This is a genomic window from Paenarthrobacter sp. NEAU-H11, assembly GCF_050573415.1.
GTDB lineage: Bacteria > Actinomycetota > Actinomycetes > Actinomycetales > Micrococcaceae > Arthrobacter.
Genome location: NZ_JBNZGA010000013.1, coordinates 56,828 through 114,498, shown reverse-complemented (window position 1 = coordinate 114,498; position 57,671 = coordinate 56,828). Strand labels below are relative to the sequence as shown.

Sequence of the window (57,671 nt, the reverse complement as noted above, 5' to 3'; positions counted from 1 at the left end):
TGTCAATGCCGATGACCCGCAGCACGCCCAGCGAACGGGCGGTAATCAGGGCCGCCATGCCCACCCCGCCAAGGCCGACAACGGCAACCGTGTCGCTGGCTCCGGGCCTGGCCGCATTCAGGACCGCACCACCGCCTGTCAGCACGGCACATCCCAGTACGGCGGCCACGTCGGCAGGAATGTCGTCATCAACCCGGACCACCGAACGGCGATCCACCACAGCGTGCGTGGCAAAGGCCGAGACCCCCAGATGATGCCTGATCTCCCGGCCTTGCCGGCCCAGTCGCACACCGCCGGCAAAGAGCGTGCCGGCCGTGTTCGCGGCCGTACCCTGAATGCAGGGCTGTTTCCCGCCAGTCCGACATGCCCGGCACTGCTCGCAACGGGGCATGAAGACCATGACAACCCGGTCGCCAACCGCCAGATTCACAACGCCGGGCCCGACATCAACAATGCGGCCGGCCGCCTCGTGTCCCAGCAGCATCGGCACAGGGCGCACTCGACTGCCGTTGACCACGGATAGATCCGAATGGCACACCCCCGCGGCCTCGATCCGGACTAGCACCTCACCCGGCCCCGGCGCCGACAACTCCAACTCCGAGATGCTCAGTGGCCTGGATGATGCGAAAGGCTGTTGGCGGCAGACCTCTTCAAGCACTGCCCCAGTGATTCGCAGCGGATATATGGGCTTTACGTGATCCGAGGCCTTTCCGCGGACGGCCAAGGCCGGACCTTTCCGGTCGGTGATGTCCATGGTTTCTGTGATCTTCCGTGAAATGAAAATGGGTGGGTGCCTTTACGTTCCCGCCGACGCCGGTGTCAGCGTCGTATTCCATGTGGGCAGTGGAACGCAAAAGCCTGAGGAGCTGACGACGTTGTCATAGAACTTGGAGGCGTAACAGTCGTTACGATGAGCTTGAGCGTACGTGCAGGCATCGGCGCCCGTCAACAGTCGGACGGAAAAATTTTGAGCTTCCCCGGAGGCCGGGGGTCCTCGATCCTTGCAAAGACGTCCTCGGCTCATACCAACCCGCAGGAAAGTTGGTGAGACTAAACATTGACAGGAGACGCTGGTTCCGTAACGATCGTTACTATCAGGTGTATGACCAAGTCGCATGCTCATCGTCAGGTGGCTTCTATTTCGACCGAGCCGCCCAGACCGTCATCAGTTTCTTCTTCTCCCGGAGCTCCCATGAATCAGAACCCAATCGACTCGGCGCCGCGAACTCCAATGGATCTCGGTCCGGACAGCCATTTTTATGGGCTAGGTGTCCGCTCGGAAACCGACTGGAACTCGCGGAGCCGCTTTGGACCAACCGACATCCTGGTTAACATCGCCTGCCATGGCGTCGACAGGAAGGAAGAAGACCGTTTCCGGACCTTGGATCGTGAACACGTCGTAGAATGCCAGCCTCCCAAGAATTGAAAGCTACGGCGAATACGTGTCAGCAAGAGGTGCCCTTCCTCCGTGTAACGACGTCCGCAGCGCTGTAATTCTGGCCTAGGGCAGCCGAGTGAATTCAGTCCATCCCGGACTCAGCTGCACTCCCATGGAGGAAGACGCTGATTTCAGCGGCCGCCAAGGACAGCTTTTTGGATTAGTGTCGCCGACACCGAGGCCATCAGCGACCTGGTCGTTCCTCGCATCTGACGCCAGGCTCTCGAACAGCCCAGAACTAGAAGCCGGGCATTCATCCAAGTTTCACCAACCGCATCGCTACATTCAAGGACAAACACCATGACGATTACCTCACGTGAACGGGCCAGCGGTCTCAGCGGCATCTTGCCGGACGGATTCTCCCAGCCCTACCGTGCCGGTGAACTCTACCCCCAGCCGCCCTACCGTTATCGCGGCGCCGAAAGCCTTAGCCTCGTCTACGAGGCACAGGCAGCACCAATCCGTACCATGCTGCCCCCTGGTGTCAGCATTGACGCTGAGTTGGCCACTGTCTCGCTCGTGGCAAGCACCTACCAGCGCACACCGTTCGGCGCCTACCGCGAGTTCTACTTCACAGTCCTCGTGGACTTCAACGGAGAAAAATACATGTACAGTCCGGTGATGTACGCCGACAATGAAGGAGCATTCGCTGCAGGGCGCGAACTGTGGGGGTTTGCCAAAAAAACCGCCGTCATGGACTTCCGCATTACATCAGGCCAGTGGACCTTCTCGGCAACCCGCCATGACGGACTGCCGCTGATCGACCTGTCCGTCGCCTGTCAGGCTACCGATTTGCCAGCGGCTGCACAGTCGGTGGCGCACCCAACCCTGACAATGAAACTCATACCCGGAGGCTCACCCGGCCACCCGGCGGTAGCGCAACTGATAGCCACACACAACAAGAAGGCAATGCACAAAGACGCCTTCGGAGACCCCGACCGTTGGAGCGGCAGAGCAGCCGTCGCAATCCAGGCAGCTTCCGCGACCGATTCGCTGACACCGTTTTTGCCAGCAGGAGAATGCATTGGCTGGTACTCGCACTATGACTGTGACTTGCCTGCTGGAGAAGTGATTTGGGACTACCTGACCGGAAAGTAGAGGCCTAATCGGTCATTCAGGGCGAACTCACACCCGACTGCCTTCCCGTCTTCGGGCGGTACCGTCACAGGTTCTGCGCGAAGGCGGGAAAGACGCTTAAATGAGAAAGTGAACGTTGTGGAAGAAGTGGAACGGTTCTGCGCGCGCCATAAGACTGCTGGGCCGGACGCGGAGCCTGGCAATGGAACGCGCGAGCAGGTGCTCGACGCCGCCCTTGAGATCGCCGCTGCTGAAGGGGTCAAGGGAGCTTCCATGAGGCGGATCGCGGGACGGGTCGGCATGCGGACCGCTACACTCTATTCCTACTTTCCCGACGGGAAGGACCAACTGATCTCTGCCGCCTTGTCTTCCCTACTGAAAGCCTTCTATCGTAACGCGGCACAGGGATTGCGCCCTGGTGACTCCAGTCTCGAGAATTTGCGCAGCCTTGTCTTCCTCCACGTGCGTTGGGTCTTGGAAAAGCCCAAGACTGTGCCTGCATGGGACGTTGTTGTGGCGGCGGACCGGATATCACCGGTACTTACGGATTCGGTCCGGGACGAACTCGAAGAGTTGAAAGCCGGTTACCGACAACTTATCCGGAGACTATTGGAGGACCTGGGAATTGAGCACACAGCAGCAGTTCATTGGGCGGAGATGATTATTGTCATCTGCGACGAAATCCTTAAATGGGGGCAACCCGGCTCCACTCTTGCGGGACCGTTTGAAGCCGAGGAATTCATGTGGCTGGCGGTCAGAAGGATCCTGTGTCTGCCCTCGCCGGTCGATGAAGGCCTGACCAGATTCCCTTCGGTGAACGATATTCGCTAAGTGGAACTGGGCCTCTGGCACAGGTGCCTTGTCGTGCCACGGCTAGCGCAAAGCCCGGCAGGAGGTCAGCATATTTCTGGCCAGCATGGAAGGCCACTCCTGGCAACTTCGCGCCGTAGCATGAAGAGTTTCTCCATTACCAGATGCTTTTCCGAAACACTTTGAAGGCCAAGCCCTTGCCGGCGGAACGCTAAGGCCCCGGCACTGTCATGCGCCGCAACCTGGCCTCTGCCTGCATCTTCGTAGGGTCTTCCTCTGCGGGGTGGGACATACGCCGCTTCGGTTACTCAGTGGCCGGCAGCCAGCCCATCCGGAAAACGTTACTCAATTCAGCCTCTGACACGTAAGGTCCCACCATTGCAATCCTCAGACATAACGTTTCGCACTAGAAAGTGGGTAAGGCCAGAAGACCTAAACGCGAACGGCACCCTCTTCGGTGGGAGCCTCCTCAAATGGATTGATGAGGAAGCAGCGATCTATGCCATCCTCCAACTGGGCAACGGCAGGGCGGTGACAAAGTATATTTCCGAAATCAACTTCGTCAGCTCCGCAGTCCAAGGGGACCTCATCGAGATGGGTCTAACGGCCACTAAATTTGGCAGAACCTCACTGACTATGCGAGCGGAAGTTCGGAACATGATCACCCGGCGATGCATCCTCACCATCGAGGAAATCGTGTTCGTAAATCTGAACGGCGAGGGTAAGCCCGAGCCGCACGGCTACACGAACATTACCTACGACAGAGACAGGGTCCCCGCGCACCACGTCACCGAAACACTCCTCGGCTAGGCGAAGATTTATGCCCCCTACCGTCGGCTTCCTCCGGTTCCTGCAGAGCAGCGAACGCCAGCACCCGCTACCAGTGCGTGAGCCCAGCCCTGGTTGGACGGGAGGCGGTAAGTATCGCAGGACCGACCGGGACAAGCTGTCCAGCGGCCGGCGGGCGGTTGGCCGCTGGAGGCGGGGGCGGAGCGGCGAATGACCTACCGACACCTGTGACGACGGTACTGTGCGGCCGCCTCCCGGCATTGAGCCATGCTTGGAGTCAAGTGAAGAATATCTGCCCCACTTGTTTGAGGGAGTCGATCGAACTTGCATTAATTGCATGATTCTTGCATCCAATGGTGCTTGTCTGCCAGGAGCCGAGAATTGGCCTTTCGGCCAACTGCTGGCGACGTTCAGCGGAGTGGTAGGCGGGTCTGCTTGGGTTGTTTGGGCCGTCCTGTCCTGTCTGTTGGCCCCTGCAACGACGGCTTCGACCACCGCTTCATCTGCCCTTCGGCCGAGTCTTTGGTTCGTTCAGTTTCGGCTTGGGAACGAGCATGCTGTGCCTTGGCAGGGCTTCGCAAACGGACGCTTCGTCGGCGTCGAAGTTGTTCACGAGGTCCGATTACGAGTTGGCGGGATAGTTTGAGGGGATGATGTCAGCCCGCCAGAAACCTCGAGGCGCTCTTCTGCTGCCGTGACATCTCAATGATTTTTAGGACTTCGACGGCGTCGCGCTGGTCCACATGGGTTGGCCTCCCGGCCTGCGGCGCCTGTGCCAACTGCTTGTAGAACTGCCGATGGCACTCACACCGCTGATCATTGTGCTGGACAGCCTTCAGGATCTGGTGCTCTACCTAACGTAGGGTGTCAATGTGGTTTGGCAGTGTTTCGAATTCATGATGCCTGACTTCCTTATAAGCGATGACGATTGGGGCTAGATGGGCTTGCGGGAAAAGTGGGCAGGGCAGGAACAGGAACGCCAGGCGGCTAATGAGGAACGCGCCCGGATACGCGAGGCAGAACGGGCTGAGGAAGCCTACAGGAGCAGCCCCGTGGGCCTAGCGGAGACTGCATACAAAAACGGAGATCAGTTCTTTCAGGTTGAGATGGAAGTAAGTTCCTTAGCGGGCTCACACTCTTCCTTCGGGTCCTCGGAGAACCGCTTGGTACAAGGGTCTTCTACTGCTGTGACTCTGGGGCAGATCGAAGCCGTTGGCTGGCATCTCGAGCACACTGGTTATGTCTTCGTGGAAACCGGTTCGACGTCCACTAACCGTGTCCTGGCAACTGGACAGGGCGTGGTCACCAAGGGACATGTCGCCGGGATCTATCTATTCAGGCGTATGGGGCAGCACAAACTTTGAGCCATATCAACTGCAGATAGCCTGACTGCTAAGCACGCAACGGTCTCGTAGCAGGCTTTTCAGGCCTTCGGACTTCGAGGTGGAATACGGCGGCCCTGGCTGTCCATTGGCCACTGCCGCTCTGGGTGGACTGCCAACGAGCCTTCAGTGACTGGGCGTTACGCATGAAACATCGCTGCGTGCTGTCGGAAATCGTTGAACGTTTCCCTCATCCAGGAACGCCAGCGGGAGGGCATCGCTCTGGTCAAGCAGCGCGGCGCCTACAAAGGACGGAAAAAGACACTCACGCCGGAACGAGCCGCCGAGCTCGTCCAGCGCGCCGGCACCGGTGTTCCAAAAGCTCGCCTTGCCCGTGACTACGGGATCAGCAGGGAGACCGTCTACCAGTACCTGCGCCAAGCCAAGCTGGAGTGAGCCGCTCCCCTGCCTGTGCCGTCGATGTGAAATAGTCCGCGCGACCCTAGCTTGACGGAATATCCGTTATCGGCTCTATAGGGGTGGGCGGGGGAGAACGCTGGAGAGGCGCAATCTAACCACTCAGAGGGGATGCGGAGGAAGCCGCCAGGCCGGCACCTAACAAGACCGGGTACGCTGGAACGGATGTACTCCGCCGCGTCCGGCCCGGTCACTGCAAGTTTCTGGGCCGGGATGATTCCCTTAAGGAAGATGGCGTCTCATCCGACACTTGTGCGGAGGCAGCCCAGACCAGGGCCTTCAAAAGAATTGTGCCTTAGTTCTTCACAGCAGATCCATCTCCTGGATGAGTCCGTATTCCACTGTGGGACTCAGCGTCGCAGTGAATTTTCTAAAGCTGTGCCGTGTAACGAGAATGCCGCAGTCGGTTGCTTGGTTACTGAGCGAGTTGGTGGCCTTCTCCAGTTGGTCATCTCTTGAAGCACGGTTCTGAGCTTCGATGGTAATTAGCGTCTGGCAAGGCATGGTTGGTCTCCGTTGTCCAATTTATGAGCGATTTGCTGGCCTGATATAGCCCTTTGTCCCTAGCTCGAACTCTTGTAGTCGGCGCTCCAATGTTGGAGCTGCAACAGGTTTCGATATGCTGCGCCGAGAATGCTTAAGCTTGACTACCTTTGTCGATTTCGTTTCCCGTAGCTATACAGGCTGGAAGGTGGGGTAGTCGGTGTACCCGCGGGCCCCGCCCCCGTAGAAGGTGGCCAATTGAGGCTCGTTTAGATCCAGCCTCGACTGAAGTCGACGCGGTAGATCCGGGTTGGCGAGGAAACTCCGTCCAAACGCGACGGCGTCTATCCACCCCGCGCGAAGCAAACGATTCGCCTTGGTCAAGTCGTAGTTTCCCGCGCCAATCAGCGTTCCCGGAAAGGCCGACCGAAGGGCGATACGAAAATCGTCGTCGAGTTGCGGGCCTCCCACCCAATCTGGCTCTGAGAGGTGAAGGAAGGCCACCTTTCGCTCGGCCAGGGCCGCGGCCAAGTAAGAGCACATCGGCCCCCCGCCGGTATCGTCGAGGCCATTGAAAAGCCCGAGCGGTGAGATCCGGATGCCAACATGCGCTGGATCCCAGGCATCGGTGACGGCATCAAGCACCTCAAGAGTGAGGCGGGCTCGGTTACTGAGACTTCCACCGTATTGATCTGTTCGGCTATTGCTTTGTGCCGACATGAACTGGGCAAGCAGATATCCGTGGGCAGCGTGAATCTCAACCATGTCAAAGCCAGCTGCCCGTGCGTTGTACGTGGCCTGCCGGTACGTCTCGATCACGCCAGCAATTTCATGATTCTCGAGTGCTCGTGGAGTCGGGCAATCGACGCGCGTAGGCTGCCCACTCTCGCCTCGGATGGTGGTCCGGTTGGAATAGGGCAAGGCGCTTGGAGCCACCGGAAGTTGGCCGTCATGAAAGGACTGGTGGGAGACCCGTCCGACATGCCACAGTTGGCACGCGATCCGTCCTCCTACTGCGTGCACCGCGTCAGTGACACGGCGCCATGCCGTGACCTGCTCCTCGGTGTGGATGCCCGGGGTATCCATGTAGCCCTTGCCTTGTTGGGAAATTTGGGCACCCTCGGAAATGATGAGGCCAGCACTAGCCCGCTGAACGTAATACTCGAGCATGAGGTCGTTGGGAACATCGCCCGGTTGTGTTGATCGCATTCGAGTCAACGGCGCCATGAAAACGCGGTTTGGCGCTGTGACGGCTCCCAATTTCAAGGGATCGAAGAGAGTGGGCATGAATGAGATGTCCTTTTAGTAAGGGTCGGCACCAAAGGGTGGTTAACCGTGTTCGGCAAGATTCATACGCGAGGGCTAAGCCGCCCTTCAGCGGTTTACGAAGTTCGGTATGCGCTTCTCAAGGAACGCACGCATTCCTTCTGCTTGGTCGTCGAGGGCGAACATCGCGGCGAAGGCCTGCTTCTCTACGCGCAGCCCTTCTGCAAGTGTGGACTCTTGGGATGCCTGCAGAGCGTCTTTGCCGGCATACACCACGGGAAGTGATTTAGAGGCGATGCTCTCGGCCACCGCCGCAGCTTCGTCGAGCAGTCGTGATGCCGGGACGACCCGAGAAACCAAGCCTGCTCGTTCGGCCTCGTCCGCGCCCATGAGGCGGCCCGTTAGCACCAGATCGGCGGCCTTGTACTTACCGATCGCGCGCGGTAGGCGCTGCGTACCGCCGATGCCAGGAATGACGCCTAGGTTGATCTCTGGCTGCCCGAACTTCGCAGTGTCTGCCGCCAGGATGATGTCACACATCATCGCCAACTCGCATCCACCACCGAGAGCGAAGCCAGCAACGGCGGCCACGACGGGCGTGCGAAGCTTGCCGAACTCGCCCCACGACTGGAATGGGTCGTTGAGATACATGTCGATGTACCCCTTGTCTGCCATTTCCTTGATGTCAGCCCCGGCAGCAAAGGCTCGATCCGAACCAGTTAGCACGATCGCACCGATGTCGGGGTGGGCATCGAAAGCCTTGCCTGCCAGGACGACCTCGCGGATGAGTGTTGGGTTAAGAGCGTTCAGGGCTTCAGGGCGGTTGAGAGTGATCCAGCCGACACGCCCGCGCGTCTCCACGATGATGGTCGTGTATGCAGTCATGTTTGTCCCCTGATCATGGGCCATTTCGGCGCGGTTGGTAGCAGCGGGGCTATCGGATCGCCCACGGGAGATGGGCGTCGTTGAAGTCATGAGTTTTCCTTGATCCTTTTAGGCGTGAAGCGGTGGCGAAGTGTGCGCTTTCCCGGTTCGTCCTACTTGAGCATTGGTTGACAGCAGCCAACTACCTCAACCGTTCGATGATTGTGACGTTGGCTAGACCGCCGCCCTCACACATCGCCTGAAGGCCGTAGCGGCCGTCGGTAGCCTCGAGATAGTTGAGCATCGTGGCCATGAGCCGCATACCTGAGCCTCCAAGGGGGTGGCCCAGTGCAATCGCGCCGCCGCGTGGGTTGAGTTTCTGCGGGTCGGCGTTGAACTCCTTTGCCCAGGCGAGGGGAACTGATGCGAACGCCTCGTTGATTTCGTAGGCATCGAACTCCTCGATGTCCAGACCGCTCCGCTTGAGTGCCTTGTGGGTCGCCGGAATAGGTCCGGTCAGCATGATTTCCGGGTCGCTTCCGGCGATCGCGAAAGTGTGGAACCTGGCCCGCGGTGTCATACCGAGAGCTTCCGCCCGCTGCTCGCTCATGATGAGTGCTGCCGACGCCCCATCAGAAAGCGGCGACGAGTTGCCGGGGGTAACGTTCCATTTGACCTCGGGGTAGCGCAATGCCATCTCATCGGTGTAAAAGGCGGGTTTCAATTCGGCGAGCCCCTCCGGTGTTGTCGCGGCCCGCACGGTCTCGTCCGTGACGTGGCTGCTACCGTCCGAAAGTGCAACGGGAATGATTTCATTAGTGAACCAGCCGCCGGCTGTTGCGGCGGCAGCTCGCTGATGAGACTGCGCGGCGAACGCGTCGAGTTCTTCGCGGCCGAATTTCCATCGTGATGCGATGAGCTCGGCCCCGATCCCCTGGCCAGGAAGGTTTGGGAAACGCTGCTGGAGTGGAGCCTGTGGGTGTCCCTCCCGTACCGACGAGAACATGGGTACCCGGCTCATGGACTCGACTCCGCAGGCGATCGCGATGTCGTAGGCGCCGGCCATGATGCCCTGCGCAGCGAAGTGCGCGGCCTGCTGGCTGGAACCGCATTGTCGATCTACGGTGGTCCCGGGCACGCTCTCCGGGAAGCCTGCCGTCAGGAGCGCCGTACGGGCCACATTGATTGCTTGGTCGCCCGCCTGAGTAACGCAGCCGGCAATGACATCGTCAATTAGGGCGGGATCAATGCCGCTGCGCTCAACGAGTGCTGTGAGCACTGTGGCGAGCAAATCCGCCGGATGAACTTCGGCGAGAGCACCCCCCGGCTTGCCTTTGCCTGATGCGGTGCGCACAATATCGACGATCACTGCGTTCATCATGTGAGTGGCTCCTCGTGCTTGTGGCATCGATCAGTGGTGCTGGGCTCGGCCGCGGTAGGCGGCCTAAACCGTCGTGAATTCATCAACTGTCGAACACTCCCAGTTGCCTGAGCAGTGCGCCCGAGTCCCAGTAGGACCGCTCCTGGGTCACCTTTCCGTCGCTTGAGAAGGTCATGAGGTTCACGCCGTGAAGCTCTACCGTGCGGCCGGTGGCCGCGATCCCGTCGAGCTCGCCGGCGTGCACACCCTTCGCTTTCCACTCCACAACAGCCGTGATGCCATCGTCGCCGACCAAGGCGCTTTCGAAGGAGAGCGGGTGGAACGCGCGGGTGAAGACGGCTAGGGCCTCCTCGATGGCGGCCCTTCCGCTAACCGGCGCAAGGGAAGTCATGTCGTAGAGGACGCCGTCATCAGCGAAGTGTTCTGCGACTGCCTTGGCCCCCTCTTTGGTTTCCCAGGCGGTGTCCATCTCCGCAATGATGTGATCGAGCTTTCGGGGCATGATAATTTCCATTCGAAAAGGGTGGAGTCTGTATATCGGCACCATTGAGGGAGCCCGGGCAGCATGCAGCTACCCGGACTGCCCACCAAGAATTAGGCCAGGTGTGTCTTGCTGACGGTTCGGGCGACGAGGGCACCGCTCTCGAGTGCCCCTTCGATCCATCCAACGTAGAAGGGTGCGATGTCACTTCCTGCGAAGTGGACTCGTCCATGAGCCTTTCGGATCTGCGGCGCGCACTCGGTGAATTGACCGGGGCGCATCATCATCCACGTTCCCTGTGAAAACTCGTTTGACGCCCAGTCCTCACACGCGGTGTCAACTACTTCGAGATCCGGCACATAAGCGCGCAGGGCCTCCTGAACAGCGGACTTGTCATCGGGGTCGATTGAGGTCGCGTCTGGGCAGAAACAGACGACGAGGGTGTCGCCTTCGTGGTAGTACTCGGCCATGGCGATCGTGATGGGATTCGCGCCTGCGGGAGCGTATGCGTTGAAGGGCTCTATCTCACCGCGGACGCGCACCCACATCTTGAGGTTTGTCATCGGGTGGCCTTCATCGATGAAGCGCTGGACCGGTTCGCTGACCTTGGGCGTGATGTCAATGTCAGCGAGCGTGTTTACGGGCACCGCAATGACGACTGCCTTGGCTCGTACCGTGTCACCGTTGCGGGTCACCACGATGACCTCTGATCCGGTGTCTTCAACGGATGCGACCGGGTTTGAGAGACGGATGTCCGCACCTGATTCCTCGGCCATTGCGTCAATTAGGCTCTTGGTTCCTGACTCGATGCGCCAGTACGCCCCGGCCTCCCACATTGCTCGCCAGTCTCCGAAGTGGATGGCGGACCATTTTAGGATCTGTGTGACTCCTTGTTGTGCCGGGTCCGCGACCGTGTACGTCAGCATGCCATCCAGGACGTCGCGGTCGTAGCCTGAAAGATTAAGGTTCGCCATGCGGTCAGCTATGGATTCTTTATCGATCACGCTGAGATCCGAGGCAGAGTCATCGAACGGCAGCGGGAAGTGCTCACGGGAGTCCGCGATGAATGCCCCAATTCCCGGTGCGCAGGCGGCGTCGTAGTCGGCGGCGGTGCCGGAGTTGGTCCGCCCGTCGGCAATCCAATAGATTTTGTCCACGTCAAGAGGAGCTGAGAACTTGATGTCGTGACGTCGCATCTCCCGCCAGAGGTGCGACTGGGTCCAGTGGACGTAGGCGCCTCCCAGTTCGACGGAACGCCCAATACCGTCATCGGTGTAGGTCCTGCCCCCGATGCGTTCTCGTCCCTCAAGGACGATGACATTGTGTCCGTCCGCTGAGAGGTCCCGTGCAGCCATGATTCCGGCGAAGCCAGCTCCGACGACAACTACGTCGCAAGTATCTTCCATTGATCTAGTCCTTTCCTAAAGATTTCCGTTCAACCTACATCTTCAGAGGTTAGATGTAAAGGGCTTTCTTTCGGGCAGCGGGATCAAAGTGCGACAGCCTTTATCATGGTGCTTTCCTCTACAAGCCGACGGGCTTTCATCCGTTGTGCGGGGGTGCCCCCAGCGACGAGGCACCCCACCAGCCGGCCATTCCTGTGGTGGCCGACAGTGACCCCGCGCTTTTTCCATCCATTACTGAAATCGCCCTCAAGGATGCGTGTCTCGTCGCAGGCCACGGAGGTCCCGTATCCCTGGACTCTGACGTCAAACTGATCGCTCCAGAACGAGGGAAGTGGCGCAAACACGTGTCCGGTTCCACCCGGGACCGGGCGGCCGAGGTCAGCCATAAGCGTGACGGCAGCCTGCACTGCCGTGTCAGCGGGCATAGACCAATGCTCTACTCGCCGGGGCACGTCATCGAACCGCGGATTAGGAAACCGCGCCACATCCCCGACTGCGACAATCCCTTGGTGACCTTCAACCCTGAGGGATCCGTCGCAGAGCAGCCCATTGGAGAGGTCGAGGCCAGTTCCGGATAGCCAGTCGACATTGGGCACCGAACCCACTGCCTCAACGACTAGGGTGGCCGGGATCTCGCTACCGTCGTCCAAACCCACTGCTTCGATGCGATCGCGGTCATCTGACCCTGTCCTGAGCGCGGTCACGACACGGTTAAGCGAGAATCGCACACCGCGGTCTTCGTGATGTTGCCGCATCGCACGTGCTAATCGTGCGCCGAGCGGGGCGAGCATGGGTTGTGCCAGCGGCTCGATAACCGTCACGTCACAACCGCGCGCAACGGCGCTGGCGGCGACCTCGCATCCGATGAAGCCGGCGCCGACCACTGCGACACGGACACCTGGCTGAAGCGCCGCCCGCAAGGAGATGGCGTCCTCCAAGGTCCTCAATACGTGTCGGGAGGCAGTGCCGCCCTCAAGCGCAAGCCTGCGTGGGCGCAACCCCGTCGCCAGAATGAGTCCGTCGAAGGCGAGGTCACTCCCGTCGTCCATAGCGACAGTCCTGGAGGCCAGGTCCAGTCCGACGGCCGAGTGCCCCGTTATCCAAGTGATGCCTTCGACGCCGGGACGCTGACGAAGCGCGACATCGGGGCGTGCCAGCAGGTCGGCTGCAGCCGGCTCACGGAGACCCTCGTCGGTGAGTACGGCCTTCGACAGCGGTGGCCGCTGATAAGGCGGATGATGCTCGGCACCAATGACGACGATTTCGCCGTCCCAGCCCTTGGCCCTAAGTTGCTCAGCAGAACGCTGGCCACCCAGCGAGCCTCCGACAACGACGATCCGGGCACTCATCAGTCATGCTCAACGAAGATGGCCTGCACAGGGCACACATCGGCTGCTTCGTCGACAGCGTCGCGCAACCCGAGATCCGGGTTGGACTCCCACACGAGCTTTCCATTGTCGTTGAAGGCGAAGACCTCCGGTGCGCTAAACACGCATTGTCCCATTTCGGCACATAGCTTTGTGTCTACGGTTACTTTCATCATTATTTCCTTTCAATGCCCACAGATCGCCGACACGGCGGCGACCTCGGTACGCTCACGGACGTGGTCGACCAGCGATTGGAACAAGGGGGTGGCATCGTCCTGCTCCGGATGCCACTGGACTCCGAGGACGTAGCTGTGCGCAGTGGACTCGATGGCTTCCACAACGCGGTCAGGATTGGAGTACGCGGTCGGCACCAGCCCGACCCCGAGGACGTTAACTGCCTGGTGGTGATAGGTATGAACACCAATATTGTTGCGATGCTTGTAGGCTGCCGCGAGGCGGGTGCCGGCAATAACATTGATTTCGTGCTGTCCAAAGGCGCCGGGCTTCCCTGCATGGTCGTCGTGGCCGAGGCGATCCGGGAGATGCTGGTCGATCGTCCCGCCCAAAGCAATGTTTATGAGCTGCATGCCACGACAAATGGCCAGGACAGGCATGTCCCGGTCAAGGGCGGCCCGGATGACGGCGAGTTCTACCTTGTCGCGCAGGTCATCACTGGCTTCGGTACGCGGGTGGCGCACTGCCCCGTAACAGGAGGGATCCACATCCCGTCCGCCCGCCAGGACAACGGCGTCTACCACGTCGAGCATAAGCTCAGGGTGCTCTGCAAGCATGTCGGTGGTCGGAAACAGGATCGGTGCGGCCCCCGCGCGTTCGATTGAGCGCGTGTACGAGATCGGTGTCACCGCCGCTGGGATCTCCCAAGAACCGATCCGGGCGACTTCAGTACCGACGACAACGCCAATGCGTACCACGTCCCGTGTGCCAGCGGATGTCATCGGAGTCATCCGATGTTGAACGGATCGCGGGTCGCGCCGGTGGTTTCGATCCACACTGACTTTGTCTCGACGTATTCGAACACGGACTCGCGGCCATTTTCACGGCCGAGGCCGCTCATCTTGAACCCGCCAAACGGGACGCCTGGCCCTGCTGCGCGGTAGGAGTTAACCCATACTGTGCCTGCGACCAGTGCAGCGGCCATCCGGTGCGCGCGCTGAACATCCTTGGTCCATACTCCAGCGGCGAGGCCGTATTTAGTGCCGTTGGCGAGCCGGATCGCTTCGTCCTCGGTGGAGAACTTGGTGACTGCGAGAACCGGGCCGAATACCTCTTCTTGAGCAATGTGCTGGCCTGGGTGCACGTTGGTGAGCACGGTCGGCGGCACGAAGAGCCCATTGAGTATGGAATCTTCCTGTCCACCATGAGCGATGATGGCTCCGTCTGACACCGCTTCGTCGATCATTGCCATGACCGACTCAAGCTGTCGGCGGTTTGCTACCGGCCCCATCTCTGTTTCCGGCGCTGCTGGGTCACCCATGATGATCGTGCGGGCCCGGTCGATGACGCGCTGGACAAGCTCGTCGTGAATCGACTCGTGGACCAGCAGGCGAGAACCTGCGATGCAGGTCTGCCCGGTGGCTGCAAAGATGCCGGCGATGATGCCGTTTGCTGTCGCCTCAAGATCGGCGTCCGGAAAGACGACTTGGGCGGATTTTCCGCCAAGTTCCAGGGACATCCGGGTCATCTGCGCTATGGCCGCGTGTCCGACCTGTACACCCACCGAGGTAGAACCCGTGAAGGCGATCTTATCGATGCCCGGGTGTCCTGCGAGGGCTTTGCCGACCTCCGGCCCGGACCCCGTTACGACGTTCACCACGCCCGGCGGAAAACCTGCTTCCTCCACGAGTTTTGCGAACTCCAGGGTAGAAGCAGGGGTGTAATCCGAGGGCTTGATGACCATGGTGCATCCCGCTGCTAGCGCCGGCGCGAGTTTCCAGGCCAGGAGCAGCAGTGGGGAGTTCCAAGGCAGAATGGCGCCGACAACCCCGACCGGCTCACGACGGGTGTAGATGAAGAAGTTTGGTCGGTCGGAGGGAATAGTTTCTCCGCAAAGCGTTTCGGCCACGCCGGCGAAGTACCGGTACCACTGCGGCAGATAGGCCATCTGGGAAGTCATCTCGCGCAGCAGTTTGCCGTTGTCGCGGGTTTCGATTTCGCCCAGATACACGTGATCGCGCTCGATCAGATCGGCGAGGCGACGCATGAGCTGGGCGCGGCCGGCATTGGTGAGTGTAGCCCAGGGTCCTCTCATCAGCGCCGCGCGGGCTGCGTCAACAGCGAGGTCGACATCGGCGGCGCCTCCGTCCGGGACGGTGGCCCACGCGCATTGCGTGTACGGATTTTCCGTAGTGTAGCGGGAATTGCTTCTCGCAGACGTCCAGTTGCCGTTGATGAACAACTCGTAGTTGATAAGGTCCTGCTGGTTATCGAGTGTCATGTTGCTACTTCCCTTTCATGCGGTATTGGCACTTCAGGCGTCGAATGTCATTGCGGCGGCCTCGAGCAGGACCGGGCGCAGAATGTTGATCATCTCGGCGAATTCCTTGGGGCCGGCAACCAAGGGCGGTGCGAACTGGATGACGAGATCTCCTCGCATGTCAGCGCGGCAAATAAGGCCGCGCCGGTACAGTTCTGGGGTGATGAAAGACAAGACCTTGCGTGCATCGGCGAGGTCAAACCGCTTCTTGCTACGCGCGTCACGCACCAGCTCGATGGCCCAGAAATACCCCGCCCCGCGTACGTCGCCAACGATGGGAATGTCGCGCAAGGTCTCCAGCGCGGCCTGCAGGCGCGGTTCGTTCTCACGTACATGCTCTACGAGGTTCTCGTTCTGCAGGATGTCGAGGTTTGCGAGAGCTACCGCCGCCGCCACTGGATGGCCGCCGAAGGTGACGCCGTGCGCGAACACGTTGCCGTCCCTTAGGAAGGGTTCCGCCACGGCCTCTGATGCGATCACGGCACCCATCGGTGCGTAAGCGGATGTGAGACCTTTGGCGACTGTTATGATGTCCGGGGTGTAGTTGAAGCGCTGGGCACCGAACCATTCGCCCAATCGGCCGAACCCGCAGATTACCTCGTCGGAAATAAGCAGTACGTCGTACTGATCGCAGATTTCACGGACCCGCTGGAAGTACCCCTCCGGGGGAACCAGGCACCCCCCTGAGTTTTGGACTGGCTCGAGAATGACCGCCGATACAGTGTCGGGTCCTTCGAACTCGATTCGTTCACGAATGCTTTCGGCCATCCAGGACAGATCATCCGAGGCCTCGGTGCGATAGCTATTGGTGTTGGGTACATGGCAGCCTCCGGCCGGCAGCGGTTCGAACGGTGCACGCGCCGCGGTCAGCGAGGTAGCGGTCAGTGCCCCAAGGCTTGTACCGTGATATGCGGTGTGCCGCGAAATGACCTTGAATTTTCCCGCGTTGCCCCGGAGCCGGTGGTATTGCCGGGCGAGCTTCAGCGCGGTGTCGACGGCCTCGCCTCCACCGCCGACGAAAAACACCCGGTTGAGATCCGCCGGGGCGAGATTCGCGATCCGCTCGGCCAGTGCGAGAGCCGGTGGGTGCGCGAATGACCAGGTGGGAAAGTAGGCCAGCTGGGTGGTCTGCTTGGCAGCCGCCTCCGCGATCTCCCGACGGCCGTGCCCAACGTTGACGCAGTAGAGCGAGCTGAGTCCGTCAAGGTATCGCTGTCCTTGGTCGTCCCAGACATAACATCCTTCGCCACGCACCATGACAGGTATGCGGTTTCCATCTGCGTAGGCACCCATGTTACTGAAGTGCATCCACAGATTCTGGGACCCAGGCTGTATCTGTTGCTCTTCATCGACTTCCGCTAATGGACTGCTCATCTCGCTCCTCATTTCTATCGCCGAAAAGACTTGACCTTCTATCCTCTGATCTTATAGGTTATGTGTATGGTTGTAAATGAGCAATTCCCGGCGGGGCGAAACTTGATCGACGGTGAATGGGTCGCCCCCGCCCACGGCGCGTACGCCGACATCACGGATCCCGCGACGGGCCAGCGACTGGCGCGGGTGGCATCAAGTTCCGGCCAAGACGTAGATGCTGCAGCTCAAGCCGCGCGCACCGCTGCACCTGGCTGGGCCGAATGCCCTCCATCAGAGCGCTCAGCAGCGCTGCACGCGATCGCCGACGATCTGGAAGAGTCCACCGAGCGCATCGCGCAGCTCGAGTCGGCGAATGTCGGTAAACCAATACTCTTCGCACGAGCCGAAGTCGCTGAAGCAGTGGACAACCTGCGCTACTTCGCCGGCGCAGCCCGGTCCGCAGAGGGCCTGGCAGCGGGAAGCTACCGACGCGGCACCACCTCGATGATCCGCCGCGAACCGATGGGGGTGGTCGGGCTCGTCACTGCCTGGAATTTCCCCCTCATGGGAGCGGCGATTAAGTCTGGCGCAGCCCTCGCCGCCGGTAATTCCGTCGTCATCAAGCCCTCCGAACAGACGCCACTATCAACACTGGCGTACGGTGAGATCGTCGCGCGGCATCTGCCTCGCGGTGTGCTAAATGTCGTGACCGGCAATGGCGACCCCGTGGGTGCGGCACTGGTGGAGCATCCCGACATCCGCATGGTCTCGCTCACCGGCGCTGTGACCACCGGACAGACAATTGCGTCGGCCGCCGCGAAGACTTTGAAGAAGGTTCATCTGGAGTTGGGCGGCAACTGTCCGGGCATCGTGTTTGCCGATGCTGACATCGAACGCGTTGTGGCCACGATTCGTCTCGCAGCGACGGTGAATTCCGGGCAGGTGTGCATTGCGGCTGCACGGGTTCTGGTGGAACGGTCCCTGTACAAGGACCTGTCAGAGGCTCTTGTTGCCGGATTTGACACCATCCGGGTCGGCGCCCCCTCCGATGGAGAAGACATCGAAATGGGCCCCATGGCTTTCCGCGCTCACCGCGACCGCGTTGTGAACCACATCGAATCCGTCACCCGTGGCCGAGTCATTCAGCGCAGTGCCGCACCCGTGAGCAATGCGCACGCGTATGTCATGCCGACAGTCATCACCGGTGTCGAACAGTCTGATCCGATCGTGCAGCAGGAGGTTTTCGGACCGGTCATAACAATTCAGCCGTTCGATAACGACGACGAAGCAGTGTCCTGTGCCAACGGGACGCCGTTTGGCCTCGCAGCATCCTTGTGGACCGGGGATCTTGGACGGGCCATGAGACTTGCGCCACGTCTAGACTTCGGCACCGTCTGGATGAATGACCACCTCGTCACACTGCCAGAAATGCCACACGGCGGTCGAAAGCTCTCGGGCTACGGCAGCGAAGGTTCGCCTTACGGAATTCAAGAATTCACCCAGGTCAAGCATGTGTGGACCCGCCACGGGTGACCGCAAAACGATTGTCTAGCCACGGGCGCCCAACTAGCCCCAGTCCGCAACGCAAATAGGACCCCCAGCAACCTGCTGCGCCCAACAAACCCGAAGTAACGTGGAAATGGAGACCATGATGTCCGCATCGACACCACTGGAGCAAGAAGTAAGCGCGGAAATGGAGACAATGATGTCCGCATCGACGCCCTTGGAGCAAGCACTGAACGATCCTGCGCGCGAGGACCAGATCGCCCAAGCTGCAGCGCTGTTCAATGAGCGTAAGGTCACTCACGTTCACTGTATGTACGTGACGGTTCAGGGTCGGGTCCTAACAAAGGTCATGCCCGTCCGGTTCTTCCTCGAATCTGCCGCGCGCAAGGGTGTGCCCTTCGGATACGCCATCGTGGGCGGCCTGCACGTAAGCCTCGCCGGTGAGCTGCTCGGCCCTGGCGGTATCAACACCCGCGAGGGTTTGCTCGTCCCAGACCTGACCACACTTCAAATTCAGCCCTGGGACCCTGAAGTCGCCCAGGTCTTCGGTGACCACTACCGCACGCTCACCGAGGAAGAAGCCCCGGGCGAGGTCGAAGCCTCCGACGCCCGAGGGAACCTCAAGCGCGCCATCGCCTCGCTCCGCGAAGAAATGGGACTGGAACTCAGGACGGGCTGCGAGCCCGAAATGAGCTGGTTCCCGAACGCAGAGTCGGTCCGGCGCGCAGCTGCCACGTCCTTTCCCGACTGGGTCGGCACTTCATACCACCACGGACACTCCACCGAGATGATGCCCATCGTCAAGCGCATCACCGAGTACGCCGAAAAAATGGATTTCCAAATGATCACGGCCGATTACGAAGATCCTGGCCAGATGGAATGCAACTTCATGTTCGACAACGCCCTAGCGACGGCCGATCGCCTCATCACCTATCGTCTGATCTGTCAGGCCGTGGCGCGGGAGTTCGGAGTCATCGCGACCTTCATGCCAAAGCCGGTAGCAGGCATCATGGCCAACGGTTGCCACCATCACGCTAGCCTGTGGCGAGGTGAAGAGAACGTCATGGCAGACGAGCAAGGCCTCACAGAGCTGGGCAGGAACGCGGTCGGAGGCCTGCTCGAACACACCGCGGGAATGACTGCGCTTCTTGCCTCGACCGCAAACTCGTATGCGCGCTTCTGGGACGTTGGACAATTCGCACCGGCGAACATCACCAGTTGGGGCTACGACAACCGCACAGTGACCTATCGCGTGCTCCCCGGCCGGGTGGAGGTCCGGCCGCCGGACGCAGCCGTCAACCCCTACCTGTCTCACGCGGCGCTCATCGGGGCAATGGCCGATGGCATCCGACGCAAGATTGACCCCGGCGCCCCGGAACAGGGCAATGCCTACGCGGGCAGCGGGACAGATGAGACGGCCCGCTTCACCCCGCCGCCTCTGAACCTGGCAGATGCGCTCGACGCACTTGAAGGGGACACCGTCATCAAGGACGTTCTCTCCGAGCCACTCTACCGGACCTTCGCTGACTGCAAGCGCGATGAGTGGAACCGCCGTATCGGCGCGATCACGGACTGGGACTACGCGACTTACCTGAACTACACCCCCTGACCCCCAGTCACCATTTTCACGAGGGGCGGCGCATGGACGAACCACGCGCCGCCCCTCCGGCCCCTAATGAAAGGCACGCTGCCCATGGGCACTCCTAACCTGCTCCGTCCGGGAACTTTGACATTATGCTCAACTGACATCGCGGCACCTCCCATGACCTCGGTCATAGACGGCCAGAGGCAAGGATACGAGCCCGACCTTGCCCGCGCGATCGCCGAGGACCTCGGCGTCAAGCTCGGCTGGGTCGACGTGCGTCGTTGGGCGGACTTTTCCACGCGGCTGTTCGACAACGAGTGCGACGCCATTCTGTGCAACCAGGCAGTCACGCCCGAACGTGCCAAGGTATACGCTTACACCCGGCCCTATGGTCGTTTCGACGAAGGCATCGTAGTTCGCTCTGACAGCGGCGTCCGCGCCCACTACGACCTTGCGGGCCTTAGAGTCGGCGCCATCACAGACACCACCAACCTCGTGCTCGCCAAGCAATTCGCCGGCGCCGAAGTCGTGGAGTTCGGCTCCGGCGACAACGCTTTTCAGGAAATGGCCGACGCAACCCTCAATGGTGACATCGATGCCATGGTCGACGATGAATTGGTCCTCCCCGCGCTCACGGCGAGCGGAGAACTTCGGGTGGCATTCGTTGTGCCTACCCAAAACCCCTACAGCATTGCACTGCGGCCCGAATCGGCCGACCTTCTAGAAGTCCTGGACGCTAGCCTTGCCCGCCTGATTGAAGCCGGCACGGTCGCTGAAATCTGGGCGCGGCACTTCCCTGGCAGGACCTGCCCTCAACTCTAATACTCGCCTCGGAGTTGAAGAGTTGAGTGCGGGCCGGGCAACCTCGCCTGACACCCATCCATAAGCAGCCGGCGTTAGATCTTCAAAACCAACAAGCCCTCCGCCTTCCCCACCATCGGACAGAGGAAAGGGCCCGGAATCAAGTTTCCGGGCCCTTTCCTCTGTCCGATGGTGGGCGAGGGTGATCGGGATTTCCCGCACGAGCGGCTGGCAACATCGAAGAGACCGCCCGAAAACTGTGTGGGACAGGTTCTCGGATTACGCGTGACGCATCATCCTGGCGTCCCGTCCGCCGATTAGGAACGCGGTCTCGCGGAGGTACACCTGGAAGAAGGCGCTATCTTGCTATATGCGTCAAACCATGAGGCCACCGTGGCTTAGGCCTCCGCACGGTGAGTACATTTATTTCACAACTCCAAGGCAATCAATGGCGGCGGCCCTAATTCAGTAGACCTTAAGCCGTGATCAGATCCCACAGGTCCCGCGAACCCAGCGTTGTGATGTTCCGTCCCAGTTCCTCAGCCCAGTGAGACTCGCTGCCGAACTCATCGCGCCAGGACCAAAGACGGCGTGTAAGGAACTGCAAGTCGCACTCGCGGGTGAAACCCAACGCGCCGAACACCTGATGGGCGATTGCCGCGCCGGCCGTCGCAGACTCCCCGGCAATCAGCTTGGCAATGATGGCGTCCTCGGCTCGCGCTGACACCACCGCTGCCTCGGAGGCCATCCGCGCGTTTGCCACACATTCCCCCAGCAGGGCGAGCTGCTGCGCGACCGCTTGGAATCGGGCGATGGGCTGACCGAACTGCTCGCGCTCCTGGGCGTACCGAAGAGTCATCTCCAGGATGCGCTCCAGCGCTCCAGAAATCTGCAGCGCCCGCGCAAGGGCTCCTTGCACCATGAACGAACCGTCCGCCTGATCTGCCAAGACCTGCACCGGTACATCATGAAAGGCGATGGAATCACGGGGTTCGCATGCATAGTTCATGCCCGGTGTCACTGACTTTGGTGCGACCGGCGCCAGAACTGTTACCCGGGCGCCGTTCTGAACTATGTCCGTCACGACATAACTGGCCAAACGTCCTGCCGCGACGGACCGCATGGAACCGCTGATAGACCAGGACGATCCCGTGCTGCGCAGCGTCAATTCCGGTGCTTGAGCTGCCACCGCGATTGGACCGGCCGGCAACGCGACCCCGGCGAGCTCAAGCGCCGGCCCAGCAATCAGGCAACGTTCGGCAAGAGGCACGGGAGCAGCCAGATACGCGGCCACACGAACCAGCTCGGCGGCTTCAGCTGTGCTGCCGCCGCTGCCCCCGTGGTCCTCCCCCACCCCGACTCCGGTCAGCTCCAGATCCGTCAGAGTGTTCCAGAGCTCCGGCGACCATCCAAGAGCCTCGGCCCGCCTCAGTGCTTCACCACCACAGAAGGGAGTACAGACGTCCGCCATGGTGGCAGACAGCTCTGGATCGATATCGAATATTTGGGTCATCGCAGAAGCTCCTTTGCTGCAACACTCCGAAGAATCTCGGTCGTACCACCTCGAAGGGTGAGTGAGGGAATGGTCAGGATGCTGGCGGCAAGCTCGCTCGCCAACGGATCGGACTGGTCCACATCCGAAGGCAAACGGGATAGGTCCCGGATCGTCTCCGCAACCTGCTTCTCGAAGACGGTGCCAATGTCCTTCACGAGCGCCGCCTCGGCTGCCGGTGCGCCGCCTCGGTCGATCACCCGCGCGATTGACAGCGAGAGATTGTATAGCACCCGGTACTGCGCGGCGATGCGTCCTATCGCGTCGAGCTCGCGAGTGGACCTCGACGCCGAGCCGCCGGCAAGGAAGCGCTGGAACAGTCCGAATGTCGAAAGCCAACGGTCCGGGCCGGACCGCTCGTAGGCGAGTTCGGAAGTCACCTGGCTCCAGCCACTACCGATTTCACCAAGAACCATGGCGTCGGGGACGAAGACATCATCCAGTATCACTTCATTGAACTCGTGTCGGCCGTCAAGGCCGATGACCGGCCGGATGGTTACACCGTCAGCGGACAGATCCACAATGAGTTGGCTAAGCCCTTGATGTTTGCGCTCTTCACGGCTCGTCCGCACCAGGGTCAACAGGAAGTCATTGCGATGAGCACCCGAGGTCCACAACTTCGTGCCCCGGACCCTCCAGCCCCCCGCAGCCGCGGTCGCTGCCGTTCTGATAGAGGCAAGATCCGAGCCCGAATCCGGTTCGCTCATGCCGATAGAGAACTCTACTTGTGCGGCGGCGATTGCCGGCAGAAAGTGGCGCCGTTGTTCCTCAGAGCCGAATTTCAAGATCGCAGGCGCTGTCTGCCGATCGGATACCCAATGGCCGCCTACCGGCGCGCCTGCCGCAAGCAGCTCCGCTGCAACAATGAAACGGTCAACCGCTGTCCGTCCGCTTCCTCCGTACTCAGCCGGTATGGACATTGCGACCCAGCCGCGCGCGGCAAGGCGCCGACTGAACTCCCGGTCAACGCCGCTGGCCATATCGGTCCGACCCAGAACAGCGGTTTCCCCGCCCAGGAACTCCCGAACCTCTGCTCTGAGCTGACGCTCCCCGTCAGATAATACGGTCGGTGGGAATCTCATGTTGTAACCTCGTCTCCATTGTCGATGCGGGCAAGAATGTCGAGCGCTACCGCACCCCGTTCCATCACTCGCAGTGGATTCACCTCGAGTTCGGCCAAGCGTGGTCCCAGGCACGCCGCGGCGCCGGAAAGCCCAACCAGCACGTTGGCAAGGGCGCCGGAATCCAGAGCCGGTCTGCCGCGGAACCCGCTCAACAGCGGCGCCGAGCGAAGGCTGCCAATCAACGCCTGCGCACCTTCCAGGGACAACGGAACCAGTGCGGAAGCAACGTCGCCGTAAAGCTCCGCCGTGACCCCACCGAACCCGACCGTGACCACCGGCGGATACCCATCACGCGCTCCCTGGATGCCGACGATAATTTCGGCGGAGTAGTCACCGGATCGGCCAACCATCTCCTGGACCAGGACCCCATCAAGGGCAGCGCCCGGGATCCGTGCCCCAGCGCCAAATACATCGTCAAAGGCCGTTGCGACGTCTTGGGTACCGACGCCGACCTTCACCCCACCGATGTCGCTTTTATGAGCGATTTGCGCGGACTGGATCTTGAGCACGAAACGATCACCGCCAATTTCCTTGGCAGCACTTTCTGCCTCCTCACGGGAGTGGACCAATCGCGACGCGGGCCGGGAAACTCCCGTTGAATCGAGCAGCACCGATGCCCGTGCCTCAGTGACTATGCCGGCGGAAGAAAGCAGTGCATCCACCACGGTCGGCGGTACGGGCGGTTGAACCGTCTCGCATTCCTGTGATGACGTGGAGGAAGCTGCGGCGAGACGCTTGATGAGGCGCACCGCGGACCTAATCGATCCCGTCATGAAAACACCGTTCGTGCGAAGCACGTCCGCAGCAGTGCCAATCGCGGGCTGGGGAACGAGCCAGGAAACAACGAAGCGGGTGTTCGGACTTCTGTGGGCGGCCCTGGCGATGCTGTGCGCTGCCCAGTCACCCAGTGCTCCGCTCGCGCCGGTAAGGATCACCAGACACACCGCCACGCCCGTATCGTTCGCGACCAGGGTGCACGCCTGCTCAAGGCCGTCGTTTTGGTGGGCGAAGAGCTGCGCCGTGACGTCAACCGGGTTCGCAATGGACCCATAGGCGGGGATGACCTCGGCCAGCGCCGTGCGCGTGTTGGATGACAAAACGGTGAGGTTCAGACCTGCGTCCACAATCTGGTCAGCGCTCATGCCGCCAGCGCCGCCGGAGCTTGTGATCACAGCAACCGAACGGCCGGTGGGCCTAGCGTCGAGGGAGAGTGCCTCGATCACATCGATCAGTTCGTCGACGTCGTCAACCGCGATCACTCCGTACCGTTCGGCGAGCAGTGTAAACGCCTGGTCCGGTTTAACCATTGCCCCGGTGTGCGATGCTGCTGCCAGTTGCCCGGCCTGGCTCTTGCCCGCGCGCAGGAGGACCAAGTGTTTTCCCAGCTGGCGGGCAGTTTCAAGAAGCTGGCTCCAAGCCACGCCGTCGGGGATTGCTTCCAGGTAGAGAGCGACCGTGCGGACTTCGTCCTCCCGCAAGATTCGTTCTGCGAGCTCAACGACGCTGACATCGATTTGGTTGCCCACACTGGCCCAGGCGACCAGGCCTACTCCCCTTGCGTTAGCGTGCGCCAGCACTGATCCCCCTATGGCGCCGCTTTGGCCGACGTAGGCGACCCCGGACGAAGGGGGACGTTCGGTTGCGAAGGCCGGAGAGAACGCCGCAACCAGGCCGCCCGGCTCATAGAAGAGACCCTGACAGTTGGGGCCCAGTATTCGAACACCATACGTGCGTGCTACCTCTGCGGTTCGCTGTTGCAGCTCAGCCCCTTCGGGCCCCTCTTCCGCGAAGCCTGATGAGTAGATAATGGCAGCGCGGACGCCGGAGCGTCCGCAGTCTTCTATGACTTCCGGCACCACGGACGCCGGAACAAAGATTAGGGCGAGATCGACTACCCCGGGAATATCAACAAGTGTCCGGTGACAGACACGCCCGCCAAACTCGTCGTACTTCGGGTTGACCAGGTAGATGGGACCGGAGAACGACCCGTCTTCAAGATGACGCAGGGCATCGCTGGCGAACCCACCGCGGCGGGAGATCCCAACGAGGGCCACACTTCTGGGACGCAACATCGGATCCAACGAAGTATTTGACACGGGTCCAGCCCTCTTCTCGAAGTGAAACATAAAACATCTAAAGTATGAAGTATCGTAGCACGTATAGCACCTAGCGTCTGTTGGATTAATCGAGGATCCTTAGCGAGCAATGCGCCAGGAGTCCGTGTTAGCTCGCCTACCCTCAAACCGGTGCCGCTGGATCGCGAAAAGCAAATTAAGGGTTGGTTAGAGCGTGAACGCCCTAACCAACCCTCAGAAAAACCTCAATTAGGCAGCCAGTCCTAAGCGGCGGTGTGTTCTGGCGCCTCAGGGGCAAGGGGACGCCCGGGTTTGGAGGTCCGCCGCGCAGTGACAATGAATATGAGCGGGAGCACCACAATGACAATTAAGACAACCCATGACATGGCATCGGCGGGGGTCGGAGGAGGATTGATCAGGCCGTCGATGTAGGCCCAGGCCATACCCGCGCCACCGATCACCGCAGTCGTGATCAGACCGATCCGGGTCTGCTTGTCCCTCAATGCGAGGCGGACCGCTCCGACGCTGATGAGCACGTACGGAACGACCCAGAGATATACAACAAGAGGAGCCACTGTGTAGTATGCGGACGCAACGTCTCCGGTGAGGACAAGCAGGACCGCTATGACGGCAGCCCCACCCAATCCAATCAGAATAAGTCCGACATAGGGGCTCCGATGGCGGGAGTGAACGATCGCGATCCGACGGGGCAGCAAGCCGTCCTCAGCCAGCGTCTTCACAAAACGCGCGCCGAAATTCAGGAAGCCGATCAGGGCAGCGAACGTCGCGACAGCAAGGACGACATCACTAGCCGTCGCAACTCCCTCACCCAGGCCCGACTGAAGCGCAAGAGCCGCCGGCGCGGACACCCCGGCAGCGAGCGAGTCCCCGGCAGCGATCAGGCCCGGAACCTGCATTAGCGTCACAATGGGGAAGATCGCCCCAAGCACGACAGGCACGGACATGACAGCCAGCGGAACACTCCGACGGGGATCACGGGCTTCCATCGCCAGCGCCGCACAGCTTTCGAACCCGACCAGGAAAGCCGCACCAAGGGCCACACCATGGAGGGTGCCGCCGAGACTGGCGGACCCGAAATCGAGCTGGACAGCGAGGTCAAAGCCAGTGTGCAGGACACTGGCAACGCTGATAACAATCACGAGTGGCAGCGAGATGAGCGCCAACGTCACCGCCACTTTGACGGAAGTATCCAGGCCGCGGTAGGCAATGGCAAATGCGATGGCGATCGCGATTGCCGTGATCGCCAACTGCGGCCCAGCCTCAAGGGCATTAGTCATGCCGCGGCCGTACAGGAAGCTGCCCGCGAAAATCCCCAACACGCCGGCAAGTGCTCCTACAGCAACGACGAAGCCCCCCAAAAGCGCAGCACCCGTAACGTAGCGGGCCCAAGGCCCAAAAACCTCTCCTACATAGGAATACAGCGACCCCGTCGCGACATACTTCCGAGCGAACGCTGTCACCGAAAAACCCACACACACCACAGCGATACTGGCTAGCAATGACGACTGCCACGCCGTCGGCCCCGCCGTACTTAGCACCAGTAAAGGCACTAGCGCTATACCCACTGCAGGGAAAAACGAGGCCAGCGACAATGAAGCCAGCGAAACCCCGCTGAGCTTGCCCACCTCAAGTTCCCTGCTCACATCGATCGAATTACTCATTAAGGACATTCCTTCGCTTGGGTGAACCCCATCACATTTTGGGATTGCATTGCCAGCAAACGTAATGGAACTTAACCTCTAAAGCAATAGGTCAGATGTAAAGGGATTTCGCGCTGGGGCCCCATCGAACTTTAAAGGCAATACCTCTGGCCCCGTATTGCCCGTATTCGGGCGGAAGGTGGGCGGCTCGCTATACCGCGGCGAGTGGATCCGATCCGCAAGGGCCACCAGGGCCTCACGCATGTCCAGGCGCGCGACAAAGTGCCCCAGGCAGTGGTGGCGCCCTCCGCCGAACCCGTAATGCGGCACCCGCTCGGCAGTGATGTCAAACTCTGCACCCTCGCCCAGGATCAGCGGATCCGTCCCCGAAGCGTAGGCCATCATGTGAAGCACTGTTCCCTCCGCGATATCCACACCTTGGAATGTAAAGGCATCTTCGGCGATGCGCGTGATCCAGTTAATGGTCGGCATGAAGCGGACAACCTCCTCGACCGCATTGGCCCCCAGCTCAGGCTGACGCCCCAGCAGATCCCACTGATCGGGGCGCACGACGAAGGCATGCATCCCGAAGCCGATCTGGCTTCGCGTCGTGTCCATCCCCCCAAAAATTAGCTGGACAATGAGCTCACGTACCTCGGTCCAGTCCAGGCCCCCATCACCCTGGGCGGCCTGGACCAGCGTGGACACCACATCCCGGCCTGGATGGCGCTGCGCTGCCTCGATCAGGCGGTCCGCACGCTTCCCCAAGGCCAGGATTGCAGCCTCAATCCGTCCACGCTGTTCCGCGATTTCGGGACCGAAGGCCAGGCCCAAGTCTGCAGATTGGTCGCTGAGCTCCTTCCAGTCATCCTCAGGAATCCCCAGCAGCCGACACAATGCCCGCGCGGAGAATGGCTCAGCGAAATCCGCCATGAATTCACAGGAACCGCTGGCAACAAACCCATCAATGAGCTCGTGCGCAAGCTCCCGGAACTGCTCGGTCATCAGTGCGACTGCCGACTTCGAAAATGCCGGGTTCACCAAGCGCCGGATACGCGCATGATCCTCATCCGGAACTGCCACCAAGGTGCGCTGCCACCAATCAAACAGCACCCCCTCTGTGATTCCGTTCTGAGCCGGCCACGAAGAACTGCCCTGCCGCAAAGCTGGATGCTTGAGCAGCTTACCCACCTCCTCATGGCGCAAGACCGCAATGCCGAAATTGGTCCTGACACACCACCCCTCCTCACGCGCGTCCAAAACGGCGGCCCCCGAGGCTGAAAACGACGGAGCGGTCAGATCAAGCGGGGCATGGCCACCAGCAGCAACAGAAGTCATACAAAAACTCTAACTTCATATCTTAGAGTGTCAAGCCCGTTTCTGGTGAATCCTCTATACTCTGGTGTTATGACCATCAAGGACCCGCGCGAGCTGCGGCACACGCAGGCGAACCAGCTCGTTCGAGACGTCGTACTCTCCCGGATCGGGCCCAGCGGCGGACTTGTTGCGCAGACCGTCAGTCGGTTGGGCGAGGCCGTGAACCTGGGAATATTCCCTGTTGGTGAGCGGCTGCCAGCGGAGTCCGACCTTGCGGAGCAGCTGGGCATCTCTGCCATGACCCTCCGGGAAGCTCTCGCCATCATGCGTGAAGCCGGCTACCTCGAGACACGCCGGGGGCGCATGGGAGGGACCTACATCAACCCGGACGCCCTCTCGATGACCGAACGCGGCCGCAGCGCGGGAACGCCTGAAATCAGTCAGGAATTGCTGTGCGATCTTACTGACTACCGTATAGCCATTGCCGCCCACAGCGCCGCTTTGGCGGCGGACCGGGCAACCCCCGATGAGATCGACGAACTGCGCGGCCTTATAGAGCAGATAGAAAAGGCAGAAAGCTTCGCAGAATTTCGCAAGGCAGACGCCTCCTTCCACGTCATGATCTCTTCCTGCACCCGCTCCGCCCGTCTTGTCAAAGCAGAAGCAGACCTGCAGTCGGAAATTAGCCCCCTCGCCAGGGGCGCCTTCAACGTTGGCCCCCACTGGCGGCACACGACTAACACCGAGCATGCAGAAATCCTGGCCGCCATCGAATTGGGGGCACCGGACCTGGCCCGGGAACGGATGACAGACCACATGTACAGCACCTATGCAGCCGTCGAAGGATTTCTTAAGGCAGACGCTGCCGCCCGCCGCCACTCCTAACGCTGGCTGACCCACCGGGGCGATCGAATGCATCGGAGGCTGCCGCCCCCAGATTCCAAAACTCGAGATCTAAATCAGCGACTCCTTCCTTGCATCAGTTATAGAACAAGCCGACATCTGAGCGATTACGGCTGGACGATGTCCAGCATGTCGGCATCTACAGCCACACGAACAATAGCTTGCAGCACCTCAAGTCAACCGAGCATCTATCGAGAGGACAGCGTAATGACTGTCGACCGTTCTATACGTGTTTATAAGAGCGAGGAAAACCTCGCCCGCGAGGACCAGCTGGCGTACAGGATCGCCATGGTCGCCGCCGACTCCGTCGAGGTCACCGCCGAGGTAACCGGCATGGTGATAAACCGGATTATCGACAACGCCTCGGTGGCCATCGCCTCTGTGAACCGTGGACCCATCGTGGCAGCCCGGGCGCAAGCCCTCTCACACGGGCCCAGCACCGGCGGCAAAGGTGCCAAGATCTTCGGTATCGGCGAACGGGTCTCCCCGGAGTGGGCGGCGTGGGCCAACGGGGTGGCGGTGCGTGAGCTGGACTATCACGATACGTTCTTGGCCGCTGAGTACTCCCACCCTGGCGACAACATTCCGCCGATCCTTGCTGTGGGCCAGCATGTGGGCTCAAGCGGCCGGGACCTCGTGCGGGCCATCGCCACGGGGTATGAAATTCAGGTGAACCTGGTGAAGGCGATTTGCCTGCACAAGCACAAGATTGACCACGTCGCACACCTTGGCCCGTCAGCAGCGGCCGGCATCGGCACCCTGCTGGGGCTTGACGTCGAGACCATTTTCCAGTCCGTGGGGCAGGCGCTGCACACGACGACGGCGACACGCCAGTCCCGTAAGGGCGAGATCTCCACCTGGAAGGCGCACGCGCCGGCCTTTGCGGGGAAGATGGCCGTCGAGGCGGCAGACCGGGCTATGCGCGGTCAGACGTCACCTGTGCCGATCTATGAAGGCGAGGACGGGGTGATCGCGTGGATGCTGGACGGTCCCGACGCCTCCTATATGGTGCCCATGCCGGAAGCCGGTGAGGCCAAGCGGGCCATTCTGGACACGTACACCAAGGAACACTCGGCCGAGTACCAGGCGCAGGCCTGGATCGATCTGGCTCGGAAGCTGAACCGTGAGCACCCGGAGGCCACCGACCCCGCGAATGTGAAATCCGTGCTGATCAGGACGAGCCACCACACGCATTTCGTCATCGGGTCCGGGGCGAACGATCCCCAGAAGTACTCCCCCACGGCCTCGCGGGAGACCCTTGACCATTCCATCCCGTACATCTTCACTGTTGCGCTGCAGGACGGCGCCTGGCACCACGTGGACTCCTACTCCCCCGCCCGTGCCGCCCGCCCGGACACGGTGGACATGTGGCAGAAGGTCAGCACGGAGGAAGATCCCGAGTGGACGCGGCGCTACCATTCCCTGAACATCGCGGAGAAGGCCTTCGGCGGGTCCGTGGAGATTACCCTCACCGACGGCACCGTTATCACGGACGAGATAGCCGTCGCGGACGCTCACCCGCTGGGTGCCAGGCCTTTCGGTCGCGAGCAGTACGTCCACAAGTTCCGTACCCTCGCGGCCGGATTGGTGGAGGAGGCCGAAATTGAACGGTTCCTTGCCGCCGTCGAACGCCTCCCGGAACTGGCTGCCGGTGAGCTGGAGCAGCTGAACATCACGGCGGCACCGGGCGTCATCGACTTGGACGCGGCACCGAAGGGATTGTTCTAAATGTTGTACTCGACCGCCACTCCCGAGAAGAAGCGCATTCAGCTCCGCAGACTCCTGGCCTCCGGGGCCATCTCGCAGTTTCCCGGTGCGTTCAACCCGCTTTCGGCCCGCCTGATTGAGGAGAAGGGGTTCGCCGGGGTCTACATTTCCGGTGCGGTCCTAGCCAATGACCTTGGCCTGCCGGATATCGGGCTGACCACCCTCACTGAAGTGGCTACCCGGGCCGGGCAGATCGCCCGTATGACTGACCTGCCTGCGATCGTGGACGCGGACACTGGCTTTGGCGAACCCATGAATGTTGCCCGCACTGTGCAGGAACTCGAGAACGCGGGTCTGGCGGGACTTCATATTGAGGACCAGTTAAACCCCAAGCGCTGCGGCCACCTCGACGGCAAAAGCGTAGTGGACCTGGAGACCGCAACCAAGCGCATTCGTGCTGCCGCCGACGCCCGCCGCGACCCCAACTTCCTCATCATGGCCCGTACCGACATCCGCGCCGTTGAGGGGTTGGCCGCTGCCCAGGACCGCGCGCGTGCGCTCGTGGAGGCTGGTGCCGACGCCATCTTCCCGGAAGCCATGGCTACCTTGGCCGAATTCCAGGCAATCCGCGACGCCGTCGACGTTCCCATCCTGGCCAACATGACCGAATTCGGCAAAAGTGACCTCCTTACGGTGTTTGAACTACAGAAAGTTGGCGTGAACATGGTCATCTATCCGGTAACCCTGCTCCGCAGCGCCATGGGTGCAGCCGAACGAGTCCTGCACACCTTAAGGAATGAAGGCACGCAGGAAGCGCAGGTTGGAAGCATGCTCACCCGTGCACGTCTCTACGAACTCGTGGACTACGAGGCTTACAACCGATTCGATGCCAGCGTTTTCAACTTCCAGATATCCGGAATCCGCTAACAGCTACGCCCATCACCCTCTCAGACAAGGAAGTCTTATGAATTCGGAAACCATCGAAATCCGCAAAGGCCTCGCCGGTGTCATAGTGGACTACACCGCCGTCTCCAAGGTCAACCCGGACACGAATTCACTGCTATACCGCGGCTACCCAGTGCAGGAACTGGCCGCCCGCTGCAGCTTTGAAGAAGTGGCCTACCTGCTCTGGAACGGCGAACTGCCCACCCCGGACCAGCTGACAGAATTCACAGCACGGGAACGCGGCGGCCGAACCTTAGACCCCATGGTGAAACACGTAATCGACGGGCTGCCCACCACGGCGCACCCCATGGATGTCTGCCGGACCGCGGTGTCGGTTATGGGCGCGCGCCACCCGCTGGCCGAAGACTCCACCCGCGAAGCCAACATGGAGAAGGCCATTGACCTGTTCGCGGCCATGCCGGCGGTGGTGGCTTACGACCAGCGCCGCCGCCACGGGCAGGACGCCGTCGAACCCCGCGATGACCTCAGTTACTCCGCCAACTTCCTCTGGATGGCTTTTGGCGAAGAACAGGTTCCGGAGGTGGTGGAGGCCTTCAACGTCTCGATGATCCTCTACGCCGAGCACTCCTTCAACGCCTCCACCTTCACCGCACGGGTTATCACCTCGACGCTGTCCGACCTCCACTCCGCCCTCACTGGCGCCATCGGCGCGCTCAAGGGGCCGCTGCACGGCGGGGCCAACGAGGCCGTGATGCACACCTTCGACGAAATCGGCATCCGCCCAGAAGAGTCCACTGAGGAGGCAACAACCCGTGCCAAGGCATGGATGGAGGACGCGCTGGTCCAAAAGAAGAAGGTCATGGGCTTCGGCCACCGTGTCTACAAGCATGGCGACTCCAGAGTGCCCACCATGAAAGCTGCCCTGGACAAGATGATCGCCCACTACGGCCGCCCCGAACTCCTAGGACTCTACAACGCCTTGGAGCAAGCGATGGACGAGGCCAAAGCCATAAAACCCAACCTCGACTACCCCGCCGGACCCACCTACCACCTCATGGGCTTCGACACCCCTACCTTCACGCCCATTTTCGTTGCAAGCCGTATCACCGGCTGGACCGCGCACATCATGGAACAGCTGTCATCCAACTCCCTGATCCGTCCGCTAAGCGAATACAACGGGCAGGAACAGCGTTCTTTGTAACACTCTGAGCCTTTGCTGTCTCCCAGCCAGAGTAACTATCTCAATCAATAATTACCGCGATGTGGGTCAGCGTTTGCACGCCTAGTGAGGCAAAAGGCAATGCTTCGCCCATCCAGCAGTTCAGGAAGCGGCTCACAGGGGATTGCATGTTTGGCTCAAAATTGCATCCACCTAGGCATCGAGATACAAACCACGCGGAGATGGGTGGGGTAGGGGCAGTCCAGACAGGCACAGATTGTTCCTGACGAAGAATATCGATTACGTTGACGTGCCCTCTTGCACAACTCCGCCCCATCTACGACGCTGCCCGCGCCAGACATCTCAAGGGGACGTATCCTCCATGCATCTTGTCACTCGTAAAATGTTCAAGTCCAAAATCCATCGCGCCACCGTCACACACGCGGACCTGCATTATGTTGGCTCCGTCACCGTGGACCTGAACCTGTTGGATGCGGCCGACATCCTGCCAGGAGAGCTCGTTGCAATCGTCGACGTCTCCAACGGCGCCCGTCTGGAGACCTACACCATCGCTGGCGAACGTGGATCCGGTGTCATCGGCATCAACGGCGCCGCTGCACACCTGATCCAGGTAAAAGACACGGTTATTCTCATCGCTTATGCGGAAATGACCACCGAAGAAGCACGGACGTACGATCCAAGGGTGGTCCATGTCGACCAGCAGAACAGCATCCTAAAGCTCGGTAACGACCCCGCCGAAGGCCTCACCCCTACGCTGCTCCGCCCGCCCTTCGCGTCAAGGAACGTTCGTGAGCAATTAAGGCCGCCAGCTGTAAACGACCTATAACAAGACATGCGGCACAGAGGCTCGGCGGGTAGTTTCCAGGACCCGCAGCATCCCCTCGAGTGAAGCCAGCCTATTCTATGAACCGGCAACGATGGTCAACACAGAAATTGATTCCACAATCAGAGAAAGAAGACATTGGCCTATGAAGCCTATGGGTGACAAACGTGACAAGCTGCACCGCACAAACCAGTGGCAGTCGCTCGTTGGCGAGATCGTCGAGGTCCGGAGAAATGGAAGACTATATCGCCGAGGACTAGTCGATGATGCAATGCCCGATGGCAGCGGTTTATGGCTCGCTCCTGAATCTGTGTTTCAGCGGGAATACATAGATGCCGCTTCTGACTTTGAGGTCCGAACTAGTCTCTATCCGCGCTCAAAGTGGGACAGTGGAGCTTCGGAGATCGAAGGTGAAGGCAGCAAGAGCCGTTGATCCTGCCCCAGATAAGAGGTGTGCGCGCTCCATTACGGCACCATCGTCCTGATGTCAACGTCCGTCTAAGAACCAGTCCATCTTGGGCACCCTGATGGACGCAGGCCCCTTTCATTGCGCCCTGCCGAACCTCCGCAGCACGAGCGACTTGGTTTTACGCGAAGTTCGGAAGCGACCATGCCCGGTTATGTGCCAGCGCGCCGCACTCCACTCAGAACGGCAAGACTAAGACGGTCAACTCCATGCATTGCGTCTGCTGCTCTGACGAGCGCCAAATGCGAGAAGGCCTGCGGAAAATTGCCGGCCATCCGTTGTTCCTTCACTGCGTATTCTTCGCTAAGAAGGCCGAGTTCATTCGAGAAGCCCACGAGCTTGTCCATGAGAACTGTTGCGTCCGCCGTACGACCAGTTCGTGCATACTGTTCGACGAGCCAGAACGAGCAGGCAAGAAAGGGGTGCTCGCCGGGATCAAGCCCGTCGACGCCGCTCTCGGTGCGGTAGCGAAGCAATAGTCCGCCGTCAGTGAGGAGATCCTTCTCCAGGCGGGCGACGGTTCCAAGCATGGGCGCATCATCGTAGGCAAGGAAACCAACTTGTGGCATGACCAGTAAGGCTGAATCAACTTGCCCTCCACCGTAAGTTTGGGTGAAGGAGTTCAGCTCTGAGTCGAATCCCTCCCGCATGATCTCAGCCTTCAGACGATCGCGGAGTTGCGCCCAATGGTCAATGGCGCCCGTCATTCCATGGTCTCTTACAGCACGAATGCCGCAGTCGAAAGCGGCCCACATCATGACCCGCGAATGCGTAAAGTATTGAGCCTTGCCACGCATCTCCCACAGCCCGAAGTCCCGGTCATCCATGTGGTTCTCTACAAATCCCAACAGAAGACGCCCAAGGGCCCAAGAGAAGTGGTCTTCCCTGCCTCCCGCTAAACGCAGCCTTTCTAGCGCCACCCGATGGGACGGAAACCATGTCAATTCAAAATCGACCGTTTCGCCTTTTGAAACAGCGAATCTTCCCTCATGCCCGTGTGCATAGGCCTGCGGAAGGTGCGGTCCCCTCAGGGCGACAGCGTCGGGACCTGCCCTAGCCAACAGGATGGCTGTGTCAGGAACTGCATGATCGCGAACACGGCTAACCCATGGGGCAACCATCCCATAACTCGGGCGGATGATGAGTTTCTGGTGCATCTCGATGGTTCCATCCAGTGCCGTGACTCGACGCAGAATCGATGAACTGCCGACTCCCACGGGCATGAAATCCGTAACCAAGACGCGTCCCGAGACAGTCTCCCAAGTTGTTTGAAGCACAAACGTCGAATCTAGATACTGCCGATCAACGACGGCAGCGTCCGGATGGTGGGGAGCTAAAAGCCACCGACCGTGGTCGTCGTTTCCCAAGAGAGAACTGAACAACGCAGGGGAGTCGAAACGAGGGAAGCACAGCCAGTCCACACTGCCGCTTCGGGAGACAAGTGGTCCCGTTTGTAGATCCGAAAGCAACGCATAGTCCTCTATCGGAGCAACCATAGCTTCACTTAACCACAACTGACTCGAATCTCATCGGGCCACGGAAAAGAAGAGTGAATCCGGACTGTTGCCGGGTCCATCCAGAAAGGTCCTCCTAAGCCGTTGGTCGTCTTCCTTGTTCACTGCCGGGGCACCTTGCCAGGAATCCAAGGCCGCAGGCGTTTACAAAGATACACATAACATATAAGATCAGAGGATAGACGCATAGAAGGGTTATGAAAGGAAGAGTCAGTATGACACGAGAAGAAGCCCACGCCGCTTGCCCTCCTGACTCTTACGTGGAGTTCTACGGTGGCCAATGGCTTGTGATCCCATTTGCGCCGGTTGAGCAGCCACCCTTCTTCACCTGCTTGCCTGGCAGTGGGCGGAGTACCTATCACTGACCGCTCAACTGGGGTACTAAGTGCAGGCCGCGCCCCAGTGCTGGAACTTGTACCGCTGGGAACTAGCCCAAAACTCCAGCGGTGTTGAGGTGCCACCGGCTGCAGCTAGAGACTCCCTTAGGTCAGCACAACCATATCTGCCTACTGGCCAGGTTCCCTCTGAGCCGGTGGGCTTTTTAAGGCACGAATAGTAAAGACGGAAGAAATTACCGCACCGGGGTTGGCCAGCCGGGACTGCCGGAGGCAGTTCCGGTTGGCTCATAAACCGGAGCTCAATCAAGGAGATCAACGATGACTGCAGCATTTGCGCCCACCACGCCCGAGGAGCAGGCTGCGGCCCTGGAGCTCGAGTGGGAGGCCAACCCCCGGTGGGAAGGTGTGACCCGGGACTACAAGGGTTCCGACGTCGTCCGTCTCCGCGGCCGCGTCTCCGAAGAGCACACCCTGGCCCGCCGCGGTGCCGAGAAGCTGTGGAAGCAGCTCACCGAAGAGCACAAGGAAGGCAAGTACACCAACGCACTCGGCGCCCTGACCGGCAACCAGGCGGTCCAGCAGGTCAAGGCGGGTCTCCGGGCCATCTACCTCTCGGGCTGGCAGGTCGCCGCGGACGCCAACAACTCCGGCCACACTTACCCGGACCAGTCGCTGTACCCGGCCAACTCCGTTCCCACGGTGGTTCGCCGGATCAACAACGCGCTGCTCCGGGCCGACCAGATCGAGTTCTCCGAGGGTGTCCAGACCGTTGAGGACTGGCTGGTCCCGATCGTCGCCGACGCCGAGGCAGGCTTCGGTGGCCCGCTGAACGCCTACGAGCTCATGAAATCCATGATCCAGGCCGGCGCGTCAGGTGTGCACTGGGAAGACCAGCTCGCCTCGGAAAAGAAGTGCGGCCACCTCGGCGGCAAGGTGCTCATCCCCACCCAGCAGCACGTCCGGACCCTGAACGCCGCCCGCCTGGCCGCCGACGTCGCCGGCACCCCGTCGGTGATCATCGCCCGCACCGACGCCGAGGCAGCGACCCTGATCACCTCCGACGTGGATGAGCGCGACCAGGAATTCATCACCGGTGAGCGTACCGCCGAGGGCTTCTACAAGGTCCGCAACGGCATCGAACCCTGCATCGCCCGGGCCAAGGCCTACGCCCCCTACTCGGACCTGATCTGGATGGAAACCGGCACCCCGGACCTGGAGCTGGCCCGCAAGTTCGCCGAAGCGGTCAAGGCCGAGTTCCCGGACCAGATGCTCTCCTACAACTGCTCGCCGTCGTTCAACTGGCGCAAGCACCTGGATGACGCCACGATCGCCAAGTTCCAGCGTGAGCTCGGGGCCATGGGCTTCACGTTCCAGTTCATTACCCTGGCCGGCTTCCACGCCCTGAACTACTCGATGTTCGACCTTGCCCACGGCTACGCCCGTGAAGGCATGAGCGCCTACGTCGAGCTCCAGGAAAAGGAATTCGCCTCCGAATCCCGCGGCTACACCGCAACCAAGCACCAGCGCGAAGTCGGTACCGGCTACTTCGACGACATCGCTACTGCGCTCAACCCGAACGCATCCACCCTGGCCCTGGTGGGATCCACCGAAGAAGGCCAGTTCCACTAAGAGCTTTCCCAACAGGAGGGCAGCAGATGCCGTCAGGCCATCTGCTGCTCTTCGGTTGTAACCTGCAGCAGGAGACTTCCAATGAACAGCTTTACTGATAACTTCACGCTTAATGGCATTACGCTGACAGCTCCTGCAGTTCGACGGCAGAACGAAATTTTGACCCCAGAGGCATTGGAGTTTATTTCTACCTTGCACTGGGCGACTGAAGAACGTCGGCAGGAGCTGCTGAAAGCCCGGCAAATTCGGCGTGCGGCAATTCGTGGGGGCCAGGACCCTCGGTTCTTGCCTGAAACCACCCCGATTCGTAACGATCCGTCGTGGCGGGTCGCTCCCCCGGCCCCCGGTCTGGAGGACCGCCGCGTGGAAATTACTGGTCCGGTGGATCAGAAGATGACCATCAACGCCTTGAACTCCGGGGCCAAGGTGTGGCTGGCGGACATGGAGGACTCTTCGACCCCCACCTGGCGGAACGTGATCAAGGGCCAGCTGAACCTCACCGACGCCTTGGAACGCCGGATTGACTTCACCTCCCCCGAGGGCAAGGAATACAAGCTCCGCCCCGCCGGGGACCTGCCCACCATCGTGGTCCGCCCCCGCGGCTGGCACCTGCCCGAGAAGCACATGCTCATCGACGGCGCCCCGATCGCCGGTGGCATCGTGGACTTCGGCCTGTTTTTCTTCCACAACGCCCGCCGCCTCCTGGCCCAGGGCAAGGGCCCGTACTTCTACCTGCCCAAGATCGAGAACCACCTCGAAGCCCGGCTCTGGAACGACATCTTCGTCCTCGCCCAGGACCTGCTCGGCATCCCGCAGGGCACCATCCGCGCCACCGTGCTGATCGAAACCATCACCGCAGCCTTCGAAATGGAGGAAATCCTCTACGAACTGCGCGACCACGCCTCAGGCCTGAACGCCGGCCGCTGGGACTACATCTTCTCCCTCATCAAGAACTTCCGTACCCGCGGGCCCCGCTTCGTCCTGCCGGACCGTGCCCAGGTGACCATGACCCAGCCCTTTATGCGCGCTTACACCGAACAGCTGGTCCGGGCCTGCCACAAGCGCGGCGCGATGGCCATCGGCGGCATGGCGGCGGCGGTTCCGAACCGCAAGGATCCCGAAGCGAACGCCAACGCGGTCGAGAAGGTCCGTGCGGACAAGACCCGTGAGGCGAACGACGGTTTCGACGGCTCCTGGGTGGCCCACCCCGACCTCGTGCCGGTCTGTCGCGAGGTGTTCGACTCCATCCTTGGTGAGAAGCCCAACCAGCTGGACCGCACCCGCGAGGACGTCACTCCGGACGACCGTGCCCTGATCAACGTGGCCGCGACCCAGGGCACCATCACCGAGCAGGGCATCCGGAACAACATTGAGGTCGGGATCCGCTACATCGAATCCTGGCTCCGCGGCAACGGGGCCGTCGCCATCCATAACCTCATGGAAGACGCCGCCACCGCCGAAATCTCCCGCTCCCAGCTCTGGCAGTGGATCTACGCCCGGGCCATCACCGACCACGGCGAAATCATCACCCATCACTGGGTGGAGGAACTCCTCGACGAAGAATTCGCACGGCTCGAACGCTTCGACGGTGACCGCTTTGAAGACGCCCGCGACATCTTCGAAGAAGTCACCCTCGGCCAGGACTTCCCGTCCTTCCTCACCCTCCCCGCCTACGCCCGCTACCTGACCGATGGGCGCATAAGGGCCACTGCGGAGGAAGTCGCGACCTCATAGGCGCGGCGGCGTTAGCGCGATAGATTTCCGTCCGTCGAGTCGGCACGCCCTCCGCAACAGGCACCTCCGAAATCCGGAGAGCCGGCTCGGCGGCGGAACCATCGTGAGCCCTGCTTTTCCTCAAATAGAGAGAACATCCCAGGGTTGTCTCCCGGCACCTGAATTCCTACGCACAACGTCTTAGAGAGAGAAAATAGTGACACGTATCGGGATCGTGACTGAGCTAGACCACGAAACAAGGGTGGCGGCTACACCCGCCACAGTCAGGCAGCTGCTGGACCTGGGCTACGACGTGGTCGTCGAGAAGGGCGCCGGGGAGGCAGCATCCTTCCGTGACGAAGCGTACGCCGAGGCAGGTGCCCTGATCGTTGGCGCAGATGACGCCTGGGGCAGCGAAGTAGTGCTCAGGATTAATCCGCCCAGCGAGGAGGAGATGGGCCGTTTGGCCCCGGGTGCAACGCTGATCGGGATGTTGAGCCCTGCGCTGCGGCCCGAACTCGTAGACGCACTTGCGGCACGGCCGATCACCGCTCTTGCCCTTGATGCTGTTCCGCGCATCTCCCGGGCACAGTCAATGGACGTGCTCAGCTCCATGGCAAACATTGCCGGCTACCGGGCTGTAATTGAAGCAGCGCACGAATTCGGCAGGTTTTTCACCGGGCAGGTGACCGCCGCGGGCAAGGTCCCACCGGCGAAAGTCCTCGTCGCGGGTGCCGGCGTCGCCGGGCTGGCGGCGATCGGGGCGGCGAGCAGCCTCGGGGCGATCGTTCGCGCCACGGATCCGCGTCCCGAGGTCGCGGACCAGGTGAAGTCCATTGGCGGCACCTACCTCAAAGTTGAGGTAGAGGAGGAGATGAAGTCCTCCGACGGGTACGCCAAAGCGACCTCGGACGGGTACAACCGGCGAGCAGCCGAGATCTACACCGAGCAGGCCCGCGATGTAGACATCATCATCACAACCGCACTCATCCCCGGCCGGCCTGCACCGAAGCTGCTGACTGCAGACGACGTCGCCGCGATGAAGCCGGGCAGCGTGATCGTGGACATGGCCGCCGGGCAGGGCGGCAACGTTGAAGGCTCCGTCGCAGGCGAACGCACTGTCACAGAAAACGGTGTGGTCATCCTCGGCTACACCGATCTGCCGGCCCGGCTCCCGGCCCAAGCATCCCAGCTGTATGGGACCAACCTGCTGAACCTCCTCAAGCTCCTCACCAAGAACAAGGACGGCCAGCTCACCCTGGACTTCGATGACGTGGTCCAGCGCTCCGTGACAGTAGTACGCGAGGGTGAAAAAACCTGGCCACCGCCCCCCGTCCAAGTCTCCGCGGCACCCCAGGCTCAGGCTGAAACCACGCGCGCCGGTGAGCGCACAGCGGGTAAAGCGGACAAGAAAGCGGGGTTGGGCCCTGCCGGTAAAGCCGGTCTTATCGCCGCAGGAATCACTGTCCTCTTTGGCATCAACGCCGTCGCTCCGGCCCCGCTGCCCCAGCACTTCACGGTGCTGATGCTCTCCATCGTCGTGGGCTTCTACGTCATCGGCAAAGTCCACCACGCCCTCCACACGCCGCTGATGTCCGTCACCAACGCAATTTCCGGGATCATCGTCGTCGGCGCATTGCTGCAAATCACCTCCGAAAACCTCATCGTGCAGGGCCTCTCCGCCGTCGCAGTCCTGCTCGCCAGCATCAACATCTTCGGCGGCTTCGCCGTCACCCGTCGCATGCTCGCCATGTTCTCCAAAGGAAACAAGGCACAGGGATGAGCGCCATGGGCGAAGCAACAGGAATTCTTACTAGGAGCACCGCAGTGACTGACACCGTATCCGGTCTGTTGACCGCAGAATCTGTAGCCGGGGCGGCGTACATCGTCGCGGCTCTGCTGTTCATCCTCAGCCTTGCCGGCCTCAGCAAGCACGAGAAAGCACGCGCCGGGGTTATTTACGGCATTTCGGGAATGGTCATTGCCTTGGCAGCCACCATCTGGCTGACCCTCCAAGACGCCTGGGGATCAGGACACGGCCTCACAGGCCTCATCCTGCTCCTGATCGCGGTCCTGGTTGGCGCCGCGATCGGCCTGTGGCGGGCCCGGGCAGTCCAGATGACCGGGATGCCCGAACTCATCGCCCTGCTTCACAGCTTCGTCGGCCTCGCCGCCGTGCTGGTCGGCTGGAACGGACACCTGGAAGCCCCCGACCTGCCCGAAGCCCTCGAGGGAATCCACCACGCAGAAGTCTTCATCGGAGTCTTCATCGGAGCCGTCACCTTCACCGGCTCCATCGTGGCGTACCTGAAACTCTCTGCCCGGATGAAATCCTCACCCCTGACCTTGCCCGGTAAGAACGGCATCAACCTCGCCGCCCTCGCCACCTTCGTCGCCCTCACCATCTGGTACGTCAACGACACCCAACTGTGGCTCCTGGTCGTCGTCACCCTCCTCGCCCTAGGCCTGGGCTGGCACCTCGTCGCCTCGATAGGCGGCGGGGACATGCCCGTCGTTGTCTCCATGCTCAACAGCTACTCCGGATGGGCAGCAGCCGCCGCCGGCTTCCTGCTCAACAACGACCTGCTCATCATCACCGGCGCCCTGGTCGGCTCCTCCGGCGCCTACCTGTCATACATCATGTGCAAAGCCATGAACCGGTCCTTCATCTCCGTCATCGCCGGTGGTTTCGGCATTGAAGCCACCAAATCCGGGGACACCGACTACGGCGAGCACCGCGAGATTTCCGCCCAGGCAACCGCTGACTTGCTCACCAACGCCTCCAGCGTCGTCATCACCCCCGGCTACGGCATGGCCGTGGCACAGGCCCAGTATCCTGTCGCCGAACTCGCCCAACAACTGCGTGACCGCGGTGTGGACGTCAGGTTCGGCATCCACCCGGTTGCCGGGCGCCTGCCAGGGCACATGAACGTTCTCCTCGCCGAAGCCAAAGTTCCTTACGACATCGTCCTGGAAATGGACGAGATCAATGACGATCTCAGCGGGACATCCGTCGTCCTCGTCATTGGAGCCAACGACACCGTCAACCCGGCCGCGGCCGAGGATCCAGGCAGCCCTATCGCCGGCATGCCCGTCCTTCGTGTTTGGGAAGCCGAGAACGTCGTGGTTTTCAAACGCTCAATGGCCGCCGGGTATGCCGGCGTCCAAAACCCCCTGTTCTTCAGGGACAACTCCCAAATGCTCTTCGGCGACGCCAAGCAGCGAGTGGAAGAGATCCTGCGCGCGTTCTAATAAAGGCAGCCACGACGACGAGGAGAAATCATGTCCAGAGGCTGGGTGATACCCAAAAGCCTGACCCCGGCAATATTCCGATCACGGAGGCCGGATCAGAACGACTGCAACCAACAAGCACGAGTTTTGCGTCGTGATTTTGGCATTGATGAATACGCTGCATCACCTTGGATTGGTCTTCATCAGGTGCACGAGTTCTTACTCCACCACAGGCACGAATTACTGGAGGACCAAGGACCTGAAGTACCTCATCCAGAACGGTAATCACAGCTCTCGGAGGCATTAGCCCGGTGTGCTCGGTAGCAAACACGTGTATCCCCTTCGTAGGTCCACCTTGGCCTGAATCAGGGGAGAGCTTGCCGGTCCTACAAACAGTCTCGACCTTCAGGATGTATCTAGCTAATGGCACGGGACGATGGACACTTGCGGGTTCAATGCTGCCGGTTATCGTCTCTCCGTGCGCTGTCCTCGGTCTGGGGACGCTGAGTTTCACCAAAGGTGCTCATTCGTTTGAGGAAATAACTTTAGCCAGCGACTCAAGCATGTCTTTGTCGAACCAACAAACTCTTGTCACCCTCTGAGAAATGACGTCTGCGGTGGGCAATTCCACGGCAAGCGCGAAGGGCCAATCATCCACGATTCAGGCAAACGTAGCCAGCATTCTCGGACCACCGGCGACTGCAAGGGCTACCAGATCCTGGAGACCGCGCCGGAAGTTTCTTGAGGACGGTATTGCCCCGACACGGGCTCAGACGTGCTTCGCCTGTCCGGACGAGGCGCTTCCCGCCGCCGTCGAGTTGGCACACCAGGTCCGGCGCCGTGCACTGCGGCGAGGGCGTGGAAGGTATTATCTCCATCAAGACAGGCCGCTGCCCGGAGGATTGCCATTTTGCAGGCTAAGGACTGGGGCGCCCACTGCTGCTAAAACAACAATCTCGAAACGCGCGCAGCTACTTCCCCGAAGTCGTCATCACCCATACCTATGAGGAGCGGCTGGAGACCTGCGCGATGGTCACGGACGTAGGCATGGAACTGTGCTGGAGTCCTGATCAGCATGGGCGAACGCCTGGAGCATCGGTCGAAGTAGCCGTCCAGTGCGCTGCCCGGAAGCCACACGAAGTAGCGTTGCACTTCCTCAACCCCCGGCCGGTAACTCCGCTGGACAACCAGGGCATCATGGAGCAAGGACGGCCTCTGCGCTATCGACGCCTTCCACCCCGCGATGCCCCGCACCGTCCTCCGCTACGCCGACGGTTGGTGAGCTCACCTTGGGCGACCTCGACACTTGCGCCGGCTGCTCCGGGGGATCAACGCCGTAATCGTCTGCAACTACCTCACTACCCTCGGCCGGCCCCGCCACTGCAAGACCTGAACCTGCTCGTGGACCTTCACAAGCCATCGAGGAACTCCAGAAGACCCTGTGAACGCGGCTGCGGCGAGCTCAACCGCAGGGAACCTTTGTGGGCACCATAGCTGCGGCGAACGCCGGGCGGTGGAACCGCCGAGGTACTGCGCCTCGTGCCGGCGCCGGATGAAAGTTCCTGTAACACCTCTGGGCTGGACCGCAGAGTGCTGCCGCGCCACAGCTGCGGCATCCGTACGCACCTACGTCCCCGGAGCTTCCGTTGCCGGAAGTGGAGGCAGCCGACGGCGTGCGGCTGCGGCTTCGCGCCGATGACGGCACCCGCATTTCCTCGTGATGACGGTTCAGATCCTTAAGAACGGGCAGGGGCTACTGAACCGCGTTCGGTCGCCCTAGTCCCCACTGATTCTGGTTTTCGCCTATCCCTTGGTAAGGAACCTTGGTGTCACGGGATCATGGGTAAATTCGGTCCTCTGGACCACTTGCGTGTCCGGTAGTCGCTACATCCGGCATCTAAGGTTTATTGGGACCGACCCGTGGTAGAAAGTAGACGTCCTACTTACTGACCTTGCCCATCAGCGATGCGACCGGACGCAGGAAAAGCGGACGGGCCAGGAACCAAGCTGTGGTCATAACGACTATGGAAACGGCAAAGAACCAGAACCCTGTCCAGCTGTCGTCGTCCTGGGCCGCATACATATGATTTAGGTTGCGAAACAGCCCCGTGGTGAACACGAGGAAGACGTGAACAGCGACGAACAGCACGAAGTAGAGCATTACCGGGAAGTGCACCGTCCGAGCGAGCTCGACCGGATATGCCTTGTTCAACCTCGCGGCGTCCTTTGGCCAAGCTGGGGACATACGAAGCCCGGTAAGGATGGCCAACGGCGCGGCAATGAAGACGGTAGTGAAGTAGGCCAGCACCTGCAGGCTGTTGTAGTACACCCACCCGTTCTCGTTCGGCCACTGCAGCGAGGCGTACTGCAGCCCCGCTGAGAAGGCGTTTGGGACCACATCTAAACCAGTGGGCACGATGCGCGTCCACTGCCCAGTGGTGAATAGCAGCACCATAAAGACGATCCCGTTGAGCACCCAAAGTGCGTCAAGTGAGAGGTGGAACCAGAGGGTAAGGCTGATCTTGGCAGGCTTGCCCTTGGTTTTGATCAGGCCGGTATTGTTACGGGTCCAGTACTCCTGGGGTCGGACGGTAGTGCGCACCAGCCAGCCGGAGCGGATGATCAGCAGAATGAAGAACGCGTTGAGGAAGTGCTGCCACGCCAGCCACACAGGCAAACCGGTCGGGGCGGTCGCGGGTAGAATCACATGACCCGGATAGTCCGCTACGAAGGCCTGAACCTCTGGCAAGGTCCGCAGCCATTTGGCGATAAGGACGATGGCCAGCAGTGCGGCTATTGCGATGGCCGCCTGCAGCCGCTTTTTTCTCAGCGTCGTGGTCCGCTTTGTCGTCGTGGTCATATCGAGTGTTCCATTCCTGCCTGTTCGCTCCGTTCATGCCGCCCGGCAGGCCCGGGCGGCATGACGTTAGTTTTTTCGGGCTTCGAGAGCCGAGATCAGCTGCGGCACGACGGTAAAGATGTCCCCTACGACGCCGAAGTCCGCCACATCGAAGATCGGGGCGTCGTCATCCTTGTCGATCGCTACGATCGTTTTGGACGTCTGCATGCCAGCCCGGTGTTGGATCGCCCCGGAAATGCCGAGAGCGACATATAACTGCGGGGACACTGCGACTCCAGTCTGTCCGACTTGGCAGGACTGTGGGACGTACCCTGCGTCGACTGCAGCGCGCGAGGCCCCCACCGCCGCACCAAGGGCATCGGCGAGCTGCTCGACCAGGACAAAATTCTCCTTGGAGCCTAGACCTCGCCCGCCCGACACTACCCTCGCGGCCCCACGTAACTCCGGGCGCCCGGTATTTGCTGCGGCGGTGCGGACCTGCTCGATCACCGCCGCGCTGCCAGTCTCGACAAGTAGAGTCGCTGTGGTCACCTTCGGGGAGGAGGTAGGTGCGCGCTCTTCCATCGCGCCTTGACGGAGGGTTATTACTGCCGGCTTGCCCGTTACCTCGGATTCCACGCTGTAATCCCCGCCAAAGTAGGAATGTGAGGCTGCTGGGGTGCCGTCGGATAGGACGGACACGTCGACGGCATCCGCCAGTATGCCAGTTCCAATGCGGGCGGCGAAGCGGGCGGCGACCTCGCGGCTCTCCACCGAATTCGCGGCAACGACTGCGGACGGGGACCATGCCTCGGCTGCGGAGCTGAGGGCGGCGACTTGGGCGGTGGCGAGCACAGTGCCAGCCGCTGGGGTTTCGGCAAAGTAGATTTCCTGCGCACCGAATTCGGCTAGTTGCTGCACAAGACCTGCGCCGGATTCGGGCTGCACGGCAAGGACGGCGATCGGGGTGCCGAGCTTGGCCGCGGCGGCGATGACTGCCGGCGCGCTGTTCGCGATGGTTCCGTTGGGTGAGATTTCAATGTGTGCCAGTACGTTTGCCATGGTGGTGGTTCCCTTATCTAGATCAGGCGGCCGGAAGTCAGGAACTCGGCCAGCTGGTTGCCTGCGTTGCCGTCGTCGTAGATTTTCTTGCCGGCGGTGCGGGCTGGCCTTTTGCTCGTGGAGCGCACCACGGCAGCGTGCCTTGGGGCATCATGATCGAGGTCGGAAAGGGAGAGGGTGGCCAACGGCTTGCGCTTGGCGGTCATGATGCCTTTGAAATTCGGAAACCGGGCCTCCGCGGCGCGCTCCGTCACTGAGATCACGGCCGGCAGCTTTGCACGCACCGCTAACGTTCCGTTCTCGAGGCCGACTTCGCCGGTGACGTAGGTTTCGTCGAATTCGACCGAATCCAGCGAAGGTAGTAGCGGCAGCCCCAAGTGCTCTGCAACCATCGCTGGCACTACCCCACCCCTGCCATCAGTGGACTCGTTGCCGGCAATCAGCAGATCGAAGCCGGTCTGTTGGGCCGCGGCGGCCAGCACGACGGCAGTTCCGGCGATGTCTGCGCCTCTAAGCGCTTCATCGACGATGTGCACTCCAGAGTCGGCGCCCATCGACAGCGCCTTGCGCAAAGCGTCCTTCGCTCCCTCCGGCCCCATGGTCATTGCAATAACCTCGGTACCTTTTTTGTCACTATCCTTGTACCGCAGTGCCACTTCAAGGGCGCGTTCGTTGATCTCGTCGGCAACGGCTTCAGCTGCAGACCGTTCCAGACGTCCGGTTGCCAGGTCGAGCTTGCGCTCCTCCGCCGTGTCCGGCACTTGCTTCACCAGTACGATGATTTTCACAAAATCATTCCTCCTACTACTGCCGTTGATGGTCAGGCTTTTGCCAAGAATCTTCGGCCTTGGCTAAGGCTTATGCTCAATAAGCAGAATGCTCTGGACATCTATCCTATGATTTTATATGTATCTTGCCCGGATGTAAATGCTCCTTTGCCGAGGGCCTAAGTGATTGGTCGCGGCTAGACTTTCGCTTGCCTTAGGCGTGCTGGCTTTTTCTGGGCACCTTCACAATCAGCGCGTCTCCTTGGCCCCCGCCGCCACACAATGCAGCCACGCCGATCCCGCCACCCCGCCTGGCAAGTTCCATAGCCAAATGCAGGACGACACGTGCGCCCGAGGTACCGATGGGGTGTCCTAGGGCAATGGCGCCCCCATTGACGTTAACCCGTTCCTCGTCAATGCCCAGCTGCGTTAGGGAAGCAAGGGCAACGGCAGCGAATGCTTCATTAATTTCCACTAAATCGAGCTCGCTGGGCAGGATGCCTTCGCGCTGACAGGCTCTCACGATGGCATTGGCCGGTTGCGCCTGTAGCGTCGAATCAGGACCGGCGACCATGCCTGGGGAACGGATTTCAGCCAGCCAGGAGATCCCGTCGGCCTCCGCGCGTTCTTTGCTCATCAGCACGAGCGCGCAAGCACCATCAGAGATCGGGGAAGCGTTTCCCGCTGTCACTGTGCCGTCTCCACGAAACGCGGGACGTAATCGACCCAGCACTTCTGTAGTCGTTTCCGGCCGGATGCCCTCGTCGGTGTCAACTACGATCGGGGCACCTCTGGGTTGGGGTACCCGGACAGGAACAATTTCCTCGGCCAATCTGCCACTTTCCCTTGCGGCGGCGGCGCGAGCGTGAGACCGGGCCGCGAACTCGTCCTGCGCCAACCTCGTGAGCGGCTGCGCGTCGTTGTACTGCTCGGTCAGCAGGCCCATCGATTGATCGGTAAACGCGTCGTGGAGGCCATCGAGTTCCATATGGTCTGCCATAGTGACTGCCCCGTATCTTTGCCCATTCCGTAAAGCCAACTGCAGGTGTGGCGCTTGACTCATAGACTCCTGGCCACCGGCAACGACCGCATGTAGAACGCCTGAACGAATGAACTGGTCGGCCAGGATGATCGATTGGATGCCAGAGAGGCAGACCTTGTTAATCGTTAGGGCCGGGGTACGTCCACTGATGCCAGCTTTCATAGCAGACTGCCGTGCGGGCATCTGTCCCGTTCCTGCTGTAAGTACTTGGCCCATGATCACGTAATCGATCAACTCGGGCGATACCCGTGAGCGTTCAAGCGCAGCTTCAATGGCTATGGCACCCAGCTCGACACCGGAGAGCCCAGATAGCGATCCGAGGAGCTTCCCAATGGGTGTGCGTGCTCCTGCAACGATGACAGTTTCATTCATGTGAAAATCCAGGCCCTCTGCCGCGGCACTGCTTTGCAACCCGCGGTTCTCCGAATATTTTCCGTAACAGTGATTGGCTTGCTTGCGAAACGGACGATGTGTTCAAGAACGGATTCCTTGCTTAATCCCGGGCACTAAATCTCCCACTTCTCCGTACTCTATGACGACGCGAGAAGCGAGCAATGCATCAATCTCATGCCCGGGAAAACCCGCGCCACCGAGTACTGCCCGGGTGTCAGCACCGGGTGGCCGCACGGGTCCAGGTGTTCGAGTGGGAGTACGGGAAAAGCGCGCGGGGAATGTCGGCTCATGGCCCTCCCCCAGTGGCACAAACGTCCCGCGAGACTGGTTGTGCGGATGCATCGGCGCTTCGGCGAGGCTCAAAACTGGTGAGACGCATGCGTCGGTCTGCTCGAACAGTCTCGCCCACTGATCTCGGCTCCGAGTTGCGAACACCCCTTCGAAATGTGCCCGCATCTTCGGCCACTGCTGCTGGTCGTATTGCTTGTAGTCATCAGGTTGAAGGCCGAGGCCGGCACATAGTTCGGTGAAAAATTGCGGTTCCAATGAACCGACAGCGATGAATTTTCCATCGGCGCAGCGGTAAGTATCGTAAAAGGGTGCCTGTCCGTCGAGAAGGTTCTGCTCGCGCTCGTCCTTCCAAAGTCCCCGAGCGTGCATGCCATAGATCATGGTTGACAACGACGCCGCTCCATCAACCATCGCAACTTCAACCACTTGACCCAGCTCCCCATTGGCGCGGGCGTGTAGCGCCGAAAGAACTCCCACGAGAAGCGGCAGCGCGCCGCCGCCGAAGTCGGCGATGAGGTTTGCGGCTTGTCGGGGTTTTTCCCGTCCCCCCGTAGCGTGTAACGCGCCGCTTAGCGCCGCATAGTTTATGTCGTGCCCGGCCAGGGGTGCCATGGGCCCAGTCTGGCCCCAGCCAGTAATGCGAGCATAGATAAGTCCAGGATTCAGGACTCGACATTGCTCAGGGCCTACTCCAAGCCGTTCCGCCACTCCGGGGCGCCAACCCTCGACGACAACGTCAGCGGATTGGGCAAGTCGCAGCACTACGTCGGCACCCTCGTCTTTTTTCAAGTCCACAACGAGGTTGGGTCGACTCCTGTTCAGTGAGTCGATTGGGATTTGAGTCAGCCCCGCACCACTGGGCCGGTCGATTCGGATGACTTCAGCCCCGAGCTCGGCGAGGTGCATGCAAGCAAAAGGGGCGGGCCCGAGCCCGGCGAACTCGAGGACGCGCAGCCCGGCGAGCGGTCCGCTGGTTGGAGCTTTCGATACTTCTTGCGATTTCATATGCCCTCCTTCGAGTGTGGCTGATAACTCAAACCCGTACGGGAGTTGGCGAAGTAGGAATTTTCGCGGACTCCCTCTGACAATCCCAAGGCGTGACTACATGTCGTTATCTTTGGAGAGTGCGCATCGTTCTCAGCTTCGCTGCAACCATCCGCGTTCCTCCAATAGGTGGCCTGCCTTGCAATGGATGGCGCCCCAAGGGGCCCCTCCGAGCCGAGATGTCGGAAGCGGCTCAGTCCTTCTAATTTCATCCGGACCGGCCCTACTACTGGTTAGCGGGGGGCCATGCGGAGCGCTCCATCCATCCTGATCACTTCTCCATTGAGATAGTCTTGGTCGATCAGTGCGAGTACCAGTCGGGCATAGTCATCGGGCTTTCCTAGCCGCTTTGGGAAGGGGACGCCAGCGGCAAGCGAAGAGCGGAACTCTTCTGAGAGTGTCGCCAGCATCGGCGTTTCGACGATGCCTGGAGCGATCGTGTTCACACGGATGCCGTACTGGGCGAGGTCTCGTGCGGCTGGCAAGTTGAGTCCGACGACGCCGCCCTTGCTTGACGCGTACGCCGCCTGACCGATCTGACCATCGTAGGCAGCTATGGATGCGGTATTGATGATGATGCCACGGTGGCCTTGCTCGTCTGGCTCGCTCCTTGCGATTTCCTCAGCAGCGATCGCAAGTACGTTGAACGTGCCAAGCAGGTTGACCTGAACGATTTTGGCGTATAGATCGAGATCGTGGACACCGCCTCGGCCAAGGATTCGTGCGGATGGCCCGATCCCCGCGCAATTAACTACCACCCGAAGCGGGAAGCCAGATATCGAGGAGGCCCGATCAACTGACACCTTTACGCTCGCTGGGTCGGTGACGTCTGTCGCCACATACTCGATGCCGTCGACGGCCTGGGCCGAGTCAATCGCAGCGGCCAAGTCGAAAACGAATACTCGGCAGTCCTTCGCGGCAAGCGCGGCTGCGGTGGCGGCGCCAAGGCCGGAAGCTCCTCCGGTAACAATAGCGGCGGTTCCGGTAATATCCATTTATCTCTCCAGGGTGTAATGGGTGAGCGATCAAAAAGGGAAATTTTGACTCTGCTAAGCAGTCGCCCTACCCCCAGTGGCGAAGTGCGCCGCCGGAATCGCGGTCGAGGTGGCGGGCGATGACCATGCGCTGAATCTGGTTGGTGCCCTCGAATATCTGCATTGCCTTGGCTTCGCGCATGTACCGTTCGAGTGGAAAATCGCGGGTGTAGCCGTAACCGCCGAGCACCTGAACGGCATCGGTGGTGACCCTCATCGCGTTGTCCGTGGCGACGAGTTTCGCGATCGAGGCTTCCTTGGAGTACGGCAAACCGGCATCTTTTAAGCGCGCAGCGTGAAGAGTGGTGGCGCGCGCGGTTTCAACGCCCGCTGCCATGTCAGCCAGAATGAAGGCAAGCCCTTGATGTTCAATGATTGAACGGCCAAATGTCTCGCGCTCCCGGGCGTAGTCCCGCGCATGATCCAGCGCTGCTTGGGCGAGGCCCGTTGCAACGGCGGCGATGCCGAGACGGCCGGCGTCCAGGCCAGCGAGTGCAATTCTGAGGCCGTCCCCCTCGTTGCCCAGAAGTTGGTCGGGCTGAACGCGGACGTTATCAAAGCGGATCGTTGCGGTGTGGGAACCCGTCAGTCCCATCTTCTTCTCGGGCGCGTCGGCGCTTAGTCCCTCGGCGTCGGCAGGGACCAGGAAGCAGGAGATGCCTTTGCCGCCGCTGTCAGCGGTCCTAGCCATCACCTTGTAGAAGTCAGCTTGACCACCATGCGTGATCCACGCCTTGGACCCGTTCAACAGGTACGAGTCACCATCCCGGTCCGCCCTGCAGCGCATTGCAGCCGGGTCGGAGCCAGCGTCCGCTTCCGACAGGGCATAGGCACCGAGCAGTTCCCCGCCTAGCATGTCGGGGAGCCACCGAGCCCTTTGCGCTGCCGTCCCATGGGTGGCCAGGCCGAAGCATGAGAGCACGTGCACTGAGACGCCTACTCCAACACTGGCCCAGACGCACGCAATCTCCTCTAGTACTTGGAGGTAAACCTCGTACGTCTGACCTCCGCCACCGTACTCTTCGGGGTAGGGGAGACCGAGAAGTCCCACTTTCCCCAGCAATCGAAAGGCCTCCCTAGGGAAGTGCTCGTCGGCCTCTGTTGCGGATACTAGATCCTTGAGCTCCTGAGCCATCAGGTCGCGAGTCAAAGCCACGAGATCGCGCGTCTCCTCGGACGGCAGGACGCGGGTTGCTGGCATTTCTTCTCCCATCAGGGGGCGGATGGATCTTCACTGTCCTTAGCTGCTTCTGCTGGCAGTAACGACCTAGTCAAGGTGCAGCGGACGTTGCAATCGCTAAGTCTTCCGCAGCAAGTGCTCTTTACCAGCGATCAATACTCTAACATAAGAACATTGAGCTTTAACAAACGGAGGGCAGGCTAATGGCCGATCTTGAGTATGAAGTAAGTGACGGAGTTGCCACGATCCGATTGAATCGGCCTGGGCAGCGAAACGCCTTCACGCTGCCAATGCTGCAGTCATGGGTTGAGGCGCTGGCTTCGGCCCGCGACGACAATGATGTGCGTACCGTCGTGCTTACGGGTACGCCGGGCGCGTTCTGCTCCGGGGTTGATTTGAGCGCCTTGGGGGCTGACGATTCACCTTTGCAGACCAAGTCCGTGCTGGCGGATCACGTTCACCGCGTCGCTTTGGCTGTGGAGGATCTTGACAAGCCCCTCATCGCGGCCGTCAATGGGCCCGCGGTAGGGGCTGGCATGGATATGGCGCTGATGTGTGATTTGCGCTTGGCCGCGTCCTCGGCAACCTTCTGCGAGGGCTACGTCAAAGTCGGCTTAGTGCCGGGAGATGGTGGTTGCTACTATCTGCCACGGATCGTGGGGATGGCCAAGGCGCTGGAGCTATTGTGGACCGGCGATGTGGTTTCGGCGTCGGATGCTCTCAGCATGGGCCTGGTTAGCCGCGTGCATCCCGATGAGTTGTTCGCGACGGAGGTCGAAACTTTTGCTCGCCGACTCGCTTCGGGACCCCCAGTGCATTTGAGAATGATTAAGCGCGCCACGTATCAGTCTGCTCGAAGTGACTTACGGACAGCATTGGATCTTATCTCGTCGCATATGGCGGTAGCCAGGTCCACGGCGGACGCCAAAGAGGCATTTGCCGCCCTCAGGGAACGTCGACCCGCCAAATTTGTCGGCGCATGAACATCCCTTTTCTCCACATCAGCGGCTCCCTCAACGGGTAATAAGTGTTTAGAATTAGCTCTAACACATGAGATTAGATGTATGATTGGTCGCATGTATTCGCAACTGTCGAACTGTCGGCAGCGCTGCGATCGCCCGTGAATTCCGCTCTTTCAGCCCCCTTGATCCTCGACCCGAAGGTCGAGCGCCAGCTCAATGCTGTCTGTGTTTTCTTAGCTAACCCGGAGGTAAACCGTGATATCGCAGCTCAAGCGTCCAAGTCGAACGAAGCGGCCAGTGTCGCGCACACCGAGAGGGTATAGCAAGTGAGCGACAAAAATCCTCTTTACGGTCTGCCGGAGGAGCATCAGGCAATCCGAGAGGCCGTTCGCGGACTTTGCTACGCAAAGATCGCGCCCCATGCTGCGGAGGTGGACGACCAGGCACGGTACCCGCAGGAGGCTCATAACGCCCTTGTCGAGGCGGACTTCCACGCCCCCCACGTGCCGGAGCTTTATGGAGGGGTGGGAGCCGATGCGCTAGCCACGTGCATCGTGATCGAAGAAGTCGCGCGAGCCTGCATGTCGTCTTCTCTCATAGTCGCCGGCAACAAGCTTGGCTCGATGCCGCTTCTTCTGGCGGGTTCAGAGGATCTGAAGCATCGCTACTTGACTAAGCTGGCCGAGGGTGAGGGGTTCTGTTACGCCTTGTCTGAACCGGAAGCGGGGTCGGATGCGGCCTCGATGAAGACCCGTGCGGTTCGGGACGGTGATTCGTGGGTGCTAAATGGGGTCAAGCGATGGATCTCGAACGCTGGCGTGGGAGCATATTACACGGTGTTGGCTGTGACCGATCCCGATCTTCCTTTACGCCAGCGATCAAAAGGTATCAGCGCGTTTGTGGTGGAGAAATCGGATGCCGGCGTCTCGTTCGGTGCGCCGGAGCGCAAGCTGGGCATCAAGGGATCACCCACGCGAGAGGTGTACTTCGACAACGTCCGCATCCCTGGTGATCGGATGATTGGGGCGGAGGGGACCGGATTCGAGACCGCCATGCGAACTTTGGACCACACGCGGGTCACTATCGCGGCACAAGCGGTGGGCGTCGCCCAAGGTGCGTTGGACTATGCCCTCCTCTATGCCCAAGAACGACGTCAATTCGGGAAGCCAATTGCTGAGTTCCAGGGACTGCAATTCATGCTGGCCGACATGGGTATGAAGGTGGAGGCTGCTCGCCAACTAACGTACGCTGCCGCCGGCCGCAGCGAACGCAGCGAGCAAGATCTGACCTTCTTCGGGGCCGCGGCCAAGTGCTTCGCCTCCGATGTGGCGATGGAAGTCACTGTGAATGCTGTCCAGGTGCTGGGTGGCTACGGCTACACGAAGGATTACCCGCTGGAACGGATGATGCGAGATGCGAAGATCACTCAAATCTACGAGGGCACCAACCAGGTCCAGCGCATCGTGATGGCCCGTCAACTCTTGTCCGGAATTCAATCTCAGCTATGAGAACGGAAGTCGGTACGGTAAGTCCTCGACGTAATTCGGATTCCTCCGGGTGGTTCGCCTGAGTCAGGTTTTCCGGTGGGTGGCGGAGTCTGCCTTGAGGAATCCTTCGACGGCTTCAAAGCTGCTGTGCAGATGCGCTGTCATCCGTTCACGGGCCAAGTCCGGTGCCCTGGATTCAATGGCGGCCAGGATATCTGCGTGCTCGCTGTTGGTCGCGTGCCGCCAGTGCGGACCAACGTTAAAGGCGCCCCGGGCGAGGGGGGTGATCTCGGACTGCACGTCGGCCTCAGCTTTGACAAGGCGCGGCGAGCGTGTGCAGGAGGAGATCATGACGTGGAAGGAGGCGTCCGCCTTGCGGAACTCCGCGAAGGTTTCTGCATTGTCCATCTGTTTTATGAGTGCGCGCAGCTCGTCAATCTCATCGGGAGTGGCCCGACTTGCGGCTAAAGCCGCGCTGTGGGCTCCAATGGCAATCCGATAGTCGGTGAGATCGCGCGCCAGCTCTTCGCTTATCTCGGGCGTACCCGCGCTTCGGCCCCGTTCGGTCATCGACAGGGCGTCCGGATTGATGTACGTTCCTCCCATGCGGCCTCGGCGGGTTTCAAGGTAGCCGGCTTCACGCATGATGGCGAGAGCTTCTCGGAGGGTCATGGCAGAGATACCCAGCTGCTCCGCAAGGTCAGACTCCGCCGGCAGCCGCTCACCAACGGGGAATATTCCCAGATTCACCGCCTCGCCTAAGCGGCGGACGGTTTGGGCAACTAGGCCCCCGCTCGGGCCGATGCGGGAGAGTACGACGTCGCGTACCAGTTGATTCGCCTGCGTGGGTCGCACTGCAGAGGAGTCCGTAATGTCCATAACACCAGATTATAGAGGACATGGGCTCAGCACTTCTTTATTTACTATGAACCATTCTCGCCTTCGTCTGCATAACCGGGTGTGGGGGCAAAACAAAAGGTTGCCCGGTGGCTCGCAGTGCACTTCCAGGACCACCCAAGGAGCCGCCTCAACACAAAAAGGGCTGGACCAGGCGGGCAGGGCGGCGCTGACCCGTGCGATCACTCCCTCACGCGCACTTGTGCCCCTCCGTAGGCTTTCGCCTAGAGGAACCGTCGGAGCTTGGTTACGAGATCAAGGGCGTCGCCCTGAGGTGCTGGAAATGTCTAGCAGGGCTTATCTCTCCGTCGATCTGAGCTACACGCCAACCTGACGTCAGACCGCCCCGCCAGCACTGTCAGAATAGGGTCCGCTAATGGATTCTTAGGCCATCCAAGCAAGGAGCCTAAGATGCCAATCTGACAGAGTGTCCTTATTTGGCAGGCGCCTGCGGCTATCGTCCGGTCGAAGCACGGTCCTGTCCGGCCCGTGCTCCAAAGGTCATTTTGGACAGATCGATGTGCTGCTCCCCGTCTCGCGAATCTCGACGTAAAACTCTTGATCGGGCAGCGCGTCATCTGAAGCAAAGATGGTGACTGCAACGTCATTTCCCGGCGGAAGGGCTCTGGCTGTGATCAGTCCCCCTGCGGCTCTGTCTAAGACGGTGATGAGTTGCGTCGATGCTTCAAGGAGTACGGCCGGGGGAAGGTCTGTCTCCCGGTCATCGCAAATTTCTACGGCTACTCCTCGGGCACGGGCGGCGCGGGCGGATCTCAAAACTGTCGCCGTAGCCAAAGCTCTCCCTCGGACCTGATCCCTTAGCTCGTCCTGTAATAGCAGGCAGCTCGTTCTATCCCGCTCCTCAATTGCACGGGCAGCAATTTTTGACAGCAGGGGCTTGGCCTTTCGCTCGAGCTCCGTCACCCACTCGTTGTGGGAGACCCAACTAGCGTGCTCCTTCGCCAGCCGCGCAGAAGATGTTCTCTGACTGGCTTCATTGGCTCTGATCTGGACATCACAACGAGCGAAGACCTTACTTACCGCGTGAGAAATGGCGACCCACATCACCGGTGTCAGGATCATGGCCAATCCGTCTACAGGCGTTAGCCCATGGAGCAGGGAGCCGCCGAAGTCGAGGACCGCAAACATGCTAATTCCTACCCAGGCTGCGACTATTTGCTTTCGGATGGCGACGGTGACCATCAGCATCTGAATAGCGCCACAGTGCCAAGCTGCGTAACCCGGGTGGTCGACAAAGGGAAGGGTGCTCTGGACAAGGACGTCCATAACTAGGACACCAATGACCGCGAAGACAGCGTGCCGGCGTGGCATTCCCCTGTCCTCTGCCGGCCAAGTCGTGAGAACCATTAGGGCCAAACAGACTCCCATCGCCACTAAAGCGGGCCAAATGGCCGCGACCCGGTGGAGGTTCGCGATACCGAGCAGGATGTGGGCCGCCGGAAATGCCAGGCCCATAGCCAGGATAAGTGGGCGGCTGATTGCGTCATTCATGCCCGCGAAGGTTTTCCTTCCATGTCAGTTGCACTCTTGTGCCCGTTCCGGGCTTCGAAGTAACAGTGGCTGTGCCGTCTGCGTCGCGCATTCTGTTCAAGATGGATACCCTCAGGCCCAGC

The 57,671-nt window shown here is 60.6% G+C and carries 44 protein-coding genes and 1 pseudogene (2 of these 45 running past the window's edge); 18 read left to right on the top strand and 27 right to left on the bottom strand.

Annotated features, from left to right (window positions below):
• Nucleotides 1-754 carry the 5' portion of an alcohol dehydrogenase catalytic domain-containing protein gene (locus tag ACQ3DC_RS16110; RefSeq protein WP_430752744.1) on the bottom strand. Its footprint begins 431 nt before the window's first position, so 754 of the gene's 1,185 nt are visible here — the first part of the coding sequence; the start codon lies at nucleotides 752-754; the stop codon falls past the left edge of the window.
• Nucleotides 755-1,738: 984 nt separating this feature from the next.
• Here ACQ3DC_RS16110 and ACQ3DC_RS16105 point away from each other — a divergent pair.
• The 4 genes and pseudogenes from ACQ3DC_RS16105 to ACQ3DC_RS16090 form a co-directional block, all read left to right on the top strand.
• Complete coding sequence (locus ACQ3DC_RS16105; protein WP_430752743.1) at nucleotides 1,739-2,536, top strand: acetoacetate decarboxylase family protein; 798 nt, start codon at nucleotides 1,739-1,741, stop codon at nucleotides 2,534-2,536.
• A 108-nt stretch (nucleotides 2,537-2,644) separates the two neighbouring features.
• Complete coding sequence (locus tag ACQ3DC_RS16100) at nucleotides 2,645-3,346, top strand: TetR/AcrR family transcriptional regulator (protein ID WP_430752742.1); 702 nt, start codon at nucleotides 2,645-2,647, stop codon at nucleotides 3,344-3,346.
• Nucleotides 3,347-3,703: 357 nt separating this feature from the next.
• On the top strand, nucleotides 3,704-4,135 hold the full coding sequence (locus tag ACQ3DC_RS16095; RefSeq protein ID WP_430752741.1) for an acyl-CoA thioesterase: 432 nt from the start codon (nucleotides 3,704-3,706) through the stop codon (nucleotides 4,133-4,135).
• A gap of 1,547 nt (nucleotides 4,136-5,682) precedes the next feature.
• Nucleotides 5,683-5,892, top strand: a pseudogene (locus ACQ3DC_RS16090) (helix-turn-helix domain-containing protein); the annotation flags it as partial.
• Nucleotides 5,893-6,588: 696 nt separating this feature from the next.
• Here ACQ3DC_RS16090 and nemA read toward each other — a convergent pair.
• From nemA to ACQ3DC_RS16040, 10 genes are all read right to left on the bottom strand, one after another.
• Nucleotides 6,589-7,683: an N-ethylmaleimide reductase gene (gene nemA / locus ACQ3DC_RS16085; RefSeq protein WP_430752740.1), complete on the bottom strand. Its 1,095-nt coding sequence runs from the start codon at nucleotides 7,681-7,683 to the stop codon at nucleotides 6,589-6,591.
• Nucleotides 7,684-7,770: 87 nt separating this feature from the next.
• Complete coding sequence (locus ACQ3DC_RS16080) at nucleotides 7,771-8,547, bottom strand: enoyl-CoA hydratase (RefSeq protein ID WP_430752758.1); 777 nt, start codon at nucleotides 8,545-8,547, stop codon at nucleotides 7,771-7,773.
• Between the two features lie 181 nt (nucleotides 8,548-8,728).
• On the bottom strand, nucleotides 8,729-9,907 hold the full coding sequence (locus tag ACQ3DC_RS16075; protein WP_430752739.1) for a thiolase family protein: 1,179 nt from the start codon (nucleotides 9,905-9,907) through the stop codon (nucleotides 8,729-8,731).
• An 82-nt stretch (nucleotides 9,908-9,989) separates the two neighbouring features.
• On the bottom strand, nucleotides 9,990-10,421 hold the full coding sequence (locus ACQ3DC_RS16070; protein ID WP_430752738.1) for an ester cyclase: 432 nt from the start codon (nucleotides 10,419-10,421) through the stop codon (nucleotides 9,990-9,992).
• An 80-nt stretch (nucleotides 10,422-10,501) separates the two neighbouring features.
• Entirely contained in the window at nucleotides 10,502-11,794 is a 1,293-nt protein-coding gene (locus ACQ3DC_RS16065; RefSeq protein WP_430752737.1) for a flavin monoamine oxidase family protein, read from the bottom strand.
• A gap of 83 nt (nucleotides 11,795-11,877) precedes the next feature.
• A complete protein-coding gene (locus ACQ3DC_RS16060; protein WP_430752736.1) occupies nucleotides 11,878-13,143 on the bottom strand; it encodes an NAD(P)/FAD-dependent oxidoreductase in 1,266 nt (421 codons plus the stop codon).
• Nucleotides 13,143-13,334 carry a ferredoxin gene (locus ACQ3DC_RS16055; protein ID WP_430752735.1) on the bottom strand — a complete coding sequence of 64 codons (192 nt, stop codon included), beginning with the start codon at nucleotides 13,332-13,334 and terminating at the stop codon, nucleotides 13,143-13,145. The genes ACQ3DC_RS16060 and ACQ3DC_RS16055 overlap by 1 nt, the downstream gene beginning before the upstream one ends.
• Nucleotides 13,335-13,346: 12 nt before the next feature.
• Nucleotides 13,347-14,117 (bottom strand): gamma-glutamyl-gamma-aminobutyrate hydrolase family protein, encoded by a 771-nt coding sequence (locus ACQ3DC_RS16050; RefSeq protein ID WP_430752734.1) that lies wholly within the window; start codon nucleotides 14,115-14,117, stop codon nucleotides 13,347-13,349.
• 5 nt (nucleotides 14,118-14,122) lie between these two features.
• A complete protein-coding gene (locus ACQ3DC_RS16045; RefSeq protein ID WP_430752733.1) occupies nucleotides 14,123-15,616 on the bottom strand; it encodes an aldehyde dehydrogenase in 1,494 nt (497 codons plus the stop codon).
• A gap of 33 nt (nucleotides 15,617-15,649) precedes the next feature.
• Nucleotides 15,650-17,029: an aspartate aminotransferase family protein gene (locus ACQ3DC_RS16040; RefSeq protein ID WP_430752732.1), complete on the bottom strand. Its 1,380-nt coding sequence runs from the start codon at nucleotides 17,027-17,029 to the stop codon at nucleotides 15,650-15,652.
• A gap of 66 nt (nucleotides 17,030-17,095) precedes the next feature.
• Between ACQ3DC_RS16040 and ACQ3DC_RS16035 the strand changes: the two genes are divergently transcribed.
• The 3 genes from ACQ3DC_RS16035 to ACQ3DC_RS16025 all read left to right on the top strand — a co-directional run bounded on the left by ACQ3DC_RS16035 (nucleotide 17,096) and on the right by ACQ3DC_RS16025 (nucleotide 20,921).
• Entirely contained in the window at nucleotides 17,096-18,541 is a 1,446-nt protein-coding gene (locus ACQ3DC_RS16035; RefSeq protein ID WP_430752731.1) for an aldehyde dehydrogenase family protein, read from the top strand.
• A gap of 106 nt (nucleotides 18,542-18,647) precedes the next feature.
• A complete protein-coding gene (locus ACQ3DC_RS16030) occupies nucleotides 18,648-20,123 on the top strand; it encodes a glutamine synthetase family protein (protein WP_430752730.1) in 1,476 nt (491 codons plus the stop codon).
• 66 nt (nucleotides 20,124-20,189) lie between these two features.
• The gene (locus ACQ3DC_RS16025; RefSeq protein ID WP_430752729.1) at nucleotides 20,190-20,921 is read left to right on the top strand and encodes a substrate-binding periplasmic protein; all 732 of its coding nucleotides are present in this window, start codon (nucleotides 20,190-20,192) and stop codon (nucleotides 20,919-20,921) included.
• Nucleotides 20,922-21,375: 454 nt separating this feature from the next.
• Here ACQ3DC_RS16025 and ACQ3DC_RS16020 read toward each other — a convergent pair whose 3' ends face one another.
• From ACQ3DC_RS16020 to ACQ3DC_RS16000, 5 genes are all read right to left on the bottom strand, one after another.
• Entirely contained in the window at nucleotides 21,376-22,413 is a 1,038-nt protein-coding gene (locus ACQ3DC_RS16020; RefSeq protein ID WP_430752728.1) for an acyl-CoA dehydrogenase family protein, read from the bottom strand.
• Nucleotides 22,410-23,534, bottom strand: coding sequence for an acyl-CoA dehydrogenase family protein (locus ACQ3DC_RS16015; RefSeq protein ID WP_430752727.1), 1,125 nt, complete (start codon nucleotides 23,532-23,534; stop codon nucleotides 22,410-22,412). The genes ACQ3DC_RS16020 and ACQ3DC_RS16015 overlap by 4 nt, the downstream gene beginning before the upstream one ends.
• Complete coding sequence (locus ACQ3DC_RS16010; RefSeq protein WP_430752757.1) at nucleotides 23,531-25,648, bottom strand: acetate--CoA ligase family protein; 2,118 nt, start codon at nucleotides 25,646-25,648, stop codon at nucleotides 23,531-23,533. The genes ACQ3DC_RS16015 and ACQ3DC_RS16010 overlap by 4 nt, the downstream gene beginning before the upstream one ends.
• A gap of 266 nt (nucleotides 25,649-25,914) precedes the next feature.
• Nucleotides 25,915-27,333: an APC family permease gene (locus ACQ3DC_RS16005; RefSeq protein WP_430752726.1), complete on the bottom strand. Its 1,419-nt coding sequence runs from the start codon at nucleotides 27,331-27,333 to the stop codon at nucleotides 25,915-25,917.
• A 78-nt stretch (nucleotides 27,334-27,411) separates the two neighbouring features.
• Nucleotides 27,412-28,650 carry a cytochrome P450 gene (locus ACQ3DC_RS16000; protein WP_430752725.1) on the bottom strand — a complete coding sequence of 413 codons (1,239 nt, stop codon included), beginning with the start codon at nucleotides 28,648-28,650 and terminating at the stop codon, nucleotides 27,412-27,414.
• Nucleotides 28,651-28,719: 69 nt separating this feature from the next.
• Here ACQ3DC_RS16000 and ACQ3DC_RS15995 point away from each other — a divergent pair, with 69 nt between their 5' ends.
• The 5 genes from ACQ3DC_RS15995 (at nucleotide 28,720) to panD (ending at nucleotide 34,151) form a co-directional block, all read left to right on the top strand.
• A complete protein-coding gene (locus tag ACQ3DC_RS15995) occupies nucleotides 28,720-29,514 on the top strand; it encodes a FadR/GntR family transcriptional regulator (protein WP_430752724.1) in 795 nt (264 codons plus the stop codon).
• Nucleotides 29,515-29,739: 225 nt separating this feature from the next.
• The gene (locus tag ACQ3DC_RS15990; protein ID WP_430752723.1) at nucleotides 29,740-31,260 is read left to right on the top strand and encodes an MmgE/PrpD family protein; all 1,521 of its coding nucleotides are present in this window, start codon (nucleotides 29,740-29,742) and stop codon (nucleotides 31,258-31,260) included.
• Nucleotides 31,261-32,166 (top strand): methylisocitrate lyase, encoded by a 906-nt coding sequence (gene prpB / locus ACQ3DC_RS15985; protein ID WP_430752722.1) that lies wholly within the window; start codon nucleotides 31,261-31,263, stop codon nucleotides 32,164-32,166.
• A gap of 37 nt (nucleotides 32,167-32,203) precedes the next feature.
• Nucleotides 32,204-33,346 (top strand): bifunctional 2-methylcitrate synthase/citrate synthase, encoded by a 1,143-nt coding sequence (locus ACQ3DC_RS15980; protein ID WP_430752721.1) that lies wholly within the window; start codon nucleotides 32,204-32,206, stop codon nucleotides 33,344-33,346.
• A gap of 361 nt (nucleotides 33,347-33,707) precedes the next feature.
• Nucleotides 33,708-34,151, top strand: a complete 444-nt coding sequence (gene panD, locus ACQ3DC_RS15975; RefSeq protein WP_430752756.1) for an aspartate 1-decarboxylase — start codon at nucleotides 33,708-33,710, stop codon at nucleotides 34,149-34,151.
• A gap of 615 nt (nucleotides 34,152-34,766) precedes the next feature.
• Here the strand turns inward: panD and ACQ3DC_RS15970 are convergent.
• On the bottom strand, nucleotides 34,767-36,128 hold the full coding sequence (locus ACQ3DC_RS15970) for a glycoside hydrolase family 15 protein (protein ID WP_430752720.1): 1,362 nt from the start codon (nucleotides 36,126-36,128) through the stop codon (nucleotides 34,767-34,769).
• 656 nt (nucleotides 36,129-36,784) lie between these two features.
• On the opposite strand from ACQ3DC_RS15970, the gene aceA reads away from it, so the two are divergent.
• The 4 genes from aceA (at nucleotide 36,785) to pntB (ending at nucleotide 43,060) form a co-directional block, all read left to right on the top strand.
• A complete protein-coding gene (aceA, locus tag ACQ3DC_RS15965) occupies nucleotides 36,785-38,095 on the top strand; it encodes an isocitrate lyase (protein WP_430752719.1) in 1,311 nt (436 codons plus the stop codon).
• An 81-nt stretch (nucleotides 38,096-38,176) separates the two neighbouring features.
• The gene (gene aceB / locus ACQ3DC_RS15960; protein WP_430752718.1) at nucleotides 38,177-39,829 is read left to right on the top strand and encodes a malate synthase A; all 1,653 of its coding nucleotides are present in this window, start codon (nucleotides 38,177-38,179) and stop codon (nucleotides 39,827-39,829) included.
• A gap of 196 nt (nucleotides 39,830-40,025) precedes the next feature.
• Nucleotides 40,026-41,591 carry a Re/Si-specific NAD(P)(+) transhydrogenase subunit alpha gene (locus ACQ3DC_RS15955; protein WP_430752717.1) on the top strand — a complete coding sequence of 522 codons (1,566 nt, stop codon included), beginning with the start codon at nucleotides 40,026-40,028 and terminating at the stop codon, nucleotides 41,589-41,591.
• Nucleotides 41,588-43,060, top strand: a complete 1,473-nt coding sequence (gene pntB, locus ACQ3DC_RS15950) for a Re/Si-specific NAD(P)(+) transhydrogenase subunit beta (RefSeq protein WP_430752716.1) — start codon at nucleotides 41,588-41,590, stop codon at nucleotides 43,058-43,060. The genes ACQ3DC_RS15955 and pntB overlap by 4 nt, the downstream gene beginning before the upstream one ends.
• 1,918 nt (nucleotides 43,061-44,978) lie before the next feature.
• Here the strand turns inward: pntB and ACQ3DC_RS15945 are convergent.
• The 7 genes from ACQ3DC_RS15945 to ACQ3DC_RS15915 all read right to left on the bottom strand — a co-directional run bounded on the left by ACQ3DC_RS15945 (nucleotide 44,979) and on the right by ACQ3DC_RS15915 (nucleotide 52,712).
• Nucleotides 44,979-45,899, bottom strand: a complete 921-nt coding sequence (locus ACQ3DC_RS15945; protein ID WP_430752715.1) for a cytochrome b/b6 domain-containing protein — start codon at nucleotides 45,897-45,899, stop codon at nucleotides 44,979-44,981.
• Nucleotides 45,900-45,965: 66 nt separating this feature from the next.
• The gene (locus ACQ3DC_RS15940) at nucleotides 45,966-46,940 is read right to left on the bottom strand and encodes an electron transfer flavoprotein subunit alpha/FixB family protein (RefSeq protein ID WP_430752714.1); all 975 of its coding nucleotides are present in this window, start codon (nucleotides 46,938-46,940) and stop codon (nucleotides 45,966-45,968) included.
• Nucleotides 46,941-46,957: 17 nt separating this feature from the next.
• Complete coding sequence (locus ACQ3DC_RS15935; RefSeq protein ID WP_430752713.1) at nucleotides 46,958-47,728, bottom strand: electron transfer flavoprotein subunit beta/FixA family protein; 771 nt, start codon at nucleotides 47,726-47,728, stop codon at nucleotides 46,958-46,960.
• A 193-nt stretch (nucleotides 47,729-47,921) separates the two neighbouring features.
• Nucleotides 47,922-49,121 carry an acetyl-CoA C-acetyltransferase gene (locus ACQ3DC_RS15930; RefSeq protein ID WP_430752712.1) on the bottom strand — a complete coding sequence of 400 codons (1,200 nt, stop codon included), beginning with the start codon at nucleotides 49,119-49,121 and terminating at the stop codon, nucleotides 47,922-47,924.
• A gap of 102 nt (nucleotides 49,122-49,223) precedes the next feature.
• Entirely contained in the window at nucleotides 49,224-50,438 is a 1,215-nt protein-coding gene (locus ACQ3DC_RS15925; protein WP_430752711.1) for a CaiB/BaiF CoA transferase family protein, read from the bottom strand.
• 272 nt (nucleotides 50,439-50,710) lie between these two features.
• The gene (locus ACQ3DC_RS15920; RefSeq protein WP_430752710.1) at nucleotides 50,711-51,472 is read right to left on the bottom strand and encodes an SDR family NAD(P)-dependent oxidoreductase; all 762 of its coding nucleotides are present in this window, start codon (nucleotides 51,470-51,472) and stop codon (nucleotides 50,711-50,713) included.
• A gap of 67 nt (nucleotides 51,473-51,539) precedes the next feature.
• Nucleotides 51,540-52,712 carry an acyl-CoA dehydrogenase family protein gene (locus ACQ3DC_RS15915; RefSeq protein ID WP_430752709.1) on the bottom strand — a complete coding sequence of 391 codons (1,173 nt, stop codon included), beginning with the start codon at nucleotides 52,710-52,712 and terminating at the stop codon, nucleotides 51,540-51,542.
• Nucleotides 52,713-52,894: 182 nt separating this feature from the next.
• On the opposite strand from ACQ3DC_RS15915, the gene ACQ3DC_RS15910 reads away from it, so the two are divergent.
• Complete coding sequence (locus ACQ3DC_RS15910) at nucleotides 52,895-53,674, top strand: enoyl-CoA hydratase/isomerase family protein (protein WP_430752708.1); 780 nt, start codon at nucleotides 52,895-52,897, stop codon at nucleotides 53,672-53,674.
• A gap of 305 nt (nucleotides 53,675-53,979) precedes the next feature.
• A complete protein-coding gene (locus ACQ3DC_RS15905) occupies nucleotides 53,980-55,161 on the top strand; it encodes an acyl-CoA dehydrogenase family protein (RefSeq protein ID WP_430752707.1) in 1,182 nt (393 codons plus the stop codon).
• A gap of 63 nt (nucleotides 55,162-55,224) precedes the next feature.
• Here the strand turns inward: ACQ3DC_RS15905 and ACQ3DC_RS15900 are convergent, their stop codons facing one another.
• From ACQ3DC_RS15900 to ACQ3DC_RS15890, 3 genes are all read right to left on the bottom strand, one after another.
• Nucleotides 55,225-56,019 (bottom strand): FadR/GntR family transcriptional regulator, encoded by a 795-nt coding sequence (locus tag ACQ3DC_RS15900; protein WP_430752706.1) that lies wholly within the window; start codon nucleotides 56,017-56,019, stop codon nucleotides 55,225-55,227.
• A 519-nt stretch (nucleotides 56,020-56,538) separates the two neighbouring features.
• Nucleotides 56,539-57,549 carry a hypothetical protein gene (locus ACQ3DC_RS15895; RefSeq protein WP_430752705.1) on the bottom strand — a complete coding sequence of 337 codons (1,011 nt, stop codon included), beginning with the start codon at nucleotides 57,547-57,549 and terminating at the stop codon, nucleotides 56,539-56,541.
• Nucleotides 57,542-57,671 carry the final stretch of a sensor histidine kinase gene (locus ACQ3DC_RS15890; RefSeq protein ID WP_430752704.1) on the bottom strand. The gene runs 1,085 nt beyond the window's last position, so 130 of the gene's 1,215 nt are visible here — the last part of the coding sequence; its start codon lies off the right edge, out of view — the gene reads right to left on this strand; it ends in the stop codon at nucleotides 57,542-57,544. The genes ACQ3DC_RS15895 and ACQ3DC_RS15890 overlap by 8 nt, the downstream gene beginning before the upstream one ends.

Bases quoted from the DNA above. Each gene is read 5' to 3' on its own strand.
- ACQ3DC_RS16005 (WP_430752726.1), bottom strand. From the start codon at position 27,333: ATGAGTAATTCGATCGATGTGAGCAGGGAACTTGAGGTGGGCAAGCTC.
- ACQ3DC_RS15910 (WP_430752708.1), top strand. From the start codon at position 52,895: ATGGCCGATCTTGAGTATGAAGTAAGTGACGGAGTTGCCACGATCCGA.
- ACQ3DC_RS16045 (WP_430752733.1), bottom strand. From the start codon at position 15,616: ATGACACTCGATAACCAGCAGGACCTTATCAACTACGAGTTGTTCATC.
- ACQ3DC_RS16040 (WP_430752732.1), bottom strand. From the start codon at position 17,029: ATGAGCAGTCCATTAGCGGAAGTCGATGAAGAGCAACAGATACAGCCT.
- ACQ3DC_RS16015 (WP_430752727.1), bottom strand. From the start codon at position 23,534: ATGAGATTCCCACCGACCGTATTATCTGACGGGGAGCGTCAGCTCAGA.
- ACQ3DC_RS16010 (WP_430752757.1), bottom strand. From the start codon at position 25,648: ATGTTGCGTCCCAGAAGTGTGGCCCTCGTTGGGATCTCCCGCCGCGGT.
- ACQ3DC_RS15990 (WP_430752723.1), top strand. From the start codon at position 29,740: ATGACTGTCGACCGTTCTATACGTGTTTATAAGAGCGAGGAAAACCTC.
- ACQ3DC_RS16070 (WP_430752738.1), bottom strand. From the start codon at position 10,421: ATGGAAATTATCATGCCCCGAAAGCTCGATCACATCATTGCGGAGATG.
- ACQ3DC_RS16035 (WP_430752731.1), top strand. From the start codon at position 17,096: ATGGTTGTAAATGAGCAATTCCCGGCGGGGCGAAACTTGATCGACGGT.
- ACQ3DC_RS16075 (WP_430752739.1), bottom strand. From the start codon at position 9,907: ATGATGAACGCAGTGATCGTCGATATTGTGCGCACCGCATCAGGCAAA.
- ACQ3DC_RS15995 (WP_430752724.1), top strand. From the start codon at position 28,720: ATGACCATCAAGGACCCGCGCGAGCTGCGGCACACGCAGGCGAACCAG.
- ACQ3DC_RS15930 (WP_430752712.1), bottom strand. From the start codon at position 49,121: ATGAATGAAACTGTCATCGTTGCAGGAGCACGCACACCCATTGGGAAG.
- prpB (WP_430752722.1), top strand. From the start codon at position 31,261: ATGTTGTACTCGACCGCCACTCCCGAGAAGAAGCGCATTCAGCTCCGC.
- aceA (WP_430752719.1), top strand. From the start codon at position 36,785: ATGACTGCAGCATTTGCGCCCACCACGCCCGAGGAGCAGGCTGCGGCC.
- ACQ3DC_RS16055 (WP_430752735.1), bottom strand. From the start codon at position 13,334: ATGAAAGTAACCGTAGACACAAAGCTATGTGCCGAAATGGGACAATGC.
- aceB (WP_430752718.1), top strand. From the start codon at position 38,177: ATGAACAGCTTTACTGATAACTTCACGCTTAATGGCATTACGCTGACA.
- pntB (WP_430752716.1), top strand. From the start codon at position 41,588: ATGAGCGCCATGGGCGAAGCAACAGGAATTCTTACTAGGAGCACCGCA.
- ACQ3DC_RS15920 (WP_430752710.1), bottom strand. From the start codon at position 51,472: ATGGATATTACCGGAACCGCCGCTATTGTTACCGGAGGAGCTTCCGGC.
- ACQ3DC_RS16105 (WP_430752743.1), top strand. From the start codon at position 1,739: ATGACGATTACCTCACGTGAACGGGCCAGCGGTCTCAGCGGCATCTTG.
- ACQ3DC_RS15925 (WP_430752711.1), bottom strand. From the start codon at position 50,438: ATGAAATCGCAAGAAGTATCGAAAGCTCCAACCAGCGGACCGCTCGCC.
- ACQ3DC_RS16065 (WP_430752737.1), bottom strand. From the start codon at position 11,794: ATGGAAGATACTTGCGACGTAGTTGTCGTCGGAGCTGGCTTCGCCGGA.
- ACQ3DC_RS15945 (WP_430752715.1), bottom strand. From the start codon at position 45,899: ATGACCACGACGACAAAGCGGACCACGACGCTGAGAAAAAAGCGGCTG.
- ACQ3DC_RS16080 (WP_430752758.1), bottom strand. From the start codon at position 8,547: ATGACTGCATACACGACCATCATCGTGGAGACGCGCGGGCGTGTCGGC.
- ACQ3DC_RS16025 (WP_430752729.1), top strand. From the start codon at position 20,190: ATGAAAGGCACGCTGCCCATGGGCACTCCTAACCTGCTCCGTCCGGGA.
- nemA (WP_430752740.1), bottom strand. From the start codon at position 7,683: ATGCCCACTCTCTTCGATCCCTTGAAATTGGGAGCCGTCACAGCGCCA.
- panD (WP_430752756.1), top strand. From the start codon at position 33,708: ATGTTCAAGTCCAAAATCCATCGCGCCACCGTCACACACGCGGACCTG.
- ACQ3DC_RS15980 (WP_430752721.1), top strand. From the start codon at position 32,204: ATGAATTCGGAAACCATCGAAATCCGCAAAGGCCTCGCCGGTGTCATA.
- ACQ3DC_RS16000 (WP_430752725.1), bottom strand. From the start codon at position 28,650: ATGACTTCTGTTGCTGCTGGTGGCCATGCCCCGCTTGATCTGACCGCT.
- ACQ3DC_RS15940 (WP_430752714.1), bottom strand. From the start codon at position 46,940: ATGGCAAACGTACTGGCACACATTGAAATCTCACCCAACGGAACCATC.
- ACQ3DC_RS15895 (WP_430752705.1), bottom strand. From the start codon at position 57,549: ATGAATGACGCAATCAGCCGCCCACTTATCCTGGCTATGGGCCTGGCA.
- ACQ3DC_RS16060 (WP_430752736.1), bottom strand. From the start codon at position 13,143: ATGAGTGCCCGGATCGTCGTTGTCGGAGGCTCGCTGGGTGGCCAGCGT.
- ACQ3DC_RS16020 (WP_430752728.1), bottom strand. From the start codon at position 22,413: ATGACCCAAATATTCGATATCGATCCAGAGCTGTCTGCCACCATGGCG.
- ACQ3DC_RS15915 (WP_430752709.1), bottom strand. From the start codon at position 52,712: ATGCCAGCAACCCGCGTCCTGCCGTCCGAGGAGACGCGCGATCTCGTG.
- ACQ3DC_RS16030 (WP_430752730.1), top strand. From the start codon at position 18,648: ATGGAGACCATGATGTCCGCATCGACACCACTGGAGCAAGAAGTAAGC.
- ACQ3DC_RS15900 (WP_430752706.1), bottom strand. From the start codon at position 56,019: ATGGACATTACGGACTCCTCTGCAGTGCGACCCACGCAGGCGAATCAA.
- ACQ3DC_RS16050 (WP_430752734.1), bottom strand. From the start codon at position 14,117: ATGACATCCGCTGGCACACGGGACGTGGTACGCATTGGCGTTGTCGTC.